The organism is Chitinophaga niastensis (assembly GCF_003014755.1).
Taxonomy (GTDB): domain Bacteria; phylum Bacteroidota; class Bacteroidia; order Chitinophagales; family Chitinophagaceae; genus Chitinophaga; species Chitinophaga niastensis.
The window spans coordinates 1-57,671 of record NZ_PYAW01000001.1 but is presented as its reverse complement, the minus strand read 5'-3'; the positions used below and the strand labels follow the sequence as shown (position 1 = coordinate 57,671).

Annotated in this window: 52 protein-coding genes and 2 tRNA genes (1 of these 54 running past the window's edge); 24 read left to right on the top strand and 30 right to left on the bottom strand. The window is 42.5% G+C overall.

Going from position 1 to position 57,671, the window contains the following annotated elements:
• The 3 genes from CLV51_RS00275 to CLV51_RS00265 all read right to left on the bottom strand — a co-directional run.
• On the bottom strand, positions 1-1,461 hold the 5' portion of the coding sequence (locus CLV51_RS00275) for an ArnT family glycosyltransferase (protein ID WP_106526019.1). Its footprint begins 162 nt before the window's first position; 1,461 of the gene's 1,623 nt are visible here — the first part of the coding sequence; it begins with the start codon at positions 1,459-1,461; its stop codon lies beyond the left edge, outside the window.
• A gap of 129 nt (positions 1,462-1,590) precedes the next feature.
• Positions 1,591-2,271: a phosphatase PAP2 family protein gene (locus CLV51_RS00270; RefSeq protein ID WP_106526018.1), complete on the bottom strand. Its 681-nt coding sequence runs from the start codon at positions 2,269-2,271 to the stop codon at positions 1,591-1,593.
• 18 nt (positions 2,272-2,289) lie between these two features.
• On the bottom strand, positions 2,290-3,726 hold the full coding sequence (locus CLV51_RS00265; RefSeq protein WP_106526017.1) for an LptF/LptG family permease: 1,437 nt from the start codon (positions 3,724-3,726) through the stop codon (positions 2,290-2,292).
• 130 nt (positions 3,727-3,856) lie between these two features.
• Here CLV51_RS00265 and CLV51_RS00260 point away from each other — a divergent pair, with 130 nt between their 5' ends.
• Positions 3,857-4,468, top strand: a complete 612-nt coding sequence (locus CLV51_RS00260) for a hypothetical protein (protein WP_106526016.1) — start codon at positions 3,857-3,859, stop codon at positions 4,466-4,468.
• Positions 4,469-4,470: 2 nt separating this feature from the next.
• Here CLV51_RS00260 and CLV51_RS00255 read toward each other — a convergent pair whose 3' ends face one another.
• Positions 4,471-4,851, bottom strand: a complete 381-nt coding sequence (locus tag CLV51_RS00255; protein WP_106526015.1) for an START-like domain-containing protein — start codon at positions 4,849-4,851, stop codon at positions 4,471-4,473.
• A 363-nt stretch (positions 4,852-5,214) separates the two neighbouring features.
• Here CLV51_RS00255 and CLV51_RS00250 point away from each other — a divergent pair, with 363 nt between their 5' ends.
• The 9 genes from CLV51_RS00250 to CLV51_RS00210 all read left to right on the top strand — a co-directional run bounded on the left by CLV51_RS00250 (position 5,215) and on the right by CLV51_RS00210 (position 13,452).
• Positions 5,215-6,081: a sigma-70 family RNA polymerase sigma factor gene (locus CLV51_RS00250; RefSeq protein ID WP_106526014.1), complete on the top strand. Its 867-nt coding sequence runs from the start codon at positions 5,215-5,217 to the stop codon at positions 6,079-6,081.
• 273 nt (positions 6,082-6,354) lie between these two features.
• The gene (gene ffh / locus CLV51_RS00245) at positions 6,355-7,680 is read left to right on the top strand and encodes a signal recognition particle protein (protein WP_106526013.1); all 1,326 of its coding nucleotides are present in this window, start codon (positions 6,355-6,357) and stop codon (positions 7,678-7,680) included.
• A gap of 109 nt (positions 7,681-7,789) precedes the next feature.
• The gene (gene rpsP, locus CLV51_RS29850) at positions 7,790-8,260 is read left to right on the top strand and encodes a 30S ribosomal protein S16 (protein ID WP_106526012.1); all 471 of its coding nucleotides are present in this window, start codon (positions 7,790-7,792) and stop codon (positions 8,258-8,260) included.
• A 148-nt stretch (positions 8,261-8,408) separates the two neighbouring features.
• Positions 8,409-8,930 carry a ribosome maturation factor RimM gene (rimM, locus tag CLV51_RS00235; RefSeq protein ID WP_106526011.1) on the top strand — a complete coding sequence of 174 codons (522 nt, stop codon included), beginning with the start codon at positions 8,409-8,411 and terminating at the stop codon, positions 8,928-8,930.
• 63 nt (positions 8,931-8,993) lie between these two features.
• Positions 8,994-9,665, top strand: a complete 672-nt coding sequence (gene trmD / locus CLV51_RS00230) for a tRNA (guanosine(37)-N1)-methyltransferase TrmD (protein WP_106526010.1) — start codon at positions 8,994-8,996, stop codon at positions 9,663-9,665.
• 119 nt (positions 9,666-9,784) lie between these two features.
• Positions 9,785-10,132 (top strand): 50S ribosomal protein L19, encoded by a 348-nt coding sequence (rplS, locus tag CLV51_RS00225; RefSeq protein WP_106526009.1) that lies wholly within the window; start codon positions 9,785-9,787, stop codon positions 10,130-10,132.
• A 212-nt stretch (positions 10,133-10,344) separates the two neighbouring features.
• The gene (locus CLV51_RS00220; RefSeq protein ID WP_245898568.1) at positions 10,345-10,620 is read left to right on the top strand and encodes a Sec-independent protein translocase subunit TatA/TatB; all 276 of its coding nucleotides are present in this window, start codon (positions 10,345-10,347) and stop codon (positions 10,618-10,620) included.
• A 68-nt stretch (positions 10,621-10,688) separates the two neighbouring features.
• A complete protein-coding gene (gene gatA, locus CLV51_RS00215) occupies positions 10,689-12,134 on the top strand; it encodes an Asp-tRNA(Asn)/Glu-tRNA(Gln) amidotransferase subunit GatA (RefSeq protein WP_106526007.1) in 1,446 nt (481 codons plus the stop codon).
• 10 nt (positions 12,135-12,144) lie between these two features.
• Entirely contained in the window at positions 12,145-13,452 is a 1,308-nt protein-coding gene (locus CLV51_RS00210) for a lytic transglycosylase domain-containing protein (RefSeq protein WP_106526006.1), read from the top strand.
• A gap of 74 nt (positions 13,453-13,526) precedes the next feature.
• On the opposite strand, the gene CLV51_RS00205 is transcribed toward CLV51_RS00210, so the two are convergent.
• The 3 genes from CLV51_RS00205 to gap all read right to left on the bottom strand — a co-directional run bounded on the left by CLV51_RS00205 (position 13,527) and on the right by gap (position 17,408).
• The gene (locus CLV51_RS00205; RefSeq protein WP_106526005.1) at positions 13,527-14,927 is read right to left on the bottom strand and encodes a cation:proton antiporter domain-containing protein; all 1,401 of its coding nucleotides are present in this window, start codon (positions 14,925-14,927) and stop codon (positions 13,527-13,529) included.
• A 106-nt stretch (positions 14,928-15,033) separates the two neighbouring features.
• A complete protein-coding gene (locus tag CLV51_RS00200) occupies positions 15,034-16,227 on the bottom strand; it encodes a phosphoglycerate kinase (RefSeq protein WP_106526004.1) in 1,194 nt (397 codons plus the stop codon).
• A gap of 164 nt (positions 16,228-16,391) precedes the next feature.
• Positions 16,392-17,408, bottom strand: a complete 1,017-nt coding sequence (gap, locus tag CLV51_RS00195; protein WP_106526003.1) for a type I glyceraldehyde-3-phosphate dehydrogenase — start codon at positions 17,406-17,408, stop codon at positions 16,392-16,394.
• 140 nt (positions 17,409-17,548) lie between these two features.
• On the opposite strand from gap, the gene CLV51_RS00190 reads away from it, so the two are divergent.
• A tRNA-Glu gene (locus CLV51_RS00190) sits at positions 17,549-17,620 on the top strand.
• Between the two features lie 270 nt (positions 17,621-17,890).
• Here CLV51_RS00190 and CLV51_RS00185 read toward each other — a convergent pair.
• The 8 genes from CLV51_RS00185 to CLV51_RS00150 form a co-directional block, all read right to left on the bottom strand.
• Positions 17,891-18,766: an alpha/beta fold hydrolase gene (locus CLV51_RS00185; protein WP_106526002.1), complete on the bottom strand. Its 876-nt coding sequence runs from the start codon at positions 18,764-18,766 to the stop codon at positions 17,891-17,893.
• A gap of 82 nt (positions 18,767-18,848) precedes the next feature.
• Entirely contained in the window at positions 18,849-19,277 is a 429-nt protein-coding gene (locus CLV51_RS00180) for a VOC family protein (RefSeq protein ID WP_106526001.1), read from the bottom strand.
• 70 nt (positions 19,278-19,347) lie between these two features.
• Positions 19,348-19,848, bottom strand: coding sequence for an SRPBCC family protein (locus CLV51_RS00175; RefSeq protein ID WP_106526000.1), 501 nt, complete (start codon positions 19,846-19,848; stop codon positions 19,348-19,350).
• Positions 19,845-20,165, bottom strand: a complete 321-nt coding sequence (locus CLV51_RS00170) for an ArsR/SmtB family transcription factor (protein WP_106525999.1) — start codon at positions 20,163-20,165, stop codon at positions 19,845-19,847. Before CLV51_RS00170 ends, CLV51_RS00175 begins: the two co-directional genes overlap by 4 nt.
• A 353-nt stretch (positions 20,166-20,518) precedes the next feature.
• Positions 20,519-20,815, bottom strand: coding sequence for a hypothetical protein (locus CLV51_RS00165; RefSeq protein ID WP_106525998.1), 297 nt, complete (start codon positions 20,813-20,815; stop codon positions 20,519-20,521).
• 270 nt (positions 20,816-21,085) lie between these two features.
• Positions 21,086-21,541: a MaoC family dehydratase gene (locus tag CLV51_RS00160; RefSeq protein WP_106525997.1), complete on the bottom strand. Its 456-nt coding sequence runs from the start codon at positions 21,539-21,541 to the stop codon at positions 21,086-21,088.
• A 403-nt stretch (positions 21,542-21,944) separates the two neighbouring features.
• Positions 21,945-22,466 carry a helix-turn-helix transcriptional regulator gene (locus tag CLV51_RS00155; RefSeq protein WP_106525996.1) on the bottom strand — a complete coding sequence of 174 codons (522 nt, stop codon included), beginning with the start codon at positions 22,464-22,466 and terminating at the stop codon, positions 21,945-21,947.
• 57 nt (positions 22,467-22,523) lie between these two features.
• Complete coding sequence (locus CLV51_RS00150; protein ID WP_106525995.1) at positions 22,524-23,021, bottom strand: hypothetical protein; 498 nt, start codon at positions 23,019-23,021, stop codon at positions 22,524-22,526.
• Between the two features lie 229 nt (positions 23,022-23,250).
• Between CLV51_RS00150 and CLV51_RS00140 the strand changes: the two genes are divergently transcribed.
• The 3 genes from CLV51_RS00140 to CLV51_RS00130 all read left to right on the top strand — a co-directional run bounded on the left by CLV51_RS00140 (position 23,251) and on the right by CLV51_RS00130 (position 27,687).
• Positions 23,251-23,937: a DUF1345 domain-containing protein gene (locus tag CLV51_RS00140; RefSeq protein WP_106525993.1), complete on the top strand. Its 687-nt coding sequence runs from the start codon at positions 23,251-23,253 to the stop codon at positions 23,935-23,937.
• A gap of 295 nt (positions 23,938-24,232) precedes the next feature.
• A tRNA-Glu gene (locus CLV51_RS00135) sits at positions 24,233-24,304 on the top strand.
• 179 nt (positions 24,305-24,483) lie between these two features.
• Positions 24,484-27,687 carry a ligand-binding sensor domain-containing protein gene (locus CLV51_RS00130; protein WP_106525992.1) on the top strand — a complete coding sequence of 1,068 codons (3,204 nt, stop codon included), beginning with the start codon at positions 24,484-24,486 and terminating at the stop codon, positions 27,685-27,687.
• A 200-nt stretch (positions 27,688-27,887) separates the two neighbouring features.
• Here CLV51_RS00130 and CLV51_RS00125 read toward each other — a convergent pair whose 3' ends face one another.
• The 5 genes from CLV51_RS00125 to CLV51_RS00105 are packed head-to-tail and all read right to left on the bottom strand — an operon-like array spanning position 27,888 to position 33,591.
• Positions 27,888-29,291: an MBL fold metallo-hydrolase RNA specificity domain-containing protein gene (locus CLV51_RS00125; RefSeq protein ID WP_106525991.1), complete on the bottom strand. Its 1,404-nt coding sequence runs from the start codon at positions 29,289-29,291 to the stop codon at positions 27,888-27,890.
• A gap of 34 nt (positions 29,292-29,325) precedes the next feature.
• A complete protein-coding gene (locus tag CLV51_RS00120; protein ID WP_106525990.1) occupies positions 29,326-29,835 on the bottom strand; it encodes a DUF4442 domain-containing protein in 510 nt (169 codons plus the stop codon).
• A gap of 7 nt (positions 29,836-29,842) precedes the next feature.
• Positions 29,843-30,346, bottom strand: a complete 504-nt coding sequence (locus tag CLV51_RS00115) for a thioredoxin family protein (RefSeq protein WP_106525989.1) — start codon at positions 30,344-30,346, stop codon at positions 29,843-29,845.
• A gap of 29 nt (positions 30,347-30,375) precedes the next feature.
• Positions 30,376-32,367, bottom strand: a complete 1,992-nt coding sequence (gene ppk1 / locus CLV51_RS00110; protein ID WP_106525988.1) for a polyphosphate kinase 1 — start codon at positions 32,365-32,367, stop codon at positions 30,376-30,378.
• A 6-nt stretch (positions 32,368-32,373) separates the two neighbouring features.
• On the bottom strand, positions 32,374-33,591 hold the full coding sequence (locus CLV51_RS00105) for a Pycsar system effector family protein (RefSeq protein WP_106525987.1): 1,218 nt from the start codon (positions 33,589-33,591) through the stop codon (positions 32,374-32,376).
• Between the two features lie 139 nt (positions 33,592-33,730).
• Between CLV51_RS00105 and CLV51_RS00100 the strand changes: the two genes are divergently transcribed.
• Entirely contained in the window at positions 33,731-34,582 is an 852-nt protein-coding gene (locus CLV51_RS00100; protein WP_106525986.1) for a hypothetical protein, read from the top strand.
• A complete protein-coding gene (locus CLV51_RS00095; protein WP_106525985.1) occupies positions 34,579-38,232 on the top strand; it encodes a BamA/TamA family outer membrane protein in 3,654 nt (1,217 codons plus the stop codon). Before CLV51_RS00100 ends, CLV51_RS00095 begins: the two co-directional genes overlap by 4 nt.
• A 219-nt stretch (positions 38,233-38,451) precedes the next feature.
• On the opposite strand, the gene CLV51_RS00090 is transcribed toward CLV51_RS00095, so the two are convergent.
• The 6 genes from CLV51_RS00090 to CLV51_RS00065 form a co-directional block, all read right to left on the bottom strand.
• On the bottom strand, positions 38,452-40,788 hold the full coding sequence (locus CLV51_RS00090) for a GAF domain-containing protein (RefSeq protein ID WP_106525984.1): 2,337 nt from the start codon (positions 40,786-40,788) through the stop codon (positions 38,452-38,454).
• 259 nt (positions 40,789-41,047) lie between these two features.
• Complete coding sequence (gene lysA / locus CLV51_RS00085; protein WP_106525983.1) at positions 41,048-42,268, bottom strand: diaminopimelate decarboxylase; 1,221 nt, start codon at positions 42,266-42,268, stop codon at positions 41,048-41,050.
• An 89-nt stretch (positions 42,269-42,357) separates the two neighbouring features.
• The gene (locus CLV51_RS00080; protein WP_106525982.1) at positions 42,358-43,368 is read right to left on the bottom strand and encodes a type II TA system antitoxin MqsA family protein; all 1,011 of its coding nucleotides are present in this window, start codon (positions 43,366-43,368) and stop codon (positions 42,358-42,360) included.
• 7 nt (positions 43,369-43,375) lie between these two features.
• Positions 43,376-43,732, bottom strand: coding sequence for a type II toxin-antitoxin system MqsR family toxin (locus tag CLV51_RS00075; protein ID WP_106525981.1), 357 nt, complete (start codon positions 43,730-43,732; stop codon positions 43,376-43,378).
• 410 nt (positions 43,733-44,142) lie between these two features.
• Positions 44,143-44,376: an addiction module protein gene (locus tag CLV51_RS00070; RefSeq protein ID WP_106525980.1), complete on the bottom strand. Its 234-nt coding sequence runs from the start codon at positions 44,374-44,376 to the stop codon at positions 44,143-44,145.
• 36 nt (positions 44,377-44,412) lie between these two features.
• Complete coding sequence (locus CLV51_RS00065) at positions 44,413-44,640, bottom strand: helix-turn-helix domain-containing protein (protein WP_146151204.1); 228 nt, start codon at positions 44,638-44,640, stop codon at positions 44,413-44,415.
• A 209-nt stretch (positions 44,641-44,849) separates the two neighbouring features.
• Between CLV51_RS00065 and CLV51_RS00060 the strand changes: the two genes are divergently transcribed.
• Complete coding sequence (locus CLV51_RS00060; RefSeq protein ID WP_106525978.1) at positions 44,850-45,101, top strand: hypothetical protein; 252 nt, start codon at positions 44,850-44,852, stop codon at positions 45,099-45,101.
• A 302-nt stretch (positions 45,102-45,403) separates the two neighbouring features.
• On the opposite strand, the gene CLV51_RS00055 is transcribed toward CLV51_RS00060, so the two are convergent.
• From CLV51_RS00055 to CLV51_RS00045, 3 genes are all read right to left on the bottom strand, one after another.
• Positions 45,404-45,811 (bottom strand): RNA-binding S4 domain-containing protein, encoded by a 408-nt coding sequence (locus CLV51_RS00055; protein ID WP_106525977.1) that lies wholly within the window; start codon positions 45,809-45,811, stop codon positions 45,404-45,406.
• An 85-nt stretch (positions 45,812-45,896) separates the two neighbouring features.
• Positions 45,897-47,267, bottom strand: coding sequence for a dipeptidase (locus CLV51_RS00050; RefSeq protein WP_106525976.1), 1,371 nt, complete (start codon positions 47,265-47,267; stop codon positions 45,897-45,899).
• A gap of 191 nt (positions 47,268-47,458) precedes the next feature.
• Complete coding sequence (locus CLV51_RS00045) at positions 47,459-47,923, bottom strand: response regulator (RefSeq protein WP_106525975.1); 465 nt, start codon at positions 47,921-47,923, stop codon at positions 47,459-47,461.
• A 390-nt stretch (positions 47,924-48,313) separates the two neighbouring features.
• On the opposite strand from CLV51_RS00045, the gene CLV51_RS00040 reads away from it, so the two are divergent.
• The 4 genes from CLV51_RS00040 (at position 48,314) to CLV51_RS00025 (ending at position 51,208) form a co-directional block, all read left to right on the top strand.
• Positions 48,314-48,892 carry a LemA family protein gene (locus CLV51_RS00040; protein WP_106525974.1) on the top strand — a complete coding sequence of 193 codons (579 nt, stop codon included), beginning with the start codon at positions 48,314-48,316 and terminating at the stop codon, positions 48,890-48,892.
• A 96-nt stretch (positions 48,893-48,988) separates the two neighbouring features.
• A complete protein-coding gene (locus CLV51_RS00035; RefSeq protein WP_106525973.1) occupies positions 48,989-49,447 on the top strand; it encodes a TPM domain-containing protein in 459 nt (152 codons plus the stop codon).
• A 36-nt stretch (positions 49,448-49,483) separates the two neighbouring features.
• Positions 49,484-50,266, top strand: coding sequence for a TPM domain-containing protein (locus CLV51_RS29720; RefSeq protein ID WP_106525972.1), 783 nt, complete (start codon positions 49,484-49,486; stop codon positions 50,264-50,266).
• Between the two features lie 18 nt (positions 50,267-50,284).
• Positions 50,285-51,208, top strand: a complete 924-nt coding sequence (locus tag CLV51_RS00025; protein WP_106525971.1) for a hypothetical protein — start codon at positions 50,285-50,287, stop codon at positions 51,206-51,208.
• Between the two features lie 192 nt (positions 51,209-51,400).
• On the opposite strand, the gene CLV51_RS00020 is transcribed toward CLV51_RS00025, so the two are convergent.
• Positions 51,401-53,950 (bottom strand): M1 family metallopeptidase, encoded by a 2,550-nt coding sequence (locus CLV51_RS00020; protein WP_106525970.1) that lies wholly within the window; start codon positions 53,948-53,950, stop codon positions 51,401-51,403.
• 134 nt (positions 53,951-54,084) lie between these two features.
• Between CLV51_RS00020 and CLV51_RS00015 the strand changes: the two genes are divergently transcribed.
• The 3 genes from CLV51_RS00015 to truA all read left to right on the top strand — a co-directional run bounded on the left by CLV51_RS00015 (position 54,085) and on the right by truA (position 57,033).
• A complete protein-coding gene (locus CLV51_RS00015; protein ID WP_106525969.1) occupies positions 54,085-54,582 on the top strand; it encodes a biotin/lipoyl-containing protein in 498 nt (165 codons plus the stop codon).
• 36 nt (positions 54,583-54,618) lie between these two features.
• Positions 54,619-56,148 (top strand): proline and serine-rich protein 1 family protein, encoded by a 1,530-nt coding sequence (locus CLV51_RS00010; RefSeq protein ID WP_106525968.1) that lies wholly within the window; start codon positions 54,619-54,621, stop codon positions 56,146-56,148.
• 123 nt (positions 56,149-56,271) lie between these two features.
• Positions 56,272-57,033 carry a tRNA pseudouridine(38-40) synthase TruA gene (gene truA, locus CLV51_RS00005; protein ID WP_106525967.1) on the top strand — a complete coding sequence of 254 codons (762 nt, stop codon included), beginning with the start codon at positions 56,272-56,274 and terminating at the stop codon, positions 57,031-57,033.
• Positions 57,034-57,671: the final 638 nt, after the last annotated feature.

Genomic DNA, 57,671 nt, shown 5'->3' with positions numbered 1-57,671 from the left:
ATGCGGCAGCTCTCTCGAATAATAATGTTGCGCATAACTATGATAACCTAACGCTTTCACGTATACGTCTTTTCCTTGCAGGGAAATAAAGAAGTCGATAGCCGCCCCTTGTGAATAACGTTCTATTTTAGGTACAAAATGCACTACCGTTACCTGAATTACAAGAATAGAGCTGATAAACAAACACAGTAAGCCTTTGGTTGTTTTATGACGCATCAGCAAAACAGCACTCACGATCACCAGGATTATATAGCCGATTCCGTAAGCGGCTTCCATCGCTGACCATGATACCTGTGCCTGCAGGTTAGCTACGGCAAACTTATCACCAATGTAAGGGATGAGCATATCTTTATACACACCTACCAATGGCAATACGGCAATGGCTATACCCAGTACAATACCTATAAACATGATCAGTGCTATATTCCAGCCACGCAGCCGCTGTTTGCCTTCGGCCAGTCTGTATACCTGCCAGGCCGCCAGGAAGGAAAGCGGGAAATAACAGAGCGAAGAATAATGCACAATCTTGGTTTTCACAATGGAAAACAGGATCAGCACCACCCAGAACAACACCCACATCCATACCTTAAAGTCTTTTAACTCAATAGCAGCAGGAGTGGAGTAGATCGTTTTTTTCTTTCCCTGTAAATAAGTGAACAGGAAAGTACTGGCTGGAAAACATCCGATCAGCAACACTATCCAGTGGTAAAAGAACGGACCACCATGGCCGGCATCTTCTGTTGTAAGCAAACGGATCTGGTAAGCAATGAATTCATTCACAAACCACCAGCCGTGTGCAGCTATTTCATAACCAAACCACAACAGTGTGGTAAGGCAGGCAAACAAAGCAATTAATCCGAGATGTGAAAACCGGATACTTATTTTTCCTTTATTCCAGATCCAGTATACCAGCAGGGTAAGCAAAGCTACCAGGATGGCTACCGGGCCTTTGGTTAATACCGCCAACCCCAGGCACAGACCACTGAAAATAGCCATGCGTAAAGGTTTGCTGTTATAGCCAATACGATAGGCGTAATAAATAGAAAGGAAAATGAAGAAGTTGAAAGTAGGATCAATGATACCTGACTTGAAATAGAAATGTGGTAACCAGGAACCTGCGTATACCAATGCCCACCAAAAGCCGAATTTCTCATCTGCCAGCTTTTTGCCAATGGCAAATACACTTACGATAGTGGCAATCCCAATAATCGCATTGGGAAGACGGGCGGCAAAATCATTTATCCCGAATAACATCATACTGCCGGCCTGCATCCAGATAAACAAAGGTGGTTTTTCCCAGAAAGGCCGGAAGTCGATCTGCACCTGGCTGAAGTTGTGGCTTACAATCATTTCCCGGGCCGCTTCCGCAAAGTTGATTTCGTCCCAGTCAAATAAGTGTACAGCTCCCAGAAAAGGTATGAATAGCAACGCAGCCACCAGGGCAATCAATAGGTACTTCATTCAAACTATTTAAAAAATTAGCATTACGGATTATAAATTGCGCATTACAACGTTGTGAAGGATATATCAGAAGATCTTCAGTAAAATCTCCCCACAACACCATAATTCGCAATTTGTAATCCGTAATTTTTATGCAGATGCGTTCGCATTCGAATTCCCTTGCAGTAAGGCTTCTGCACATGCTTCCGGAGATGAAGTAGTATCCCGGAATTTAAAGAAGCCATATACTACAATAGTACTAAGCGTGCCCACAATACTGCCTACATATACATCTGCAAAAAAATGTTGTGCCAGATATATACGGGAATAGGCTGCACTAAGTGCCATACCTATAAACAGCAATCCCAGTTTTTTATTGCGCGATATAACAGCCAGAAAGCTGAACATACCAAACGCAGCAGCGGAATGGCCGGAAGGGAAACTGCACGTACTATGTACGGTTACCCATTTTACAGTATGTACCAGTGTGGCTGTTTCATCACCAAAATAGCTGATGGGCCTTGGCGCATTAAAATAATGTTTCGCTACCTGCACTATGATGGTAACCAGTAGTAATACTGCCAGTCCGATGAAAAATAATCTGAACCGTTGCGTTACCAGCATCAGGAACAAAACTATTCCAAACATAATACCATCACCCAGGTACGTTAAACCAGTGACAATCACATCTCCCCACTGAGAATGTTCTCCATTAATATCGAGGAACAATTCTCTTTGGCTGTAGGTTGCCAGCATCACACCTCCTACTATTATCCACAGTAGAAAGGGCAAAAAGAAGTAAATATTCTTTCTGAACAGTGTAAACAGCATTTTCAAGTCTGTACGTTTTTAAATTGTAGGTTGTTTCTTTCGTCGTTCTAAGAACTTTCTTATCTTTTGAATACTGCGAAAATAGTATTCTTTATTAAAAAGCTGCGAATCATTCATGGCTTTAACAATCAAAAATCCGGCAATTGGCAGCAGTACCATATTGGAGAGCCACATGCCCGACCAGGTGTACATCACGCCACTTCTCGCCATCTTTTCACCAATCATGAAAAATACGTTAAAGATCACAAAGAATATCACTGCAAATACCAGCGGTGTACCTAAGCCGCCTTTTCGTATAATAGACCCCAGCGGGGCGCCAATCAGGAACATTACTATGCAGGCTGCTGCGAGTGTGAATTTACGTTGCCATTCTACTTTATGCATTACAATGGTACCGTGTTTGTCTTCGTATTCCTGTGTTGGTTGTTCCAGCGCACTCTGTGTTTCCCGCGTAGTTTGTTCTGCTCTTTCCAATACAGAGCGGCGGTTCTTCAACGGAATGATTTCTTCAAAATCCTTCACTTTCAAAGGAGGTGCAGCAGCTGCCCAGGCAGTATCTTTCCATTTAAAGAACGGGTAACGCACCGTAACATAGGCGTTCACCGTTTTACTAAACTGGTTTTCTACTTTCTGGAGGGAATCAATAGCTACATCCAGCTGCCGTACATTCAGCATCTGCTGGTTGGAGGCAAAAAGGTCCATGTTCAGCCGGTTAAATGCAAAAGAGCTCAGATCAAATGCCTTGCTGTATTTTTTAAACCCCAGCCTGATCATATCTCCGGGTACGGTGTAACCACGGTTGCCTCTTTCTTCATAGCGCCAGCCATTATCCAGGATGAAGTACAAAAAGCGTTTGTTGGCCGTTAGTACCATCTGGCCTTTTTCAGCCAGGATAATTTTGTCGCCCCCACCACTTTGGTGATCAAAGATCATTACCTGGTGAATAGTTTGATTGTCTTTATCCTTTTGGGCTACTTTGATGGTGTAGCCGGGAATATCTTTATAAAATACGCCTGCCTTGATATTAAACGCAGGTTTTGAGTTTGTAATATCGTAGAGTAAAGATTTTGCCTGGAGATTAGCCACCGGAATAACATAATTGGCAAATAAAAATGCCAGGATGCCAATGATGGTACACACAAACAGCAACGGACGGATAAAGCGTAACAGGGAAATACCGGAAGACTTTAATGCCACTAACTCAAAACTTTCACCCAGATTACCAAAGGTCATGATAGACGACAATAACACCGCCAGGGGCAGGGCCAGCGTAACCAATGTAGCACTGGTGTAAGCAATGAGCTGGATGATAACACCTGTATCCAGGCCTTTACCTACCAGGTCATCCACATACTTCCAGAGAAACTGCATCACCAGCACAAATAAGGTTACGAAGAAGGTGGCAACGAAGGGACCCAAAAAAGTTTTTATAATTAGTTTGTCGAGTTTTTTCACTGATAATGCTATATTAAAAAATGGGAATCCCGATATTCGTATTCATAATCTCAGGATAATACTAAACGGTAAAGTTAGCACGATTTCACAAAGGAGTGTTAATGGCTGCCCGAAAATACCGTTAAATTATATGGAAAATTTTGATTTAACACCGGAAGAGGCTTCCCTTGTTGGCAGCCCGCACTTTATTCGGTTGAAAAACAGCGCAATAGACAAGGTAATGGGGCTGATGGGCAGATTACAGGAGGCGCTGGCAGCATATGACCGGAACACGGATTTCCCGTTTCAGCCGGAATGGCTGTTGCAGGGAGGTAAAATTTCAAAAGGGGAGCAGTATAAACAACTGCCCTGGGTAATGCTGGATTATCCGCGGTATTTCAGTAAAACTGATGTATTTGCGCTTAGAACGATGTTCTGGTGGGGGCATTACTTCAGCTGTACCCTGCACCTTGGGGGTGCGGTAAAAGAACATTTCAGGGAAGCTTTAGTGTATGGCTATACGAACCTGACCGAAGCCGGATTTCAGGTATATCTGCAGGAAAATCCCTGGGAGCATGATTTCGAAAATGGAAATTATTGTCTCATAGCTGACTTAAGTTTTGACGATTGGAAGACGCTGCTTAGCCGGCATAGTTTTATTAAACTGGCGAAACCCTTTGCAATCGGGCGTTGGGGCGAAATAATTACTGATGTAGTGGCGGCTTATGCTACCCTACTCAATGTACTTAACAATAAAGGGTGAGCTTAGCTGCCGATGCGGTGGAAGAGGTCTTTCACCTGGTATTCCCAAAGTTGACTCTGGTCCTTAATTTCTTTCTTATCAGCGAAATCTTTTACTATCAGGATAGTTTCATTCGTTACTTCAGAAATCTGTATGCGGAACTCAAAATATTCTTCCTTGGGTGCATGCGTCCAGTGCATCCGGATGTACTCGTCTTCCTCCTGGTCCAGTACTTCTGCTTCTTCAGCAGTACCGTTCCATGAAAAGGAAAAAACATTATCTCTGAAATCAACCCTATCTGCAAACCACTCTTGTAATCCAGCGGGTGTAGATAAGAATTCATACAGGATACCGGGTGAGCACCGTACCGGAAATTCTAACTCGTAAAGCACTTTCTTAGACATCTCTCAAATAATTAGTAAATCAATATCATCCAGTTGCAATTATAGAAAATATTTTACTCTGTCAAAATAATTTACGGTTTTTTTTTATAGAATCACAGAAAACTTTATACACTTTAGTAATAATATAACTATTATTATTTTTAATAATATTAAATATCCTTATATGAAAACCGTCATTGTTTCCCCCGTATAGTGGCGAATTTCCATGAAATTAGCAAGCCCTTAAAGATCAATCGATTTTATTTGGAAATGATTTAAAAACAATAGATTTTTTTTGGTGGCTATCTAAAAAAAGTTATTTTTGTCAGGCATTCATCAAATCTTAACTTTTTATTAACCTGTAACTGTTCCGACTCTATGTCAATGCGCCAACTTAAAATCACTAAATCCATTACCAACAGGGAGTCTCAATCCCTGGAAAAGTATTTACAGGAGATTGGGAAAGTGGATTTAATTACGCCGGAAGAAGAGGTAAACCTGGCTATCCGGATCAAGCAGGGCGATCAGAGAGCATTGGAGAAGCTTACTAAAGCCAACCTTCGCTTTGTGGTATCCGTTGCGAAACAGTATCAGAACCAGGGTCTGTCACTCAGTGATCTGATCAACGAGGGCAACCTGGGGTTAATTAAAGCTGCTCAACGTTTTGATGAAACGCGCGGTTTTAAATTCATCTCCTACGCTGTATGGTGGATTCGCCAATCGATCCTGCAGGCACTGGCAGAACAATCCAGGATTGTTCGCCTCCCGCTTAACAAAGTGGGCCTGAGCAACAAGATCAGCAAAGCGTATTCCCAGCTGGAACAGGAATATGAAAGAGAGCCATCTCCCGACGAACTGGCTACCATCCTGGAAATTAATACGGAAGAAGTAGAAGCCACCCTTGGTGTTGCTGCCCGTCACGTATCCATGGATGCTCCATTTATCGACGGGGAAGATAATTCCCTGCTGGATGTGCTCGCAAACCCGAACGCCGTTAGCGCTGATGAGGAACTGGATCACCATGATTCCCTCCGCACCGAAATTGAGCGCTCCCTCTCTACATTAACAGATCGTCAGAAAGACGTGATCATGCTGTACTTCGGCATCGCCGTAGAACATCCCATGTCACTGGAAGATATCGGCGAAAAATTTGGCCTGACCCGCGAACGCGTTCGTCAGATCAAAGACAAAGCCATCACAAAATTGAGAACTACTTCACGTAGTAAGTTGCTGAGGAACTATCTGGGGTAATGCAAATCTTGTCTTTCCCAGGATTAGACTGATTATGCTGATTACGCTGATTATTTCTTTAAGATTTAAAAAAGATTAGCGAAGATCGAAGCGAAGGTAATACCCGCTTTGATCTTCGCTAATCTTTTTTAAATCCTTATAAATCAAAAAATAAAATCAGGGTAATCAGTATAATCAGCCTAATCAGGAGAAAGATAAAACCCGCATCCGTCGCTTCCACTTTTTCCTTTCAGCCAAAAAATATACTTTTGCAGTCCGTTTAAAATACCAACAATGTTTGAATCATTATCAGAGAGGCTCGATTCCGCGTTTAAGCAGCTTAAAGGGGAAGGCCGCATTTCCGAAATAAATATAGCCACCACCGTAAAAGAAATCCGTCGTGCACTGGTGGATGCGGATGTGAACTATAAAATTGCCAAGGAATTTACTGATAAGGTAAAGGATAAAGCCCTGGGTGAAAAAGTACTGACGTCTATTTCTCCCGGTCAGCTGATGGTAAAGATCGTGAAAGACGAGCTGGCAGAGCTGATGGGCGGCACCGAAGCCGAATTTGACATTAAAACTAATCCTACCATCGTACTGGTAGCAGGTTTACAGGGTTCAGGTAAAACTACCTTCTCCGGTAAACTGGCTAACTTTCTCAAAACCAAAAAAGGTAAGAAACCTTTGCTGGTAGCAGCAGATATCTATCGCCCTGCGGCGATTGATCAGCTGAAAGTGCTGGGAGAACAGATCGGCGTAGAAGTATACAACGAACCGGATAATAAAAGTGCGGTTCAGATCGCTGAAAATGCGCTTAAACACGCCAAAGCTAATGGTTTCAATATCATCATCATCGATACTGCCGGCCGTTTGGCGGTGGATGAAATGATGATGACCGAGGTTGCCAACATAAAAGCAGCGGTAAAACCACAGGAAATCCTGTTTGTGGTAGATTCCATGACCGGCCAGGATGCGGTAAATACCGCTAAAGCGTTTAATGAGCGCCTGGACTTTACCGGTGTGGTACTCACCAAGCTGGATGGCGATACACGCGGTGGTGCGGCCCTTACTATCCAATACACGGTAGAAAAGCCCATCAAGTTTGTGAGCATGGGCGAAAAACTGGATACCCTCGATGTATTTTACCCCGAGCGTATGGCACAGCGTATCCTGGGCATGGGTGATATCACCACCCTGGTAGAACGCGCGCAGGCACAGTTTGACGAAGAGCAGGCCAAAAAGCTGGAAAAGAAGATCCGTCAGAACCAGTTTGATTTTGATGACTTTAAGGAACAACTGCAACAGATCAAAAAAATGGGTAACCTGAAAGATCTGATGGGCATGATTCCTGGTGTTGGGAAGGCTGTGAAGGACCTGGATATCAGCGACGATGCTTTTAAGGGCATTGAGGCGATGATCAACTCCATGACCAGGGCAGAGCGTGCTGACCCGGATATGATCGACGGAAGCCGCCGCAAACGCATCGCAAAAGGATCCGGAAAAGAGATCCAGGACGTAAATCAGTTCATGAAACAGTTTGAGCAGATGCGGCAGATGATGAAGATGATGAATAAATTTGGCGCTGGTGGCAAGGGTTTGAAAGGAATGGTGAGATAAATAGCGCGACTTTACATAAATTTTTTTTGCAAATATCAACTTACTGATTACATTTGCATCCCTAATTAAACAATATTTCCTAACTCGCAAAAAATAACTCGACTTATTTATGCCAGTAAAAATCAGACTGCAGAGACATGGCGCGAAGAAAAGGCCTTTCTACTTTATCGTAGTAGCTGACGCACGCGCACCAAGAGATGGTAAATTCATCCAGAAAATCGGTACTTACAATCCTTTAACAGTTCCGGCTTCAATCAACATTGATACTGAAAAAGCATTGCGTTGGTTGCAGAAAGGTGCACAACCTACTGACACTGTTAGAAGAATCCTGTCTTTCAAAGGTGTATTGTATTTGAAACACCTGTTAAGAGGTGTTACATTGAACCTGTTCGACGAGCCTACTGCTTACCAAAAGTTCGCACAATGGCAAGCTGAACACGAACAAAAAGTTTCTGCCCGCCGCGATGGTCACAAGAAAGCGAGAATCGCTGCTCCGATCATCAGAAAGGTAGAAGATACTCCTGTTGCTCCAGCTCCAACTACTGAAGCTCCAGCAGAAGGAGAAGGTACAGAAGCATAAAACGGTAACGTTTTAACAATACCTGAAAAAGGAAATATTTGCAACCGCAAATATTTCCTTTTTTAATTTCTGTGTGACACCAGCTTTTAGCTTTTAGCGGTTAGCTATTAGCAAATTACTGGCTAATCGTTAAAAGCTAATCGCTACTATGAGCAATTATTTCAGTATTGGTAAACTCGCATCGGCGCATGGATTGCAGGGAGACCTGCTTTTAAGGCATAGCCTTGGCAAGAAATCCGCATTGAAAGGGGTAAGTGTCATTTTCCTGGAAGAGCGAAAAAACAGCTTTATTCCCTACTTTATTCAGCAGGTAACTGTGAGAGATGCAGAGAGCGTTTATATCAAACTGGAAGGTATTGATACAAAAGAAGCTGCTCATAAGCTGATGCCGGCACAGGTATATCTGCAGGAAGAAGATTTTAAACAACAAACCGCTTCCTCTGCTCCCCTGGCAATGCTGGGTTTTGCAGTGGAAGACGAACAACACGGCCTTCTGGGCACTATCGACGAGGTAATTGAAATGCCCATGCAGGTGCTGGTAAAAGTGATGATAAAGGGCAAAGAAGCTCTCCTGCCTATCAATGAACAGTCACTCATAAAAGTGGATAAAAAGAAACAGGTGGTATACCTGAATCTCCCGGATGGGTTGATAGAATTGTACACCAGTTAAGGCTGGAGCAGGGTTATTTACTGGTGAAACAGGGGCGCAACTGTATAACGGGCGCAGTAAAGCATGCGAATAGATATAATCACAGTATTGCCGGAGTTACTGGAAAGCCCGCTCTCTCATTCTATCATGAAAAGGGCGCAGGCTAAAGGGCTGCTGGAAGTACACCTGCATCCACTCAGGGACTATTCCGTCCTGAAGCACAACCAGGTGGATGACTATCAGTTTGGCGGCGGCGCAGGTATGGTGATGATGCTGGAGCCTATTGTCAATGCTATTGAAGCGCTTCAGGCAAAAGTGCAATATGATGAAATCATCTATCTGACACCTGATGGCGAAACGCTGAACCAGAAAATGGCCAACCAGCTCTCGCTAAAGGGAAACCTGCTGATGCTGTGCGGGCATTACAAGGGCATCGACCAGCGTATCCGGGATCATTTTATCACCAAAGAGATATCTATTGGTGATTACGTGCTTTCAGGAGGAGAATTGGGTGCAGCTGTATTGGTAGACGCCATCGGCCGCCTGTTGCCTGGTGTGCTGAACGATGAAACCAGCGCCTTATTCGACTCTTTTCAGGATAATTTGCTGGCTCCGCCGGTATATACCCGCCCTGTAGAATTCCGTGGCTGGAAGGTGCCGGATATCCTGCTAAGCGGTGATCATAAAAAAATTGATGACTGGCGCCATCAGGAGGCGTTGGACAGAACAAAAGAACGCAGACCTGATCTTTTATAACGTAATGATTTATAGGTCATATAGGCAAGATTACTATTTGAAGTGGAGAATTATTCTTTTTTTAATTTGGTAAATGCTATTTCTTGACTTACTTTTGCACTCCCATAAATATTTGAAAGATGAACGCAATTTCGTTTGTTCACGAACAACTGACAGCTAAGAAACAGTACCCGAAGTTTAAAGCAGGCGACAACGTCACTGTCAATTATAAAATCGTGGAAGGTAATAAAGAAAGGATTCAGTCCTTTAAAGGTGATGTGATGAAAATCCAGGGTACAGGATCTACAGCATCTTTCACTGTTAGAAAGATTTCTGATGGCATTGGTGTGGAAAGACTGTTTCCGCTTTACTCTCCTCATATCGATGGTATCGTGTTGAACAAGGTGGGTAAGGTAAGAAGAGCAAAACTTTACTACCTGCGCGAACGTGCTGGTAAGAAAGCCCGTATCAAAGAAAAAAGGGTTTAGTATAAATACAGGGAAATTTGTTAAAGGCGGAACCTTACCGGTTCCGCCTTTTTCGTATGCTTAAAATGGAATTAAAACTCAGGTAAAAGCGGATTGTAGCGGTGAAAAAGCCGATTATATCATCTATCTTTGTCCGCTGAACAATATAAACATTTGAGAAAATGACCACTGTTTTTGTAAAATCATCATTCTTAATTCTTCAGGATATCGGTATGTCCGAGCTGCTTTTAATCGCTGTAGTGGTTTTGTTGCTGTTTGGAGGTAAAAAAATACCGGAATTGATGCGTGGCCTTGGTAAAGGTATCCGTGAGTTCAATGACGCCAAAAACAATGTGCGCCAGGAAATTGAAGAAGGTATGAGAGAAAAGCCTGTTCAATCTGCTGTACCTGCTACTACAGACACACCGTATGCCACGGATGCTGTAAAGCCAGAAGCTCCACATGCCATAGACATTACAAAGCCGGAAGCGCCGCAACATAACGCGTAGCCTATAGCTGACTCCGGAAACGGAGTTTTTTTTTATCCTGATTTATTTAATTTTTAACTGGTTTAGTCTTGTCTGAATTCAGCAGTATAATTACTTTCCATAAAGCATTATACGCCGGCAGTACAAGCTGTACGGAGAGGGTGCGTTATTACCTCAATCGTATAGCACAGCTAAAACACTTAAATGCCTTCCTGGAAGTATATGAGGAGGAGGCCCTGGAAAAGGCACAGGAACTGGATACCCGTATTAAAAACGGGCAGCCTGTTGGTGCACTGGCAGGTGTGGTGGTTGGTATTAAAGATGTAATCTGCTATAAAGGGCATAATGTAAGCGCCGCTTCCCATATTTTGGAAGGGTTTACTTCTTTGTTTTCCGCTACGGCAATTGAAAGATTGCTGGCAGCAGATGCTATTATCATTGGTAATCTCAATTGCGATGAATTTGCAATGGGTTCTACCAATGAAAATTCTGCTTACGGCCCCACGCTGAATGCGCTGGATAATAGCCGGGTACCGGGCGGCTCTTCAGGAGGTTCTGCCGTAGCTGTGCAGGCAGATTTGTGCCAGGTGAGCCTGGGTAGTGATACAGGTGGTTCTGTTCGCCAACCGGCGGATTTTTGCGGTATAGTAGGGTTAAAGCCCACCTATGGCCGTATTTCCCGTTACGGATTGATCGCATATGCGTCATCTTTTGATCAGATCGGTATTTTTGGCAAGGATATTGCCGATGTGGCAGCTGTGCTACAAGTGATTGCTGGTCCGGATGAGTTTGATAGTACGGCTTCCCAACAGGAAGTTCCCGATTACCTAGAAAACCTCTCCAACAATAAATCCTTCAGATTTGCGTATTTAAGAGACGCGCAATATCATGACGGACTGGACACAGAAATGAAAGAGGGCTACATTGATTTCTTTGAAAGTTTGCAATCATTGGGCCACACCTTAACAGGTAAGAGTTTTGAATACCTGGACCACGTAGTACCAGCCTATTATGTGCTTACTACAGCAGAAGCATCCTCGAATCTTTCCCGTTACGATGGGGTAAAATATGGACACAGGACCGCTGAAGAAAACCTGGATTTGACCGAATTTTACAAAAAAAGTAGGTCAGAAGGGTTTGGTAAAGAGGTAAAACGTCGTATATTACTGGGGACTTTTGTGCTGAGTGCAGGCTACTATGATGCCTATTATACTAAGGCACAACAGGTTAGGCGGTTAGTGACAGATAAATTAAATGATATATTAGAAGAATACGACGCCATTTTAATGCCAACAGTGCCTTCCACGGCATTTAAACTAGGGGAAAAAACTGATGACCCTATAGCTATGTACCTGGCTGATATTTACACGGTACTGGCAAATCTGGCAGGGGTTCCGGCGATATCCGTTCCTCTGTACCGGCATTCAAACGGAATGCCATATGGTGTACAGATCATCACAAAGAAGTTTAGCGAAGCGAACTTGTTACGTATAGCTCATCAATTGATGGCTAAGGAGCAGGTTACGGTTGTTTAAAATAAATTGTATGACAAAAATCTTTTTACTACTGCTGTTGCCGGCACTGAGTTTAGGAAGTGTGAATGTGATGGGTAGCAATAGCAATCCTAAAGAGACGGTGTTTCCAATCGGAGCGCCTGACACGACTGTACTGAAATTGAATCACAAGGTACGTTTGCCGAAGGATACAGCTGTACAGGCTTCACCTACCTCCGTGGCGGTAAAAAAAGCAGCTCAAAGTCTGCCTAATACTATTCGCAGCGCGAAAGTATATGAACAGATCAACAATAACCTGGTAGCAGGTTATGTTAATAACTATGCTACCCGTTACAGTGGACACCTGCAGGCGATGATTGACAGAGGACAGCCTTATTTCAATATGATTGAAAAGGTGTTCCGTGAAAATGGTATCCCTGAGGAAATGAAATACCTCGCGGTAATAGAATCCAGCTTTAATACCAATGCACGTTCAAGAGTAGGAGCGGTAGGCGCCTGGCAGTTTATGGCCGGTACTGCCCGTATCTTCGGTTTGAGCGTAGGTAAAAAATTAGACGAAAGAAAAGATTTCTATAAATCTACCCTGGCAGCTGCTCAGTTCCTGAATCAGCTGTATGCTCAGTTTGGTGATTGGTTACTGGTAGTAGCAGCTTATAACTGTGGTGCAGGTGGTGTACAACGTGCCATCAACGCGAGTGGCCGTACAGATTTCTGGGGCATGCAGTATTTCCTGCCGGCTGAATCACGTAACCACGTATACAAATTCATTGCTACTGGCTATATCCTCGATCGTTTCAATAACTTCTTTGGTGTAAGTGACGATAATACAGTGGTATTAGCACAACCTGCTGAAAATCTGACTGCGGCTCCTGTTGCCAGAGGCCCATTAACAGAAGAAGAAATTTACAGCACTGTAGAAATCAATGTAACCGGCAAATACCGTCTGGAGGCAATTGCAAAGAAACTGGATATGCAGGTGGCTGAACTGGACCGCTTCAACCCGGGTTTCTCTAAAGCAATGGCCAGTGCAGAGAACAGCTATGACCTTCGTATTCCGAAAGATAAAATGAAGCTGTTCATGGCGGAAAAGGAAGAGATGCTGAAAGAATCAGTACAGCTTACACTGGATGATAAAGCGGTTGGTGTGGATAAATCTAAGTTTCCAACACCAGTTAAGATGGCCGACAAGAGTACAGTAGCTAAGAAAGCAACTACCTCAACATCAGCTAAAAGACACCACACTTCTAAGAAACATCACCACCATGGTGCTAAAAAGCATACTACTGCTAAAAAGCATACTACTGCTAAAAAGAAGAAAGGTGCTGCCAAAAAGAAATAATCTATAAAAGTTATAAAAAGAAATCCCGTTCCGGCTTAGCGGAACGGGATTTCTTTTTATAGTATCATCTGAAACTACGCTGTCATCAATCCTTTCCGCCGTTCACTATACACCACCAGGTCAAGCAAAGGACCGGTCATGAAAGTTGTTGCCAGCGCCATCAGCACCATCATAGCAAATATTTCGGGAGATAAAATGCCGAGATCGAAACCAATATTAAGCACCACCAGTTCCATCAGACCCCGCGTATTCATAAGGGCGCCAATAGAAACGGATTGTCGCCAGGACTGCCCCATTAAGCGGGCAGTGATAGTGCTGCCACCAAATTTACCTACTACAGCTACCAGCATGATCATGCCGCATACCAGCCACAGATCTCCCTGATTTAACAAACCGATATGTGTTCTCAAACCCGTATAAACAAAGAAGATCGGCAGCAGGAGCAAAACGCTTACATCTTCTAATTTATCTGTCAGCAGTTGTTTGATATTTGTTTCTGCAGGCATGATAACACCCGCCAGGAATGCACCAAACAAAGCATGTATACCTATTACTTCCGCCAGCCAGGCAGCTATCAGGAGAGTAAAGAAAACCAGTGAAACAGCTGCTTTCTGGTGTCCTTTGGCCATTTGCGCCTGCATGGTTTTAGCCAGCCATGGCCGTACTATCATGAGCATGGCAAATACAAAAACGATTGCCAATAATATAGTAATTACCGCGCTCAGTACACCGCCCGCGTTTACAATGGCTACTACTACAGCCAGTATACACCAGGCTGTGATATCATCTGCCGCAGCACAGGTGATGGCCATAATACCCAGTGGCGTATGCGTCAATTTTCTTTCCTGTACAATGCGCGCCAACACCGGAAAAGCGGTGATGCTCATAGCAATGCCCATAAATAATGCGAAGGAGATAAAGCTTACGTTAGCAGGGGCAAAGCGGGTAAACAGGAAATACGCCAGCCATACCCCCAGAAAAAAAGGTACAATTATGCTGGCATGACTGATCATCACCGCATCATGTGCTTTATTCCTGATCTTGTTGATGTCCAGCTCCATGCCTACAATAAACATGAAAAACGCCAATCCTATCTGGCTGAGGAATTGCAGATTTTTTAATGATTCTGCAGGAAAAAGAAACGCAGAAAAAGAGGGGGTAACCCAGCCCAGCAAGGATGGCCCCAGTAATACGCCCGCAATAATTTCACCTACTACAGCAGGCTGTTTTATTTTATTGGCCAGTATTCCAAACAGGCGGGCAGTCAGCATAATCATAATGATTTGCAGCAACAATAAGCCCAGCGGGTGTTTCAGGTTATCCAGGTAATGAGTATCAGTAGCAGTGGCAACTGTTGTCTTAGGTATAATAGTATGCTGGGTAACAGACAGTGATTGTCCCTTCTGAAGAATTACCCATATCAGCGCAGCAAAAATGCCGATGATTACAGGATACCAGAGAAAGCGTTTGTTCATGATGGAAAAATTAATAGTTGCTGCAAGATATAAAAAAGAGAAGGTTGTCTGAACCAGTAAATATATGGTTCAAACAACCTCAGTTGTGCATAATGCATTTTATAGCTTAGCTGATAGCTGCAATTCCCGGCAATTCTTTTCCTTCAAAGAATTCCAGCAAAGCGCCACCACCAGTAGATACATAACTTACTTTATCAGCTATACCGAACTGATTTACAGCTGCAACAGAATCACCACCACCTACAAGTGAAAAGGCGCCTTTGGCTGTAGCTGTAACAATGGCGTCTGCAACACCTTTGGTGCCACCCTGGAAAGGTTTCATTTCAAATACACCCATCGGGCCGTTCCATAAAATGGTTTTGGATGCAGCGATGGTTTCGCCAAACAGTGTGATGGATTTAGGGCCAATATCCAGTCCCATCCAGCCTGCCGGAATATTATCATTGGAAACTGTCTGTGTATTTGCATCTTCTGCAAATTTATCAGCCGCAATAGAATCCACCGGGAGCAATAGTTGTACGCCTTTTGCTTTTGCTTTTGCTACCAGTTCATTCGCCAGATCCAGTTTGTCGTTTTCACAGAGGGAGTTACCAATTTCTTTGCCCTGTGCTTTCAGGAAAGTGTAAGCCATACCACCACCAATAATGATGTTGTTGGCGCGATCCATCAACGTTTCGATGATCAGGATTTTATCACTCACCTTAGCACCTCCTAAAATGGCTGTAAATGGGGCTTCTGCCTCGTTGAGTACTTTTTGTGCGCTGCTTACTTCTGCATTCATCAGCAAACCAAACATGCGGTCGGCTGGTGCAAAGTATTGCGCAATCACTGCTGTAGAAGCGTGTGCACGGTGAGCGGTACCGAATGCATCATTTACATATACATTGCCCAGTTTAGACAGTTGTTCTGCAAAAACAGCATCTCCTCTTTCTTCCGCTTTATGGAAACGCAGGTTTTCCAGCAGCAGTACTTCACCCATTTGCAGGTCGGCAGCGGCTTTTTCGGCAACAGGGCCTACGCAATCTGCTGCAAACTTAACGGTAACACCGTCCAGTAAAGAGATAAGGTGATATACAAGATGTTTTAAAGAGTATTTATCAGTAGGACCATCTTTGGGACGACCTAAGTGAGACATCAGTATTACTGCACCGCCATCTTTCAGTATTTTTTTGATGGTAGGCACGGCAGCACGCATACGGGTATCGTCGGTAATTTCTAATTTATCATTCAACGGTACGTTGAAATCTACACGTATCAAGGCTTTGCGGCCGTTGAAGTTATAGTCGGAGAATTTGCTCATATGTATCAATTTAAGAGAACAGAAAGAGATATCAATAAAAAAACCGCGGTACCAACAGCACAAAGCGAATATTCAACCAAGAAAAAAATCTGGCATATTGCTGCTATGGTGTAGTCCCGCGGAATTTAACAACTCCCGGCTAACACCGGGAGTGTTTGGTATAATTATTTGCTGATCAGACCGGCGAAGTACTTAACAGTACGAACCAGTTGTGATGCATAGCTCATTTCGTTATCGTACCAGGATACGGTTTTAACCATCTGGTGCTCACCTACAGTGATTACTTTAGTTTGAGTAGCATCAAACAGGGAACCGAAGTGGATACCGATGACATCAGAGCTTACAATTTCATCTTCAGTGTAACCGAAAGATTCGTTGGAAGCGGCTTTCATAGCTGCATTAACTTCATCAACAGTTACTTTTTTATGGAGGATGGTAGTCAGCTCAGTTAAAGAACCTGTGATAGTAGGAACGCGTTGTGCATTACCATCCAGCTTACCTTTCAGCTCAGGAAGTACCAGGCCGATTGCTTTAGCAGCACCAGTGCTGTTAGGCACAATGTTAGCAGCAGCAGCACGTGCGCGGCGCAGGTCACCTTTTGGATGTGGTGCATCCAGGGTGTTCTGGTCGTTGGTGTAAGCGTGTACAGTGGTCATTAAACCGGTAGCGATGCCGTATTTATCTTGCAGTACTTTAGCCATAGGAGCAAGGCAGTTGGTAGTGCAGGAAGCGCAGGAGATAACAGTTTCGCTGCCATCCAGGATTTCGTGGTTAACGTTGAAAACGATTGTCTTCAGATCACCGGTAGCGGGAGCGGAAATTACAACACGTTTAGCACCAGCAGTAATGTGTGCAGCAGCTTTGTCTCTGTCAGCAAAGAAACCTGTACACTCGATTACTACATCGATCTGGTGTTCTTTCCATGGAATCTGAGAAGGATCTTTCTGTGCATATATCTTCACATCTTCACCGTTCACATTGATTGCGTTTTCGGAATGCTTAACGTCTGCATCGAATCTACCCTGTGCTGAGTCGTATTTCAGCAAATGCGCCAGCACGTTAGGGCTGGTGAGGTCATTGATAGCTACCACATCAATGCCGGGCATTTTGTAAATCTGGCGGTATACCAAGCGGCCAATGCGACCGAAACCATTAATACCAATTTTGAGAGTAGTTCCCATTTTACATCGTGATTTGAGTATGAAAAAATCGAGAGCGAATTTACAATCTATACCCTTATTAATCAATATAAATTTAGGTTAACGAAGTTTTTTTTGGAAATATAAAATAAGATACTACATTTGCAATCCGAAAATGATGCGCCGCGTTGGTCAAGGGGTTAAGACGCCTCCCTTTCACGGAGGAGTCACGGGTTCGATTCCCGTACGTGGTACACAGGCCTCGATCTCACGATCGGGGCTTTTTTATTTTTGCCACCTCTCAGCGCTGTCCATTCAGCCATTCATTTCACATATCAGTCTCCCTGGCAAAACCTGATTGCCTCCGGCGATCCGGATACTCCTGCGAGGGGTTTAGTTACACACCGTTCAAAAATTGTAAAAAATAAAACCCACTATGTGTCAGTGGGTTGAACGCGATGTAGTCCCGGTGAAAGCCAGAGCGATATATCGGGGTATCTTTTTACTGCCAGCTATGATTATGTCTATTTCAAAAAGTCATTCAGGTAATCTAAAATTATTTTTGTTTGCATCATCAGGCTCACATGTCCTTGCGAAGGAACAATAGCCAAATGCGATTTTGGCATTGGTTGCAGGTCTGAGGCCAAACCACCGCCCAACAATTGATATGTTTTCATCAACTCAATTTTATCCAGTCCGTCATTGTCACCCGATATAATTAGTACAGGCGCAGCAATTTTCGCAATATTCGAGTCACCCACGTTGAATGGAACTTTAACGAAGTCAAGCATCTGCTTTAAGAAGTTCGTCCATTTTGTTTTATCAGGCGCCACTGCATCGTATCCGGTTTTTAAAGGCGTATTATCAAAAAATTCGGGTTTAAAATTTTCAAACGCGCTGTTTACTATGGGTAACCAACCATCTGTTTTATAAGTGGAAGAAATGATCACTAATTTTCTTAAGCGTTTAGGGCTTTGTACAGCAAACTGGTAAGCTACAGAGCCGCCCATACTATATCCTGCTACATCAGCACTGTCAATTTTCAGGTAATCCATCACACCCTCCACATCTTTTGCCAAAGTAGTAATCGATAATTTTCTATCTGAAAAGGGAGTATGCCCATGTCCTTGAAATTCAATGGCAATTACTTTCCTGGTTTTTGACAGATCAGGGATTAATTGGCTCCAGTTCATATCGATCGTGTAAAAGGCTCCGTGTAGTAAAATGATTGGCCTACCCTCGCCATATACTTCGTAATAAACTTTGATGCCATTAACGGGTGCGTAACCACTGTTGGAAGGTTTGATTTGTTGCCCGTTTGATCGGGATGCTGTCAATATAATGACTACAATTAGCAGTATTGATCTAAGTGGATTATTCGTTTTGAGTAGATTTTTCATAACGTGATTTAGCTTTTGTTTGAATTTTATTGACAAGACAAACCGATGTTAGGCGTTCGTTTTTTTCATTTATATTTTTCCATTATTTTTTCCGGTCATATTCCACGATCCATTCAATGCCGTATTTGTCTCTAAAACAACCAAAATATGAACCCCAGGGACTGTCACCAATAGGCCCTTCTATTTGTCCTCCTACTGAAAGCCCATTAAATAATTTGTCTGCTTCTTCTTTACTTTCCGCAGTTATTACAATTTTACTTCTGTTCTCATTTTCGTTTGTTCTTCCCATACTTTCCGGAACATCATTTGCCATCAACATATTGCATTTACCGATAGGTAAAGCAATATGCATAATTTTATTTTCTTCTTTTTTCGCTATCGGGAATTCAGGGCTTGCAAGGTCTTTGAAACGAATAACTTTTGCAAACTCTCCGCCAAATACTGATTTGTAAAAGGTAAATGCTTCTTCGGCATTTCCGTTGAAATTAATGTGAGGATTGATTAGTGCCATAGTTATTATTTTTTAGCTTATTAAATTGTTTGTTCTATTAAAAGTTTATTCAAAATATTTCCAACAGAAATCATTTCCCGGATAACGTTGCCAACAGATCTGCTAAAGTGTTCATTGACATCGTAAATCCTTCTTGGAAGCCCATTTCAATCATCTTCTCCATGCGGGCAAGAGATTCATTATAAATAGCAATCCGCACGGTTGTCTTTCCGTTTTGTTCGCTAAAGGTGTGATCCCAATCAGAACCGGGTAATTCAGGGTTTTCATCTTTGTCCGCAAAAGCATTAAACAATTTGAAATTGGTTTTTGGGCTAATTGAAGTGTATTTCTGAATTGCCCAACGCTCTTGTCCTTCAGGGCTTACCATCGCATAAAATCTTCGTCCACCAACCTTGAAGTCCATAAATTTTGTCCTTGACGTCCATGGTTTAGCTGCCACCCATTGGTCAAGAATTTCTGGTTTGGTAAAAGCATCCCATACCAGTGAAAGGTCGGCATCAAACTCTCTGGTTATGAATACCGTTTTTGTTGCTTTGTCTACGGTAAAATCAAATAGCAAACTGTTTGTCATTTTTTCTTATTTTTAATTGTTGATAATACCTCATCAAGTTGATTAAATTGAGTTTCCCAACTTTTCTTGAATTGGGCTAACCAATCGTCAAATTCCTGCATTTTCTTTGGATTAAAATGATAGTAGATCTCTCTACCAGACGGCTCAGGTTTAATCAATTCGCATTCCTGTAATACCTTAATATGCTTTGATACCGCTTGTCGGCTCATATCAAATTTTTCCGCCATTGCATTTGGCGTTAATGATTGAATAGCAATTAAAGTTAAAATAGCCCTTCGTGTTGGGTCAGCTATGGCTTGGAATATGTCTTGTTTCATTTTTCAATACTTAATTACGCAACCTTCAGGTTGCAAATATATATGCAACTTTTGAGTTGCGCAAATTTATGTGCAATTATTTTTGTCGAGGTAAAATGTCGGGAAGTTTTAGTTGTTGCCGGAGGAAAGCACTTTCGGGACATGTGGCACATTGTGGCACGTTTTCCAGCCCCCACTTGCTAAAGATTTCCTGAAATTGAAGGTATTATGAATCCCCTGATATAGGTAATTTGTTGCACAAACCGCTCGAAATGTTCGAACCAATTCCCGGACACGGTACACGATAAGAAGGTTGCTCATATGAGTAACCTTCTTTATTTCCATTTACTCCTACCAGCCATTCCTCTAATTTATTAATGGGCAGATTTTTTGTTTAGAAACATTTCTTCCCAAATATCCAAATCAATTGCTGTTTCTTCCTTTTCATCATCGAAGACAATCCAACACCCACATTTCCGAGCTAAAGACCACAACTGGTTAATTTCTTCCTGCGTAAGAACATGATATCCATAACGTTTATCACCTCCATTTATAATACGCCAAAGGTCGAATGCTAAGCCCGACATCCAACCAGCGTCAAAACCCTTTTCAGAAATCTGACTCATCAATTCTTCTAATAGCAATTGATCTTTATTCAAATCCTTTAACATGAATTAAAAATATAAAATTTCCTAATCATAGGTTCTCCTTTACTCAATCAAGTAATATTTAAGCCATCAACATTTGTCCGCCCCGCGGTATGCGAAAAAGGGAACAATACAGATGTATTGTTCCCTCTTTTTATTTTCTGCCAATACCCTTAAGCTTGATCTGATATACATCCTATGTGACCGAATTGTTTCACTACATGATGAAAATGGGACGTTCACTTAAAGTTAGAGATATTGTAAAAATGTCAGGAAGAGGGCGGTTTACATGCCTCAAAAATGGTATAGAAACACCACATCACCCGTGTAAGCCGGTTTTGCCTTACCCTTAATGTTGAGAGTGGCACCAATTATCACTTTCGTGACACCTCTTAAATCGACTATAGATTTGAGTTTCGCTTTCAATTGAACTTCGTCGTTCACAAGTACCGCCTGGCCAAACTTAAACTGCTCTATACCGTAGTTTATTTCCATTTTAACATTGCGGATTTCTGCAATTTGCTTCCATAGATAGGGAATTAACGCCAACGTCAAATAACCATGGGCAATGGTGGTTTTGAAAGGCCCCTCATTTTTTGCTCTTTCCTCATCGCAATGGATCCACTGATGATCAAGCGTTGCATCCGCAAATTTATTGATCTGTTCCTGATCTATTTTATGCCATTCCGAACTGCCTATTTCTTTACCCTCGTATGCTTGATATTCTGCGAAACTATTGACGATTACCATAATTTTCCCGTTTATTATTTATAAGTTACAAAAACCTGGCGATACAAAGTACGTCACCAGGGTAAGCTAATTTATAACCTACTGCTATTTTTTTATGTATCCAAACATTATTCCATTTTCATTTATGCCGGAGCTTACATATCCTTTCAAAATCCCTACCCAATAGTTCGACATTTGTCCGGTCCGTGGTGCTTTATAAAGGGCTGTTCTGAAAAGAGCATTCTTTTAACTTTTGAAACCGGAGCTGGCTTTGATGCTGTTTTGTCTCAATACGCTCAATATAAAGACCGCTTTGATCTGTGGTGTGGCCTGTATTATACAGGCTATGATCTACGTAATTTTCTTGCTTTAATGCAAGCGTAATTCAACAGAATTGTCTGCGAAAGATTAAACTGTTGTATGTTTAAAGCGAAAATGCTGATTTTTGTTTTACATGTTTACTTTCTCTATTTCTTATTTCTTTATCGTGAATCAGCTCATATGCTTTCTCTTTTTCAATTAGTTTAAACCACATAATAGCAGGAAAGCTCTTATTGGAATGGATTTCTAATCTGATAATAAGTTTTTCTGTAGGCGCTCTGTGTTTATTAATGATCTGGCTCAATTCGGTTGGGTCAATATCAATTTCAGATGCGAACTCTTTATTTTTTTTTTCCAGGCGTTCAATGTATTCTTTTAGAAAGAAACCAAAGTGCTGACTTTTATTAAATACTTCTGTATTAATGTAATCTTCGATCTGAAATTTCAGTTGAAGTAATTGTGCTATTATCTTATCTTTTTCAGTTCGTTTCGCATCTGCTTTTTGCCGGAACTGTTGAAAGGCTTCGAGTTTTGCTTCTTTTTTCCCTGATGTATCAGGGAAAACAAATGATTGAGCAATTTCCTCCGGCTTGTATTTTTTTGCGATTTCTTTATACGATTTCATAATCTGCGATTTTTAGTAGTTTTATAAACTACGGAAGCAATATCAGGCAAAGGTCTCTTAGTCTAAATATTTTCGAACGAGTCGCTGTGATATGATAGGCTGTGCCACCATAACGCCTTCTAATTTGGTGCCTAATGGTGGTGTGTAGGCTAATCCATAATGCGAAATATAATGTGGTATTAGATCTGTTTTAGGTGTCAAAAATACCCATCCCTCATGGCCTCTCTTGTATGACTCCCTACAGGCAAAAGCGATGAGGCAACCTGCTATGTTATCTAGTTTTTTTTTATCTCCCACATTATCATCTCCTACTTCAAGCAATTCAATTTCAATGGCATTGGTACCAGGATCTGTATGGTCAATAATGCACATCAGCCCCAGGATCGTTGCGTTATCCTTCAATCTGAGTTTATAAACTTCCTGTCCTTTATATTTATCCCAGTTAAACCATTTGTATTGAGCTTTATTCTTTTTCAGCGTTTTATAATCATTATCTTCTATAGGTTCAATAACTGCTTCAAGTTTTTCTTCTGTTTGAATATCTTTAATTAACATTCATTTTTCAGTTTCATCTAAGATAAATAATTATTTACTTATTTTGTAAATTATTTACAAAATAAGTAAATTGTAATACCCTGATTTTAATCATATATAAACAGGAACCTTCCATTGCTGCCAGATTACCGCAACTGTGTGAATACAGGAAGCTTCCAAAACCTTGTAAAGCCATCCTGTTTTTTATTGCCCCTAATACTCCTACCTTTAAAGCATAAGCTATATTAATATGAAAAATAAGAAAGCCGTTAAGCTGCTTGTCGGTATGCATCCATTGCAGCGGGTTTTGGTTAGTCTGAGTTTAACTTTAGTTGCCTTCCTAAGTTGCTTTTTCCTTAAAATAGCACTCCATCCGCTGATATTTTATATGTTGCTCTGGGATGTATTTTCGATTTCCTACATTACTACGGGCTGGATTGTTTTTTATAACCGTTCGGTGAATGAATTGCGTAAGTGGGCCAGGGTAGATGATGGCAGCCGTATTTTTGTTTCACTGATGATAGTAGTGGCTTCCTTTGCCAGTTTAGTTTTTGTTTTATTACTGATGTTGTCCAAAGAGGTATCGGAGACTGCTAAAATTATTTATTTACCGATAGCTATTACGGGCATGCTATCATCCTGGGTGATGGTACATACTACTTTGACTTTTCACTATGCTAACCTGTTTTACGATGATGATACAAAGGATAGTACGAAACATGCCGGTGGCCTGGATTTCCCGAATGAGAAATGCCCCGATTATCTGGACTTCGCCTATTTCTCCTTTGTGATTGGTATGACCTTCCAAGTATCTGATGTGCAGATCAATGCGCGGATAATCAGGCGTACGGCGTTGGCGCATGGCTTGCTTTCTTTTGCACTTAATACTTTTGTAGTAGCCCTGACGGTTAACCTGATCGCCGGTTTAAAACAATAACCGGATACTTCGTGTAGTCTTACAGGTTATAAAGGAGATGATAAATGCGCCTATTTTTTATCTCCCTGAAAAAATATTTATAATAAATAAATATAAACAGTTGAGTATAATTATCTGAAGGGGTGGAAACCTGCCTCATGCACGCCAGTAGGGCGGTGGAGGCAGGCAGGGCTCTCCCGGAAAGACAGTTTTATTACACACTAAACACATTTATTTTCTTACCTTTGAATAAGAAGTGAAAAAAAATTTTGGATTGTAAAACATTTTCCTATCTTTGCAATCCGAAACGAAAAATGCCGCGTTGGTCAAGGGGTTAAGACGCCTCCCTTTCACGGAGGAGTCACGGGTTCGATTCCCGTACGTGGTACACTAAAAAAGGATTTCTGCAAAGAGATCCTTTTTTTATTTCAGCAATTCTTCCCCTTCGCTGCATACACCAATTCCCCATCAGGTATTTATCTTGCCAGGCAGTATAGCCCGTGATAACGCAAAATAACAACAACATTTAGTACATTTATTCCTGTAGTGCTACTTCCCAAAACCATAATGATTCAACTGCACAGTAAGGCAACTGCACAACATTGGCAAAAGACAAGCGGGTATTTTTTTTACCTGCTGTGGATGATATTGTATATATCTCCCGTGAATGGGCAGGCCCCCGGCAATGTTTCATATAAATTTTCTCATTTAGATATCAACAGCGGATTAGCCAGCAATCACGTTTCTGCTATTTTGCAGGACCATAAAGGATTTATCTGGATTGCCAGTACTGCCCTTCAACGATACGATGGTACCAATCTTGTTACAGTGGCTAACTTCGACAGGGTACCAGGATCTATTTACTACGATGATATTTGTTTGTGTGAAGATAAGAAGGGACGCATATGGATGGGTACCCCGGATAATATTCGTGTATACGACCCCGTTACGGCCCTCGTGAAATCTTTGAGGGTAGATGGCAGGCCCGCACTCCCGGAAGGGCTGCAATGCAGCCAAATTGTGCAGGATCGCGATGGTGTGATATGGGCAACCACCCATGACGGATTGCTTCGCTTTGATGACAAGGAATTTAACTTTAAAAAAGCAGCGATCATACCGGAAGCCGACAGGCGGCAAATGGAAGATGCCATCATGGAAGACGAATCCGGTAACCTGTGGATCAGCGGCAAAAAAGGACTCTATATACTCGACAGGGAACGTAAACACTTATACAGTACTGCCAATAATCCCGAACAATTACCTGTACTGAATATCAACAACAGCTTCAAAAAAATATTTACTGATTATCAACACCGGATATGGCTGGCCGGCCGCCTGGGGCAGCTATACTGCTATGACACCGCATTACACAAACTGAATACCTATACCTTTGATGCTCCTTCAGATAAGCGGGTTCGTAGCCCCGGGGCCTGGGATGCTATCTTTGATGTAACCGCCGATGGCGAAAAAAGTATATGGGTAGCTACTGAAAAAGGTGGGATCTTCCGTTATAATAACCAAACAAGCAGCTTTGATCTTAATATCACAGCAGATAATACAGATGAACAGGGCTTCCATTTCAACTATGAGGCGAATTGTTTTTTAAGCGACCGCGAAGGCCATCTCTGGATTGGCACCGACCATGGTGTGAACATCCTCAGTTTACATAATAAATCCTTTCGCCGGCTGGATCACCGGACTACTTTCCCTAACACAAAAGAACAATTGCCGGCTACGGAAGTAACCGGAATTTATCAGGCTACCAACGGCAATGTATACGTAGGCTACTGGGGACGGGGTTTTAGCCGGTTAACTTCTCAGCTGGAGCTCCTCCGTAATTATGTACATAATGAAGGTGATCCGAATGTTACCTTGCCGGAAGAACGTGGACTGGTATGGAGTTTCGCGGAATTAAAAGATGGTACTATACTGGTAGGGCAGGAAAACGGAAACCTTTCGCTCTTCAATCCTGCTACAGGAAAATTCAGTAAACACCTTTCCTCTCCTGCATTATGCGAACAAACATTATTGCATCTGCAACCGCAAAACGATACAACTGTCTGGATAGGATTGTATAAAAGAGGATTGGCCAGCTGGAATCCACAACAAAACACCTTTCAACATTTTCATGAACTGACAGACTCGCTTAAACGGCCAATATCTGTGATGGACATTGTACCGCAAAACGATTCTTTGCTTTGGCTGGGAGCCAGCAGCGGTGGCCTGATACGCTTTAATGCCCACACCAGGAAAATAACTGCGAGAGCATCTTTTGCCTGGAAAACACATCTGTACAACAACATCACCTGCTTGCTTAAATACAACGATAGCATCCTGTTAGCCGGTACTGATCATGGTTTATGGATCTATAACGTCTTAAACAATACCTACGAGCCGCTTAAGATCAACAACCAGCTTTTTGATGAATGGGTGCTGAGTATGGAAGAAGATGTACCCGGAAAAATATGGTTTACCACCCAGTACGGATTCTATCGCTACAATTTACCAGCGGATACACTGGAAACATTTGTACAGGGAGATGATATTATCGATAACACCCGCAAAGTTCGTCGCCGTATTGTGACGCTGCAGGATGGCCGGTTACTGGTAGGCGGCTCGGAACATTTTGTATCCTTTGATCCGGCCAGTTTGCTCGTAGCACCACCACCGCCGGATGTTACCATTGTGAGCCTGAAAGCACTGGACAGCACCATCCTCATTGAAGCAGCATTGCGTGATAGTGTGCCGGTAACGTTAACGTATAAACAGAATTTTATCGGCATCGAATTTAAAAGCCTGCAATACCATCATGAAAAGATCCGCTACTATTATCAGCTGGAAGGTGTAGATGAAAACTGGGTAGGTGCGGAAGATATACTGGTGGCAAAGTATACCAATCTGCCACCAGGTAATTATATTTTCCGGGTGCGGGCAGTAAGTACGGCGGGTACTTACTCAGATCATATCAGCACGTTACAGCTATATATAAAACCGGCTTTCTGGCAAACAGGTTGGTTCCGTTTGTTATGCTTGCTGCTGGCTGTATCGCTGGCATATTTATATTTCAAATTGCGTATTGACGGTATCAAAAAGGAAGCAAAACAACGTGAAGCGATACAGCAGCAAATTGCTCAGCTGGAAATGAAAGCATTGCGCGCGCAAATGAATCCACACTTCATTTTTAATGCGCTCAACTCTATTCAAACCTTTATGATGAAAAGCGAAACAGAGCAGGCACTGGTTTATCTCAGCCGCTTTGCAAAGCTGATCCGCAACGTATTGGATAATTCACAACTCAATAATATTTCCGTTGCCAGGGAAGTGAACGTGTTGGAAAACTATATGGAGCTCGAAAAACTCCGCTTCGCAGATGAGTTTGAGTACAATATTATCATTGACCCCTTGCTGGATACCGAAATGGTGGAGATTCCCACCATGATTATTCAACCCTTTGTGGAAAATGCCATCTGGCACGGGTTACTGCACGAAAAAACCAAAGGTAAACTCACTATTACTTTCCGGTTGGTAAATGACCGCGTACTATGCACTATAGAAGATAACGGCATCGGAAGAGAAAAGTCAGCTGCCATGAAGCGGATGAATAAACCCCTGCATCAATCCCGCGGGCTACAGATTACGCGCGACCGGTTATCATTGTATAACAGCAGGTTTAATGTAGATGCCAGTTTTGATATTGAAGACCTGGTAGATGAAGATGGGAGAGGAATAGGGACGAGGGTTAATTTGTGGTTCCCACTGGTAGAAGAGTAAGCAGAAATTGTCTTTCTCCCGATTAGGCTGATTATACTGATTACCACGATTTTATTTTTTTGATTTTAAAAAGATTAGCGAAGATTAAAGCGAGTATTATTATTCGCTCTAATCTTCGCTAATCTTTTTAAATCTTTATAAAATAAAAAAAATAAAATCGTGGTAATCAGTATAATCAGCTTAATCGGGAGAAAGACAATTTAACTCAGCCCCAATTCAGAATGTCTTTCCGGGATTTCAATATCCAGGAATCCTTTTTTCAGCAGCCAGTTTCTAAATATCTGTTGTACATCGTATTCTCCATGTACCAGGAATAATTTCTTGATCGCTTTAGGGTCCTGACAGGCGAGCCACTGGCTCAGGTCTTCGTAGTCACCGTGCGCACTCATAGAACGTATTACACCCACTTCTGCATTCACCTCAAAACGGGTACCATAAATAGATACTTCTTTGGCACCATGCATCAGGCGGCCACCGAGCGATTGCGGTTCGCAATAACCTACAATGAGAATAGTGTTTTTTGCCTCGTCGATGTTATTGGCAATATGATGTTTTACGCGTCCTGCTTCTGCCATGCCGGATGCGGAAATGATGACGCATGGCTCTTTGCGGAAGTTCAACGCTTTGGATTCATCTACTGATTTGATGTAACGCAAACCCGGGAAATCAAACGGATCATCATCTCTTTTCAGGAGATCGGATACTTCTTTATTGAATACTTCCGGGTGTGCTTTAGTAACAGCAGTGGCTTCTGTAGATAAAGGGCTGTCTACAAAAATATCTACTTTAGGCAGGGTGCCTTTCAGTTGCGCATTGTTCAAAGCGTATAACAATTCCTGTGTACGGCCCACGCTGAATGCAGGGATGATCAGCTTACCTTTTTTGTCTACGCAGGTTTCTTTAATATAACGCAACAGCTCATCATCAGCCGGGGCGGCATCTGCATGTAATGTGCTGCCATAGGTAGATTCCATTAAGATGTAATCTGCCTGTGGATAAGTAGCCGGTGATTTCAGAATGGCATCATTGTAACGGCCGATATCACCACTGAAAGTGATCTGCTCAGTTTTACCGTTTTCAGTGATGCGAAGATGTACAGAAGCAGCACCTACAATGTGGCCGGCATCTGTAAACATCAGTTGTATATCCGGATCTATATTGGTCCAGGTGTTATAGCCCATTGGGCTCAGCGATTTAATGGCTATTTTGGCATCATCCACGCTGTACAGTGGCTGTACATAAGGAAGGCCTTCTTTCGCCATTTTTTTATTGGTGAATTTCACATCATCCTGTTGTATTTCCGCAGAATCCATCAGTAATATTTCTGTCATATCGCGGGTGGCTGGTGTGCAGAAGATATGACCATCGTAGCCCATTTTAACCAAACGGGGAATGAGCCCGGAGTGGTCAATGTGCGCGTGCGAGAGCACCATGTAGGTAATTTCCTGCGGATCAAATCCAAAGTCTCTGTTCAATGTATCCGTATCTTGTCCCATACCCTGGAACATACCACAATCCAATAAAATCTTTTTACCATTTTTTAGTGTGACCAGGTGTTTTGATCCTGTAACGGTGCGGGCTGCGCCATGAAATGCAATTTTCATATCAGTGTTTTAAGAGTGTATGGTGATCACCATTTTACGATTTGCTTTTAAACGACCACGTGATCGCGAAAGAGGCAATTAATATGCCGTCTTTATCTCTGCCTTCGCTGTTAAGAGTTATGGTTACGGCTTCTTCACTGCTGAGTGCCTTTTCTATAGCTGCTCTTAGCAACGGTAGTTCAGAACAGGTAAATGATGTGAGGCCGGTGGCCTTCTTAACAAAGGTGGATTGCATACCTGTAACGAGCATAGACACCCGCTTTGGGGCACTGCGCACATACATAATGGCGGGTAAGCCGGTGCTTAGTTCCGCCGCCATCGCCAAACAGGCAAAGTAAGTGGAACGAAAGGGGTTTTGTGATAACCAGCGAAAGGGTACGGAAGTTACACAGGTATCTGTTTCCAATGATCGTAACCGCACTCCCGAAATCCATGCTGAGGGGAGTTTCCAGAAGAGGTACGCCGAAAACTTCAACGGATGCCGCGCAAACTTTGTAAAAGATTGCACAGCATCCGTATTAAAAGTGGTAATGCCGTTATTCATGGCTATGTTATTCGTTGATGTAATGAGAAGGTAACAAAGCGTTAGGAGACCACTGCTTCAAAAACTCCTGCACTTTGGTTTTATCATAGGAATCAGCAGCTTCCAGTAAACCGGAGTTTTGTGTGTGCAACCGGTTACCTTTTGCATCCAGTACTACGAGTACCGGAAAACCGAAGCGCTGTGGAAATCCGAGCTCTTTCAGGACAGGCAGGTTCTTGTTTTCCTTGCTATAGTTAAGATGATATACTACGTAACTACTGTTCATCGCAGTTTTCAGCGCGGCATCATCTTCTATGAATTTATACAATCGCTTACACCAGATGCACCAGTTGCCACCTATCTGCAGTAATACATGTTTGTTTTCTCTGGCAGCCTGTTTTAATGCAGCATCCATATCTGCTTTGGCGTCGGCGGTGGGATTGTAAATATGTTCCAGGTCATGCGTTTGTGCATGCGCTGCGGGAATGGCAAAGGCAATACTTAATAACAATGCCCAAATGTATTTCTTCATAAATAATCGTTTAAATCACAATCTCTAATTTACATTATATTTTGCACATAGGCTTGGATGGCTTGCTGGGCATTGCTGCTGTCTTTTAGTTGCAGGGCAACAATGTCTTTGAGCTGCTGCTGCAATGCCGGTGAATATACCGGTACACACACTTCTATGCGGCGGTGCAGGTTACGGTTCATCCAGTCTGCTGAGCCCATGTATAACTCTTCCTGGCTGTTATTATGGAAGATGAATACCCGCGCATGTTCCAGGTAGCGGTCTACAATCCTGATAACACGGATGTTACTGCTTTCGGGTACATGCGGCACCAGGCAGTTAATGCTGCGCACAATCAGATCTATCTGTACGCCTGCCTGACTGGCTTCGTACAGTTTAACAATCATGGCTCTTTCCTGCAGGTTATTTATTTTGATGATGATGTGTGCCGGCCTTCCTTCCTTTGCATGGGTTATTTCCCGGTCTATCAGGCTGGTAAATCTATCTGCCATGTTAAACTGTGCTACCAGCAGGTGCTCAAAATTCAGGAAACTATAAGCAGCAGGCTGCTCGCGGCTTTGCAGATATAGGAACAATAATTCCATTTCGCGCGTGATACCTGCATGCGAGGTAAATAACACATGATCTGTATAAAAACGCGCGGTGCTTTCGTTGAAATTACCTGTGGCTATCAGCCCGGAATAATCCCAGTGATAACCACGCCTGCGCTTTACCAGCGCTGTTTTGGCATGTACCTTCATGCCGGGAATGCTGTATACTAATTTAACTCCTGCATCTTTCATTTTTTTAGACCAGCGTATATTGTTGGCCTCATCAAAGCGGGCTTTTAATTCCACAAACACGGTTACGCGCTTCCCATTCCTGGCTGCGCTGATCAGCGCCTGTGCTATCTGTGAACCGGAAGCAATGCGGTACAGCGTTACATATATTTCTTCTGCATCCGGGTCTATGGCTGCTTCGTTAAAAAATCGCAGGATGTGATCATAACGCTGATAGGGGAGATGTACCAACAAATCCTGTTGCTGGATAAGGTGCAGTAACCTGTCGGTATTAGCTGCAGTGTTATTGTCTGCCGGAATTGTTTTAGGATAAAATGCATTCGTTAAACCTGCCGGTACCGGCAGATCTGCCAGGTCTTTCAGGTTGTGATAGCGGCCACCCATCACCAGTTCATCGGACTGCACATCAAATTGTTGCGCCATAAAATGTAATAATGGTAAGGGGATAGCGGCATCATACAGGAACCGGGTAGGCACGCCTAATTCGCGTTTACGGATAAACGTTTCTACTTCTTCCAGTATATCGCCTTTTATCTCATCCATATCCATCTCCGCATTGCGCGTGAGTTTAACACTATGACAGCTATGGACGGTATATCCAGGGAAAACATAATCCAGGTGGGTGCGTATAATATCATCCAGGAACGCGATGTAATAGATGCCTTCCTGCGCGGGCAATGTCTGGAAGCGCGGTAATGCCGCCGGGATATTCACAATTACATATCGCTGCGTTTCCGGATTGTTCTGAGGAATTAATGTCACCGCGATATACAGCGCATTGTTCTCCAGGAATAATTTTTTGTGTTTCCCATCCAGCCATACCGGCTGTAAATAAGCGAGAATAGTAGTTAAGAAATAGTTTTTGGTAAATGTTTGGTGAGATGCCTGTAGCGGCTCATTATAATAAAGATGTACCTGTTGCTGTAATAGTACCGGGAGTATAGTGCCGGTAAATATTTGGCCATATTCCTGCTGTTGCCGGTTGATTTCCTGCAATACTTCGGATAAAGTTTCACTGGTAAGGGTTTCATCGCTGCCAGCGTCATTATCTTTTTCCAGCACTTTGTTGATAGCCAGAACGGCAGGCATTCTTACCCGGAAAAACTCATCCAGGTTAGAAGAAAAAATAGACAGGAATTTAATCCGTTCGTATAGTGGTACCTGTTGATCCGCTGCCATCTGTAACACCCGGTAATTAAACGACAACCAACTCAGATCGCGGTTATATAAAGGAACACCCATGAATCATTAAGCTTTTACCGGAAAAAAAATCGCTGCAATCATAAAGGCCATTACAGAAATGATCAGGCCAAACATAAAAATACTATAGGAAATACGCAGCAACTTGTATTTATGTCCGAGTACTACGCCGAGATAATATACATCTTTGGTCATGCTGCTATAGAGAAAGTCGGAATCATTCATCATTTTTTTCATCCCCCAATCATACTCCTCCAGTTTCATCTTATAGAAATTACCAAAGAACAAGAGGTTGGTATCTTTCTTTTCAATATCTGCTTTTGTAAATGTACCACTGGTTACATTAGGACGGGTGGCCAATACAGAAAAGATGACGGTTATAACGGAAGTGGTGAGGAAGATCACTGTTGGAATGATCATATTCGGATAATCTTCCAGCCGCTGCACCAGTACACTGAGTATAACGGAAATAATAATGGAATTAACCGAGATCATAATATGGGCTTTGCTGTCTGCCATAGAGCTAAGCCTGATATGATTGGTGGAGGTGAGCCTGAACATGGTTTCCACACCGCGTTCCGGCTTCTTTAGTTTTTCTTTCTTTACTTTTTCTCCATCCGGTTTCGACGTATCTGTTATGGCTGCCTGTTCTTGCTCTTCGCCTGATTTTTTTTCCAGCTTCTTTTTCAACTTTGCAATATTCTCTTCTTTCTGTTGTTTGAGCAGCGTTTGAGCGTAGTCTGTCCAGTAGTGGTGATCGTTTAAAAAAGTAATGCTGGTGGCCAGCCATTTTGCAGCGGGAATATCTTTTTGATAAGTGAGTGCTACTTCCTGTCGCAGTAATTTGTTGCGCTCCGGAAATTCTTTTGATCCCAGGTGAAAAAGGTCTGCATCACAAACGATCTGTTCTACCAGGCTATGCGGCGATTGTGGCATTTTAGTGGCCATGATAGCACCCTGCACCAATGTCTGCACATGTTCCGGCACCTGTTGTTGTTGTAAAAAGACCAATGCTTCTTTTGCGCCTTGTTCTTCATGTATGCTGGCGTCACCCAGCAAATAACCGGCATCATGGAACCAGGCTGCAACATATACTGCCAGTAATTCGTCATCCTGTAAACGGTAATGGGCGGCTATCTGCGCAGCTGCCTGAACTACCTGTTGTGTATGTACGAGATTATGGTATACCAGGTTCGGATGGGGATGTTGTTGATATTGAGCTAAAACATAATCCCTTGCTGCATCTATAATAGCGCTGTTTTGCATATTGTTAGTGTTAAATTATAATTACGAATTACGGATCGGAGCGATCTTCGCTCATAAACGTAATTCGCAATTCGTAATTCGTAATTCTTCATGGAAGTTACTGCATTTTTGAGTTAAATTTATGCTATAAAGTCGCACTATGAAGGTACGGATCTGGTTAATGTTTCCCCTCTTTTTCCTGTCATGCAACGCTTTCAGCGATAGAGAACAGAAAATATATTCATCTCCCCAAGGATATGATTTAAAAGAACCGGTTCGTTATCGGGTGCGGGAATCTATGCAGGAAATTTCAGGGATCGCATTGTTTCCGGATGAGCATAATATCTTTGCCATTAATGATGAAGAAGGAAGGATTTACCAGATAGATGTAAACACCACAAAAGCTTATCCTTCTTATAAGTTTGCTATGAACGGCGATTTTGAAGATATCTGCCATACAGACAGCGGCTGGTTTGTACTGAAAAGCAAAGGCTCACTATATGAAATCCATGATCTGCTTTCAGACAGCACTTCCAGCACACACTATAAAATGCCCAAACAAGGTAAACGTGAGTTTGAAACCATTTATTTTGATAGCCTGCAAAATAGGGTTGTCCTGATTTGTAAGAATTGTGAAGATGATAAAAAGAAAGGTATTACCAGTGCTTACAGCTTTGATCTGGCTACCAAAACATTTGATACCACTGCTATCTATCATTTCGATAGCCGTGAGATAGCCCGCCTGGCAGGTACTGATATGCGTTTCTTTAAACCTTCTGCTGCAGCTATCCATCCTATCGAAAAAAGATTATACATCGTTGCATCCGTAAACGGGCTGCTGGTTATTGCCGATTTACAAGGCCATGTACAGGAGGCTTATAACCTGAAACACCGCTTATTCCTGCAGCCGGAAGGGCTGTCCTTTGCGCCTAACGGCGACCTGTACATTTCCAATGAAGGCGGCTTCGATGGTACCGCCAGTATTCTTAAATTTACTTACAAGTCCAAATGAGCAAAATAGCAATCATCTATATAGCGGCATTATTGTTCTTATGCAATAGCATATACGCGCAATCCCCGGCCGTTATAAAACGTATCATCCTCATTGGCGATGCCGGCGAATTGCATAACAATGGCCGCAATCCCGTAGTGGATGCCATCCGCAAGACATTCGATCTTCAGGATAACAAAAACACCATACTCTTTCTGGGTGATAACGTATACCCGCATGGGTTACCTGACTCATTGGATAGTAAATACCCCACCGCCCGGGAAATCCTCGATTACCAGATCAACCTGGTACGCGGTACAAAAGCCCAGGGCTTCATTATTCCCGGTAACCACGACTGGGACAAAAGTAAACCCGATGGCTGGGATGTAATCCGTAACCAGCAACGTTATGTAGATTCACTCTACCTGGATAATGTACAGTTTTTACCGAAGGATGGTTGTCCTGGTCCGGTGGAAGTAAAACTGGCAGAAAATATCACGCTGATCATCATGGATAGTGAGTGGTGGGTGTTCCCCTATGCAAAGCCGGGTGCGGAATCTTCCTGCGACTGTAAAGACAGGAACGAAGTGCTCGCCAAACTGTCTGAAATAGTGGCATTGAACCGTAATAAGCTCATCATCTTTGCTACACATCATCCTTTTCGCAGTTACGGTATCCATGGCGGATACTATACCATCAAACAACATATTTTTCCGCTTACTGACCTGAACCCTGCACTGTATGTGCCTTTGCCGGTGATAGGATCTATATATCCCATTGCACGGGGCGTATTTGGTACACCCGAAGATATTCCCAATCCTAAGTACCAGGAAATGATCAAAGGTGTGGAACAGGCGTTAAAACCACATGGCCCTGTAGTGTTTGTATCCGGTCACGATCATACGTTACAGCTGATTAAAGATAATCAGAATGCTTACGTGGTAAGTGGCAGCGGAGCTAAGAATAGCCGGGTAAAAAAAGGTGCTAGGTCATTGTTTGCATCTACTGAAAGTGGCTTCAGCGTATTGGAATTGCTGGCCGACAGCACCGTGCGTGTACAGTATTATGCAGCGGATAATACATCGCAGCCGGTATTCAGCAACAACCTGCTGCGCCTGCAGGACTTGCCCCAACAGGGACTCGTTTATACCACACCTGCTGAATTACCGGCATACGTCAAGGATGTAGCAGATTCGCAGTATGTGCGTGTGAATAACTTTCATCGCTTTTTGCTGGGAGAAAATTACCGCAAAGTATGGAATGCACCACTGAATTTTCCGGTGATGAACCTGAAAACTGCAAAAGGGGGATTAACGGTTTTGCAACGTGGTGGTGGCAAACAAACACACTCGCTCCGCTTGGAAGACAGTACCGGTACAGAATACGCTATGCGTACCCTTAAAAAGTTCCCCACGGCAGCACTTCCTGAGCTATTACGTGAAACAGTAGCCCGCGAAGTAGTGCAGGATCAGATTTCCGCTGCTAATCCTTATGCACCGCTCGCAGTAAGTGTATTGGCGGAAGCAGCCGGCGTGCCGCATACCAATCCCACATTTGTATACCTGCCCACAGATACTGCGTTAGGTATTTATGCCAGTGATTTTGGTAATGAAGTATACCTGTTTGAAGAAAGGGAACCTGTTACCGGTAAAAATGATAAGACTTATAACACGCCTAAAGTATTAGGTAAAATATGGGGAGATAATGATGTACATGTAGATCAGAAATCCGTGCTGCGCGCAAGGATCCTGGATATGTACATCATGGACTTTGACCGCCACGATGATCAGTGGCGCTGGTACAAAGAAAAACACAAAGGAGAGGAATATTATTACCCGGTACCAAGAGATCGTGACCAGGCATTTTTTATCAATGAAGGTTTACTTCCCCGCATGATGTCTCGTCCGTGGCTGATTCCGGGCGTACAAGGCTTCCGTGATTACATTCCGGATATCAACGGCTTCAACTTCAGCAGTCGTTTTTTTGATCGTTCCTTTATGAATGAGCTGGATGAAAAAGACTGGAAGAAACAAACAGATAAGTTTTTAAAGAAGATGACCGACAGCGTAATACAGGCTGCTGTTAACGCTTTCCCGGATACGATAAAGTCGCTGGTAGGACCTGTGATGCTGCATCGTTTATCTGTGCGCAGAAATACCCTGGAAGCCAACGTAATGAAATACTATCGTTTCCTGGCAAAAAGAGTAGACGTTCCCGCAACAGAAAAGAACGAACTGATAACCGTGGAAAAGCTGGATGGTGGGGCTGTTGAGCTGAATATGTTCAAGATCAGTAAAAAAGGAGAAGTAAAACAAAACATCTACTCCCGTGTCTTTGATCCTAAAGTCACCAGGGAAGTAAATGTGTTTGGCTTAGGTGGAAAAGATCGTTTTGAAATAAAAGGAAATCACAGTACACCGATACGTATCCGCCTTATTGGCGGCGCTGACGCCGATACTTACATAGACAGCTCCACCGTAAAAGGGGGTAAACGTATCCGCATATATGATCAGCGAAGCGGAAAAGATTCCTTTGCACTAACCGGCAATGTGCAACGCCGTTTATCCGATGATCCGGATAACATTAAATACAATCGCACTGCATTTCAGTATGAGAAAACAATGCCGTTGGTAGCAGGTGCTTATAACCGCGATGATGGTTTACTGCTTGGAGTAGGGCTGCAACTCATTCGTCATTCTTTCCGGAAGGAGCCTTTCTCTGCCAAACATTTATTTACAATCAGTCACGCACTCGCTACAAGGGCCTGGAACTTCCGCTATGCCGGTGAATTGACGGACGTTATCGGAAAAACAGACCTCTTACTGTTTGCAAGCGCTAAAGCACCGAATAACACCATCAACTTTTTTGGTTATGGCAACGAAACGGTGTTTGATAAATCAAACCATCAAACCATTTCCTATTACCGTGCACGGTTTAATATTTACACCGCAGAAGCTTTGCTGAAGACCAGTTTTGGTGATCACCTGAGTATCTCCTATGGTCCAACGTTTAACAATTACGCGTTTAATAAAAGTGAAAATAATAACCGTTTCATCACCAACTTTAAAGCGAATGGTCTTGATTCTGCCAGCATCTACAGCAATAAATCATACGTAGGTGGCAAAATCGTAGCGTCAATAGATACCCGTAATAACAAGATTATCCCTACCCGCGGTATCCTGTGGAACACTACATTTACCGGCAATAAAGGTTTGAATAACAGCAGCAGTAACTTCTCACAGTTGCAATCGGACCTGAGTCTGTATATGAGTTTCCGCATTCCGGCCAACTTCGTAATCGTGAGCCGTTTCGGCGGCGGTAAGATATGGGGCACTTATGAATACTTTCAGGCACTCACGGTAGGAGGTACGCAAAACCTGCGTGGCTACCGCAACTACCGCTTTGCGGGCAGTGCATCCGCTTACAACAATACAGAAATACGTGTGAAGTTATTTGATCTTAAAACATACATCCTGCCTGCAGGAGTGGGACTGATCGCCTTTAATGATGTAGGCCGTGTATGGCAGGATAATGAAACATCGCATGTATGGCATGATGGCTATGGTGGCGGTATCTATGTAGCTCCCATCAACGCCTTAATTATTACAGCGGTGGTAGGGCATTCCAGGGAAGAAACAGTGCCTTATGTAACGTTTGGATTTAAGTTCTAAACTGTGATTAATGTGGATGTTGTCTGAACCAGGATTAGGCTGATTATACTGATTACCCTGATTTTATTTTTTTTGATTTAGAAAGATTATAAAAAGATTGGCGAAGATTAAAGCGAATAAATCCGCTTCGATCTTCGCTAATCTTTTTAAATCAAAAAAATAAAATCAGGGTAATCAGTATAATCAGCCTAATCCTGGTTCAGACAACATCCACAAAAATCACAGTTCAGACACTTCCATGTTCACCTTTACTCTCAGTGCTTTCAATCCACTTACGCCCTGTAACTCTTCCAGGTCCAGCATTTCAATATCCGGCAGTAATATCTTTTTGCTCTGGAGAAAGGAGATATATTTTTTGAATTCTTCCATCTCTCTGGCGAAGGAATACACCATAGCAATGGTACCGGGTTGCGTTAATCTTTCGCCGGTATCTTTTATATGAACTTTATCGATACGTTTTTTGATGATCTCATAGCGGATGTTATAAGCGCCTTCCACATCAAACCTGCGCTCATCGCTGCGGAAGCTGATAGTAATAGGGGCACTGTGCATGAGGATCATTTGTGTCGTTTCCAGCGGTATTTTTAGTTTCGGACTTAATTTATGTGTCAGCCTGGCAATGGTGGCCATAGATGAAAGTTGCCACAGACGGAGATTACGAAGGTAAAGCGGATCAAACTTTTTTTCCTGCGCAATAGACTGACCAATGTAGATAGTATATTCTACGCCATCTGTGCGGTACTTTTCAAAATAACAAGGGAAAGAGCTTTGAATGTAATGCTGCTCTTTTTCCAGGTATTTACTGATAGCCATATTGATGGCGGATAAACTTTCTTCGTATTCTCTCCGGTGATGAAATACATGTCCTTCTGTTTTATCCATCTTCGCAAAATAGTTCTGCAGCACGGGTTTCAGCGCCTCGTTACCTTCGCAGAGGTGTTCAAGAACGGGTTGTATTTCCTGGTCCATGAACTCATTCACTTTCAGGTCTTCGCCGGCCTGAAGGCTATCGCTCAGGTTATTTAAGATATCGTTGGTTTTGAATTGCAGTTCTTCGAGCAAAGGAAGATGTATTGTTTGCCCGATGGTTTCTAAAGTATCGCGTATGAGTTCCAGTTGTTCCTGCAGATCCTCACGGATGGCGTTGCCCTGTTGCACAGAAGAATTCCGTATATCAATGGCGCCGTAGAGCGGATATACTTCATCAAAGCTGATACTCTCTATATCTTTTCTTTCTTCCTGCGGGGTGAGCAGATAATTCCAGGCGGCGTCTACAAACTTCCATTCTACAGAGGGTTGCAGTGCTGTAAACTGATCTTTTATTACTTCATTAAGCCGGCTTTCCAGTATGTTCATACTGCGGTTCAGCATCAGCACCAGCAATGGATAGGTGTTTTGCAGCTGCCATAAAGGATTGGCATTGAGTTTATTGGGTATAGACGATGCCAGTTCCAGTACACCCAGTATTTCATTTTTATGTGTGATGGGAACAAGCACAAAGCTCTTGATATTCTTGATAGGAAGATATTTCAGGAAGCCATGGGCTGCAACAGTAGCATCATGTACGTCCGGAATGATCAATGGTGTGGGATGACTTTCCAGGTGATCCAGTAATAACTGAAAGAAATGCTGCTGTTGTTTTTTATTACCAACACCCAGAATGGGGTCTGTGTTGGAGAATTGTTCTTCCAGCACATTTTTGCCATTCACTTTGGGAAATGGCACCAGGTGCGCCGTTATATCTGGTATCCCCAATATAGACGGAATCATTTTTTCCAGCTTCTGATAGCTTTCAACTTCATTGCTGGTGCGCATGTTCATCACCAGTCCCTTAATATTATTGAGGGTTTCTGATTGGGTTACATCTTTTACAGTCCATATTACAAAGCCTTCCAGGGTAAATAAGTCTGTTGGCAGTAGTTGCTGTATCGTTTCCGGTGTTATCTGACGGGAGCAGAATTGATTGTAATCCAGCTGAGGCAGTTCTCCTTTTGCTTTTACATCTACAAACCGCGGGTCTATATTCACCTTTACATATCTTTTGCCGCCATCGGGTGTTTCGATGGTATGGATGATATCATTCTGATAGTTTACCGGGAAATGATAGATACGTTCCAGGATCAGTTTATAGAGCCAGGCAATCTTATCTTTTTTCACTTTCCCCAGAGAGATACCGTGTGGAATAGCTGTCAGTTCATTCCCATCTTCTGTAAAAAGTTTTTTAAACAGATCAGAATAATAGAAGATGGCAAATTTAAAGGGAACACCTATACCATAAATATCTTTACTGGAATCGGCAGTAACCGGGAATATAGCGGCTATCAGCAGGTCAAGATATTCTTTATAGGCAGACAGGTCAGCGTCTGGAGGAATGGACTTTAGCGTATCCGGGTTGTTCTCAAATTTCTGGATGATCAGGTTATAGAAAGAAGAGCGTGGGTCGTCCTCATGCTTGGCTTTTTCCTTTAAAAAATTTAAAAAGGGAACAAATGATATGTTTGACTCAATTATTTTATCATCGTTAAATACACCGGGGTGTGCAGTTAAAACTTTCATATAGCGGGTATATAATTATAACCAAAGACTGTCCTTTTAGTCAGCAAAAAAATATCGTATTACAATTTACAGTAAAAAACAGTGTAGGAATCACAGAGGGGAGTACTAATGTAGACGTAAAGGTAGGGGAGATATTTTAAATTGCGAATTGCAAATTGCGAATTACGTAGAGAAGCGAGTGATTAGCGTGAAGATTATACGCTTATATCACTCGCTTCTTTACGTAATTCGCAATTCGCAATTCGCAATTCGTAATTCTTTATAATTCAATCTGGTTTCTCAGCAGATCATCAATGGTATCACGTTTACGGATCAGGTTTGGTTTGCCGTCTATTACCAATACTTCCGCTGGTTTAAGGCGGGAGTTAAAGTTAGATGCCATTTCAAACCCATAGGCGCCGGCATTATAGAATACCAGGTAATCGCCTTCTCTTACCTCATTTATTTTTCTGTCCCAGCCAAAGGTGTCTGTTTCGCAGATATTACCTACTACAGTGTATATGCGCTCCGTGCCTTTAGGATTGGAGATATTGCGGATCAGGTGGAAAGCCTCATAAAACATAGGTCTGATCAGGTGATTGAAGCCTGAGTTAACACCTACAAATACATTGGCAGTAGTTTGTTTGATCACATTAGCTTTTACTACAAAGTAACCGCATTGGCTTACCAGGAACTTTCCTGGCTCAAACCACAGCTGCAACGGACGGGCATAAGAGGAAGCGAAGTTGTTAAAGGCTTCACTCAGTTTCTTGCCCAGCAGGTCGATATCCGTTTCAGGATCACCTTGTTGATAAGCTACTTTAAAGCCGCTGCCCAAATCAATAGATTCCAGGTCAGGGAAATGTTGCACCATTTCAAACATCACTTCCACGCCACGCAGGAATACATCTACATCCTTGATTTCAGAGCCGGTATGCATATGCAGACCAGTTACTTTCAGTTTGGTAGATTTTACGATACGTTCAATGTGGCGCATCTGATGAATAGAAATACCAAACTTGCTGTCGATATGCCCGGTGGATATCTTGAAGTTACCACCTGCCATGATATGCGGATTCAGGCGGATGCAGATAGGGTAGCTACCGCCGAATTTATTACCAAACTGCTCCAGGATGGAGAGGTTATCGATATTGATAATTACGCCCAGGTCCTTGGCTGCAATAATTTCCTGCAGATCCACACAGTTGGGGGTAAAGATGATATTTTTAGGATCAAACCCGGCTTTGAGGCCCAGTTGTACTTCCTGAATGGATACCGTATCCAGTCCGCAACCAATAGAATTGACGTACTTCAGGATGTTGATATTGGTCAATGCCTTGCAGGCGTAGAAAAAGCGGGTGTCAGCCTTATGAAATGCCTTTTGGAGCTTATCATATTGAGTCTTAATCTTTTCTGCATGGTAAATATATACCGGTGTGCCAAATTCTTCCGCTATTTTCACGAGGAAATCGGTAGCAAGTACGTCGCTTTGTTTAGGCATTGATGATCCTTGGTTTATGAATGAGTTGGCAAAATTACTACGCAAAAGTGAGAAATTGTAGAAAAAAGAGACGGGGCTATAAACAGGGTTTATAAATGAACCAGCCGAAAGGAATAATCATAGCTGATTTCCCCTTTTTTGTGGTTGTTATCTAACCAGGCTGTTTCCTCATGGCTTATTTTTATAATATCACTGGTAGATACATTTTTGAATTTCTTTAATACCATCTCCAGTGTCGTCAATTCTTCAGGGCTAAATACGGTGCTATCAAAGGCATGTTGATGATTAGCCGAAAATTGTTCTCCAATTCCCCCATTCGGAAATTCAGTGAAGGCAACATTTATAATTTCATTGGTACTCGCATATTCAAAAATGCTGCTGAAGTTTTTGGGTACCGGCCCCATTTGAATAGCCATGTATTCAGCGCCGGTAATGCTATAGCCAAATTGCTTATAATGGAAGAAATCGGTGTAGAACAGGAGTTTATTCAGTTTGGTTTTCCATGGTTTAATATGTGTAACAAAGTAAACAACCATTTCAATAAACTTTTTCAGGCTGGGTGTTTTATAGCCGGTATAAATACTTGCTCTTCCATTAGACATACCCGTCATCAGGTAATTAGGCAAATAGGAGAGATTAAAATTAGCCTGGTCAGATAACAGGATGTTAATCTTTTGCAGCACCTGTTCCAGTACATTTCCTTTCAATGCATTGGAGGCAAAGATGAGTTTCCGGAATTCAGCTGGATCTTTCGATAATTGTATCAGCCGGGCATTGGAGATACTAGGTACTTCCCCGCTTTCATAATGACGATATACATTTGTGCCAAAGCCAAATATATCAGCCATTTTAGCCGCGCTCAGGTCGTATTGCTCCCTGATCTCCCTGATCTCGTCAGGAAAGGGTAGGTTGTATTTGGCGCGGTATTGATTATATGCCTGATTCGTGTTGATGGTATCCAGTGCTTCGTCCGTAAATATTTCGTTGCTTTCTTCGCAGAAATAATAATTAAAAAGAATGGTAAAGGTTTCTTTTCTGAATACCAATTCCTCCTCTTTAACCATCCGTTTCATTTCCTTGCCGGTAATTGGACTTTTCATATGTTAATCATTTAAATTGATATACTATTGCTATTTCTGATTCATGAAAGGACAAACAGACCACAGGGGTACCTGTAAGCCCAATAGAAAATTTGATGTAGAGTTCTATATGTCTGAATGGTTTCCCAAATACTGATACACTTTTCCATGGATACTTTTCATCTTCTTCTGGTCCGCCGCAGTAATCTATTGCCGTTATGGAATCAATAATTTCTGTTTGCTGTCTGCCGGTTATCCCAAATTCGCTGAGCGTTTGTGCATTTTTATTCCTGCCATTCATAAATAAAAGGCCATCCTCTTTTATGCGTCGTTTGATTTCCCTTAATAGTTCTTCTACTTCGCATAATGTATTTAGTCTTTGCATAATTATACCTATAGTTATTAAGTTAACAACAACTTTAAAGTTTGAACTATAGGGTGATAATTATATTTATAAGGCTTTTTTGAGAGATTTACTTATTTATAACAACTTTAAAGTTGAATAAAGATAAACCTGTTTTTTGATAGGACAAAATTTTTTTGAATATTTTTTGAAGTAGATTTTGGAATGTATGGCCCCATATAAATTGATAAAACAGCCTTCAAAATCAAGACTTTTGCTGAATCTGATGCGGATAATGTTGATCTGACCTTATCTTTAAGTGAACGCTTGCGTCAGGCGTATTACCTTATCTCCAAGGCTTATGGTTTTGATGTGAATAACCCACCGAGAATGGATAAGACTGTTTTTCTTATAGAAAATTGAATAAGTAATAGGGTATATAATGAGAGCATTCATTTACTAACGAGTATTTTCTTTTTTGTCTTTCCCCAGGAAATCCCTTTATCCTTTCCACTCTTTAGATCAGCGGACCTTTTTTCAAGTTCATTAATAACATCAACATGCTCCCACCAGTTTATGATCTCGTTTGCTTCATCTTCCACGAGGGTAAAAATTGCTTTCACTTTTTTGTCATCAGCTACACGGATGTATTCGTATAATTTTTGTCTTATTGTTGCTGTTTTCATAAGGCATCCATTTATACGAATTTAATTTTTTACTTCTTATTCAAGATCAAAAAACACTCCCGGGTGTACATCCAATACCTTCGCAATTGCCTTTAATGTTGAGTAGGTTGGGTTGACCTGTCCTTGTAGTAATCGCCAAACCTGCGCAGTCCCAATCTCAGCTAAATCTGCAAAATCTCTATCACTAAGTCCCTTTGCCTCTTTTAGCTCCCTGATTTTTACACCAAGTTTTTTTAATATTATTTCATCCCGATTACTTGCCATTGGATGAAATTCAATCAAAACGATAAAAAAAGTGACCTCATTAATGAGGTTGTTTAAAAAAGATTTTATATCTTTGATATATCTACTGTTATAAAATCAGTTTGACTGCTTTATTGATTCTTTTGTGACCAGAGCATAGACAATGCAAAAGCAAAAAATCACAGGCAGCCCATCCAGTTTCAGATTTGTTAAACCTAAAACCATATAACATGCAAACAAAATCAATTGAGAAAAACCCTTTACGTGACCTGTTTTACGGCTTTTCTGAAAGCACCACAAAATTCAGGGAAAAAGTATGTGAGGAATGCAACTGGAGTCCATCTACTTTTTATAGAAAAATAAGGGAAGATGTGCGTCCTGACCCTAACCGTCCCGGCAAGATGATTAAGATTTTCAGTCCGGCAGAAAAGATCAAAGACCTGGCCTGGGAAATACAGCAGGAACTAAAAGACCGGCTCTGATTTAAAAAAACAAAAGGTGCCTCTGAAGTACAAAGAGGAACCTTTTAAAATAGCTTATTTACCTTCTCCTTCTATTACCTGCTAAAACAGGATACTTACAAGTCTAAACTGAATACTTACCAGACTAAACTGCGTACTTACAAGGCTTGACTGCGCGCTTACGAGGCTTGACTATGTACTTGCAAGACTTAATTGCATACTTACAAGGTTTAACTGAACACTCGCAAAGCTTAACTGAATACTTACAAGTCTTGATTAAATACTTACAAGACTAAAAGCTGCCTTTGAAATACAAAGACAGTTTATTTACCTTCTTCTTCCTCATCTCCCTCCATAAATCCTTCGATATTTCTGCGATCTTTCTTAGTAGGACGGCCAATCTTGCTTTGGCGTTTACCTGTCTGGAAAACGGAGGCTACAAAGGCGGGTGCCAGTTTATCATCTTCCGGTGTATTATCAATATAATATTTAACTGCTTCTGCGTAGGCGACCCTGTTGGATAACAATCCCACTACTTCAATCACCCATTTACGGCCTTCTGTTTTTATTTCAAATTTATCGCCAACAGATACGGGTTTAGATGCTTTAACGGAGTTGCCGTTCAGCTTTACTTTGCCACCATCACAGGCATCAGACGCCTGACTGCGGGTCTTAAACACCCTGATAGACCACAGATATTTATCTACACGTAACTTTTCAGAAGTACTCATAACTTAGCTTTTAGCAGTTAGCATTTAGCTTTTAGTGCTTAACCCGATAGGATTAATGGCTAAAAGCTAAATGCTAATAGCTCTTTTACTTGCTCATCTCCGCAAAAAATTTGTGGAAATAAGGAATGGTTTCAATGCCTTTGTAATAGTTAGCTAAACCGTACTTCTCGTTAGGAGAATGCAGGTTATCGCTATCCAGACCAAAGCCCATCAATACTGTTTTCAGGCCCAGTTCCTTTTCAAACAGCGCAACGATAGGAATACTACCACCACCGCGAACAGGAATAGGATCTTTACCAAACGTAGCGTTGATAGCTTTGTGTGCAGCCTTGAATGCAACAGAATCAATTGGTGTTACATAAGGGCTGCCACCGTGATGTTTCGTTACTTTCACCGTTACGCTCTTAGGCGCAATAGATTCGAAGTGTTTCGTAAACAGATCTGATATTTCGTGCCAGTCCTGATTAGGAACGAGGCGCATAGATATTTTAGCGAATGCTTTGGAAGGCAATACCGTCTTGGAACCTTCGCCGGTGTAACCACCCCAGATACCGTTCACTTCCAGGGTAGGACGGATACCGGTTCTTTCGATAGTGGAATAACCTTTTTCGCCCCAAACATCTGCTATGCCAAGGTCTTTTTTGTATTCTTCCTCATCAAAAGGAGCAGCGTTGAGGGCTGTTCTTTCTTCCGCGCTCAGTTCCTGTACGTTGTTGTAGAAACCTGGGATGGTGATGTGATTATTTTCATCGTGCAGAGAAGCAATCATTTTAGCGAGGATAGTAGCCGGGTTAGCTACTGCGCCACCATATACACCACTGTGCAGGTCGCGGTTAGGGCCGGTTACGGCTACTTCCATGTATGCCAGGCCACGCAGACCGGTATCAATGGAAGGATTTTCCAGGCTGATCATGGAAGTATCGGAAATCAATACAACATCTGCTTTCAGGCGTTCCTTATTTTCTTTCAGGAAGATGCCCAGGTTTGCAGAACCAACTTCTTCTTCTCCTTCAATCATAAATTTGATATTGCAGGGAATGGTGTTGGTTTTGTTCATGGTTTCAAAAGCCTTTACGTGCATGTAAAACTGGCCTTTGTCGTCTGCGCTGCCGCGGGCGAATATATTACCGTCTTTAATAACCGGTTCAAACGGGCCGCTGTGCCACAGATCCAAAGGATCAGCGGGCTGTACGTCGTAGTGACCATATACTAATACGGTTGGTAAGGAAGGATCTATGATCTTTTCTCCATAAACTATAGGGTGACCTGCCGTCTGGCACACTTCTACTTTATCCGCGCCAGCTTCCTGCAGACGTAGCTTTACAGCTTCTGCACATTGCTGGGTATCTCCATTATGACGGGAATCAGCACTCACAGAAGGAATGCGTAACAGCGCCAATAATTCATCCAGGAAACGATCTTTATTCTCTGCCTGGTAATCTTTCCAAACTTGCATATTCAGGAAATTAAGTTCACAATGTGGTGCAAGTTAAAGGAAAAACAACATTTAGAAATCCGGGATAACTGAGGATCGGGGTATTTTGTTGCAGATATTTATCTACCAGGAGTATCCGGACATAAAAATCTAAATTGCTCCGGGAGCAAAGACAATATCTCAAAATAACTAAATGAAAAATTCGAAAATGTTTAGGAGATAAGCTTTTGACGTACCAGGAACTCCAGCTTCTGGTTTACATCTAACAGTTTGGCGGTTAATTCTTTATTTTCCTTACGAAGGGAATATACTTCAAACGCTTTTTCAATATTGTGTCTGAGCTCTTCTTCATTCCATGGTTTGGAGAAATACTTATATACCTGTCCCTTATTGATGGCATCTACTACCGCGTTGATGTCCGCGTAGCCTGTTAGCAGCATACGTATAGGTTCGGGGTATTTTTCCAGTATAGATTCAAAAAACTCTATCCCGGTTGTTTTGGGCATACGCTGATCCGAGATAATGATGTGAAATTCCTGTTCTTGCAGGAGCTTCTCTGCTTCTTCAGCAGAGGTAGCGGTGACTACACTGTAAAGTCTTCTGAAAGAAGCTTTAAATGCATTCAGGTTGTGAATTTCATCATCAATATAAAGTATATGGATGTGTTGTGCACTCATTTAAGCAGACTTAGTTCCAAGTTAATGATAATAAATGAGTTAGAAACAATGAAACCCTCAATGTCAATTTTGTGTCCATTCTGCCCCATTCAACTTAATCGTATATCGTAAAACATGCAACGAATAATACGTGGTAAAGGTACATATAAACATACTGTTTTATAACGAATTTTTCAAGCATGAATGAACTTTTTTTAAAATTCGTGGTTTCCTTATGCAATAGCGATTTACTGCATTAGTTTACATATTTTCGTGTAGTCGGAAAAAGCGTGCGTTTACCGCTTTTTTTATAGCGTTCACCGGTGAAAACAACTACTTACACCGGTAAGCCTCAAAAGAGGAACACGTTTTGCACAATTGTGGACACTTAAAACTTAAATTTTAATTCAGATGAAAAAAGGAATCATTGTAATCATTGTTATCGTATTACTGGGTATGTTCGGTTGCGGAAAATACAATGGATTGGTGAAACAGGATGAAAATGTGAAAAATAAATGGGGTGTGGTACAGAGTAGCTATCAGCGCCGCGCTGACCTGATCCCTAACCTGGTTGCCACTGTTAAAGGTGCTGCCAACTTCGAAACAGAAACCCTGGAAAAAGTAATTCAGGCACGTGCAAGTGCTACTCAGATTAAAGTAGATGTGAATGACCTGAGCCCTGAAAAAATTCAACAATACCAGGCTGCTCAAGGTCAGCTGAGCCAGGCACTGGGTCGCTTACTCGCTGTATCTGAAAGCTATCCTGATCTGAAAGCAAATGCTAACTTCCAGAACCTCCAGGCACAACTGGAAGGCACTGAAAACAGGATCAACGTAGCCAGAAATGATTTTAATGAGTCTGTAAACGGATATAATAGCACTGTTCGTACTTTCCCTACCAATATCGTTGCAGGTATTGCCGGCTTTAAGGCGAAAGGCTATTTCGAAGCAGCAGCGGGCTCTCAGAACGCGCCACAGGTAAAATTCTAACCTAGCTGTTAGCCTTTAGCTATTAGCTTTTAGTAGTAACCGCTTTTCGCGGGCTAAGAGCTAACCGCTAAGGGCTAATAGCTCTCAATATAAGCTATGCGCATTTTCCCTTTTAAACGAAAAGAGATTTTTTCTGAAGAAGAAAAAAACAGATTAGTGCAGGCTATCCGGGTTGCAGAGCGGCTCACGTCCGGTGAAATCAGGTTGTTTGTTGAAAGCCATTGCAGTTATGTAAACCCCATGGACAGAGCTAAGGAAGCATTCTTATCCCTCGGCATGGAAAAAACAAAACAACGTAATGGTGTTTTGGTATATGTGGCCATTAAAGACCGGCAGTTTGCTATTCTGGGCGACCAGGGCATACATGATAAAGTAGGTGATGACTTCTGGATCAAAGCGGCAGAACTGTTGAGAAGCCACTTCCAGCGCACTCATATCGTTGAAGGTATTGAAGAATGCATCGGGGAAATAGGATCATCACTCCGTACTTTTTTCCCACACGAAGCTGACGATGACGTCAATCAACTGCCGGATGATATCGTCTTTGGCAGATAAAGGCCACTCTTTTTAAACGATTTTAGCTTAGATACAATGAGGATACTACGCTGGTTATTACCGGGATTATTAATGATGGTGGGGTTGCTGGCGAAAGCACAGAACATTCCACCCCGGCCTAATCCTCCGACTTTAGTAAATGATTTTGCCGGTGTTTTACTGAAAGGTGAGGATGATGCCCTGGAACATAAGCTGGTAGCTTATTATGATAGTACTTCCACCCAAATCGCGATTGTTACACTCAAATCTATCGGCGATTATGATGTAAGTCAGGTATCATTAAAAATATTGCGCGATTGGGGTATTGGTACCAAAGGCAAGAACAATGGAGTGCTGATTCTTGTTTCTATAGAAGACAGGAAGATCAGGATTGAAACGGGTTCCGGCATGGAAGGCTCCGTACCTGATGCTACCGCCAATGAAATTATTGCACAGATTATTAAGCCAGCTTTTCGCGAAGGCCACTATTATGAAGGATTAGATGGTGCAGTAGATGCTATTAAAAAAGCAGCTGTTGGAGAATATAAAGCCGATCCACGGCAAAGTAAGCCAGGAATAAGTGCGGGTGCTGTGTTTCTTATCATTATGGTGATCGTGGTAGTTGTGTCAATCATTAGTCGCGGTGGCGGCGGTGGTGGCGGCGGTGGAACCACCTATAACAGAAGAGGCGGATGGATATGGCCGGTAATCGGTGGTCTGGGAGGCTTTGGAAGTGGCGGCGGCGGTGGCTGGTCTGGTGGCGGAGGTTCCGGTGGTGGTGGCTTCGGCGGCTTCGGAGGAGGTTCCGGCGGCGGCGGCGGTGCCAGTGGCAGTTGGTAATAGCATGAAATTTATTTTATGTCATATGTGAATGTGTTAAATGGAGATGCTACCCTCGCCTTGTTTCGGCAAAGTGAGGTGCCTGGAGAAGTTGTAGTATGCCGGGAAATGATGTGCGAAGGGAAAGTAAAATATACAAAAGACCCGCTGCTACTCTTTGAAAGTCGGGCTAAACACCTGGAATTCCATTACGGAATAGATAAACAAACTTATTATACAAGTGTAGTACTGGAGCTGGAGAAGCTAAAGCAATCCGGCTCCTTTGATGAAGTAGTTCTTTGGTTTGAATATGATCTGTTTTGCCAGATAAACCAGTTGTTTATCCTGTATTACATCTCTAGCCAGATCAAAGAACCACCTCCCATCAGTATTGTTGACCTGCCACATCATCCCCCCATAGCCGATCTTCCCCAACTGTTTGAACAACGTATCCGCTTACAACCCGAAGATCTGCAAATGGCAGCAGATGCCTGGGATGCCTGGTGTTTGAGCACCCCACTGGCACTGGAAACGATGGCCAAACTGCCCACGGGTAACCTGAAACATCTGCCGGCCGCTATTATAGCACATCTGCAAAGATTCCCCAGTGTAGAGAACGGATTAAGTATTATAGAAAATTACTTCCTGCTACGATTAGTGTTAGGTAACTATCGCTGGTACGACCTGTATATGCTTTTTTGGGATGAGCTGGAGATATACGGCTTCACCAATTTTCAGCTGGATATCCTCATCAACCGGATGGAGCGTGCAGGTGTTGTTGTAGAAACTGATCAACTGGTAAAGATCACCAGCCTTGGAAAAGAGATACTGGAAGAAGAAGAAAATTACCTTGACTATGTTTCCCTTGAACATCGTTGGCTCGGTGGCGTTAGATTGGCAAAGAGCCCCTGGCGCTGGAGTTCAGCTACTAAAAGTTTGGTAGAGATTGTAGAGATCGAATGAATATTGTCTTTCCCAGGATTAGACTGATTAGGCTGATTACCCTGATTTTATTTTTTTGATTTTAGATAGATTTAAAAAGATTAGCGAAGATCGAAGCGGATATACTCGCTTTAATCTTCGCTAATCTTTTTAAATCAAAAAAATAAAATCAGGGTAATCAGCATAATCAGCCTAATCCTGGGAAAGACAAAACTACTCCTTAATCGTCTTCTTTATTTCTTCAGATGTTTTATGCATATAATCTGCCTGTTTAGTCAGTTCGTCTCTGTTTGCGCCGGTAACAGCAGTAGCTTCCTGGGCTTTATTCTTGCTTATTTCCTGCATCCAGTTGCTGATATAAGTGCTCACCTGTGAGTTGTTAAACTGTGCTGTCATGGCTTTCACCTGATCCACACCTTTTATTACTGCGGCTGTATTATTTATTTTTGATAAGAAGCCGAGGTAGTCAAAAGCTGCGTTCAGCTTATCCTGGCCACTGGTTTCATCAAACTTGGTGGCAACAAAAGAAACATCTGATGCATTGCCTTTTTTGGCATATACACCAGCAATAGCGCCTACCAGTTTACCTTTGGTATCACCTTCGAGTTGTTTGGCAATAGCGTAGGCTTTGCCCAGATCCTGTATGGAGAGGCCTTCCAGGCCCGCTGCTGCTACACCGTAGGATTTATCTTTGGTAGCGGCTTCAAACAACGAAACATATTGCGGATCTTTTAGTTCTACCAGCTGCTGTAAAGCCGCTGCACGCACCAGGGAATGAGGATCTTGTTTGGCCAGTTCCACAAGCGCAGGCAACGTAGCTGCTTTAACAGCTGCATTAGCAAGATTCAGTTTACTGATAGTATAAGAACGTAAACCATGGTATTTATCTTTCAACGCCAGCTGTAACAGCTTTACCGCTTCCGGATTGGTAGCCTGTGCTTCTGCGGCTTCGTCAATGGCAATATGGCGGTCCATGTAGTTAGGCGCATGGGCATATTGGAAAGCATAAGTGCTAAAGCTGCGGTGGTCATCTGTTTTGGCTAATATTACTTTATCAGCATCTACGTTTACGAGGTCAGGTTTGGTAGTGTAGGCAAACGTGAAAAAATCCACACGGTTGTACATGGTGATATTATGTCTGTCTGTTTTACCGCCGGCGTAAATGTCAATAGCCATCGGCAGTTGCCATACTTTGGGATCCTTTTGTATCTGTTGTAAAATAACGGTTACTGTTTTGGCAGCATCGTTATATTTATAACTGATATCCAGCTCAGGGAAGCCTTTGCCAAAATACCACTGATTAAAGAACCAGTTCATATCTCTGCCGGTTACTTCTTCAAAAGCCAGTCGCAGCTGATGTGCTTCAGTGGCTTTGAAAGCATTTGCTTTCAGGTATACATTCAAAGATTTGAAGAAAGCAGAATCACCTACTGCGTTGCGGAGCATGTTCAGTATACGGCCACCTTTCTGATAAGTAACCTGGTCAAACATATCTTCTTTATCGCGGTAGTGAAAGCGTACCAGGTCTTTGTCGCCGGCGTATTGCGTCATAGACATATAAGACTGCGCAGCTTCCAGACTGTGTTCATCAGCGGCGTCTTTACCATACTTATGTTCCAGCCAGAGATATTCGCTGTAGTCAGCAAAAGATTCATTGACAGTGAGGTTGCTCCAGGATTCTGCAGTAGCCAGGTCGCCAAACCAGTGGTGAAACAGTTCATGGGCGATTACACTTTCATTGTAGTTGTTATTATCCAGCAGTTCGCGATCTGTTTTCTGCATAAACTCACCGTGCAGGGTAGCAGTGGTGTTTTCCATAGCACCGGAAACATAGTCACGACCAGTGATCTGTGAATATTTCACCCATGGATAATCATATCCCAGTATTTTAGAATAGAAGGTGAGCATCTCCGGTGTATTACCAAAAATGTTCTTCGCATATTTCTCAAATGGTTTTTCTACATAATAATTTACTTCTTTCCCGCGCCAGGTATCTTTTACAATGGCGTAGTCGCCTACTGCCATCATAAACAGGTAAGGGGAGTGGGGCAGATCCATTTTCCAGGTATCGGTGCGGGTACCATCAGCATTGTTCTTTTGACTTACCAGCTTACCATTGGAAAGGGTTACATACTTTTTTTCCACCGTCATGCTGATCTCTTCCGTACATTTCTGGTTGGTTTTATCGATAGTAGGGAACCAGGCAGAAGCGGCTTCTGTTTCGCCCTGTGTCCATATCTGTGTAGGTTTGTTAGGATCTTTACCATCAGGGTTTATAAAATATAATCCTTTGGCATCTGAAATAGCTGCGCTACCCTTGACTTTCAGCTCATCGGGTTTAGCAGTATAACTTATGTAGATGATATAAGATGCCGAAGGCTGATATTTGTTATCCAGCTTGATATGCAGTTGCAGGCTATCATAACTGTATTTCAAAGGACTGTTTTTTCCGGCTTTTACGATAGCTACTTCATTAATGTCCATGCCTTTTGCATCCAGGGTCAGGGAATCGGTAGCATAGAAATGGGGTTTCAGGGTAATCCACGCTTTGCCGTAAAGATGTCTTTTGGCATAGTCGAAACGTACGTCCAGCTTGGTGTGGACAAGATCATTCACTTTGGTGGCGGAGGCGCGGTAAATCTTTAGTGCGGGGTCTTCCTGGGTTGCTTTGTCAGACTGTGCCATCAGGGGAGTGCTCATTCCCAGCCCGGCTATTCCTCCAATCAGCATTCCCAACAGTGATTGCTTCAGATGTTGATTCATGTAAAACTCGGTTTTAAACAAATGTATCGGCTTGCGATTTTAAAAAGAATCAAATTTAAACAAATGGGCCAAATATGAGGTAAGTGGTTAAAAATGCTATTTTTGTTAAGCTTACAGACCAATAAAACAGCATTATGATCAAAGCAATAGTGAATGGTAAAGCTACGTTTGCCATTAATAAAGACGTAACACTCACCTGCAACAATCAGGAAGTGGATTGGTCAGCAGCAAAGCTTCCCACAGGAGATTACAGTATTATAATGGATGGCCACAGCTACCAGGCACAGGTGCTGGGGATAGACAAAGACACTAAAACCGTGGTCCTTCAGATTAATCAGCAACAGTACGAAGTGGCTATTGAAGAACCAATTGATCAGCTATTGGCGTCTATGGGCATCAAAGATGCTCTGGCTAAAAAGATAAATGATATCAAGGCGCCGATGCCGGGATTGGTACTGAAAGTACTGGTTACACCCGGACAAGCCATCCGTAAAGGTGATCCGGTGCTGATTCTGGAAGCCATGAAAATGGAGAACGTATTCAAAGCAGGTTCAGATGCCATCGTAAAAGAAATTAAAGTAACAGAACGCACCGCCGTTGAAAAAGGTGAGGTGCTGATAGTGCTGGAATAATATTTGCACAAGGACAGTTTTATACCAATTTATAATATGCATCTCAAATACAGGACAGTAATATACGTTTGGGCATGCTTGTTACTTTGCGGCCGTTCATGGGCCCAGGAACAGCACCATTATGTATATATTCAGAGCGAAAAGGGACAACCATTTTATGTAAAGTGCAATGGCAAAGTGTTAAGCTCTACAGAAAGGGGATATATTATTCTGCCACAGGTGGACAATGGCACCACGCCCATTAAAGTAGGATTTCCTAAAAACGAATTTCCCGAACAGCAATTTTATTTGAAGATAGCTATGAAGGATCAGGGTTTTTTGTTGAAGAAAGCCGGTGAGTCCAGCTATACATTATATAACCTGCAAACATTTCAGCAGATCAAGGCAGATGGTGGAGCTCCTGTAGTAGCTGCTGCTGAGCCGGAAGTAGTGGCCGATACACAACAGGCAGCTCCCGCAGCAGATACCAGCAAAAAGGAAATGATGACGAATCTGCAAAAAGACCTGGAAACAACATTTGCCAACAAAGCAACTGTGACCGGTCCCGGCAAACCAGCTGCTAAAGCAGGTAATTCGTTTTCCTCCGCCCTGGATAAAGTTGTAGTAACGGGCGACGACAGAGATGTGCCTGTAGAAGAAGCGAAGCCGGCACCGGTACCCGCAGAAACACCGGTTGCTACAGAAACAGAAGCAAAGAAGCCACATGGCAAAAAACATAAAGGGGAAAAAGCGCCGTTAACAGAAGAAGAGCAGGCCATCCTGAGCGATGTACTGGCAGAAGAGAATAAAACTGCCGCCAGTGAAGCTGCAACAGCCGAAGCAGCTAAGGAAGTACCTGTAGAAGCTGCTGTTAAAAAGGAGAAGAAAAATAAAGCTAAAGCCGGGGATCCTGATTTCATAGAATTCCAGGATGATAAATCACAACCTGCGGCTACTACTACTACTACTGAAGCTGCGGTAGTAGCGCCACCGGTAATCGCCGATGCGCCGCCGATAGTGGCAGAAGAAGCTCCTGTTCGTCCAAAAAAGAAAAAGCGGAAACTGTTTGACGATACAGAGCATCCTGCTAATATCATTACTGATTCCAGTGGTTACGGCATCGCCGCTCCTACAGCCGATGAACCGGTAAAGAGCAGGAAGAAAAAGAAGAACAGCGAGGAGAGCATCAATGTTGATGCTGCAGGGGCACCAGTTGGCACCGATGCTGCTGTTGTTACTGAGGAAGCGGCAACAAAGAAAAAGAATGTAGCAGACAGCCGCCTGATTAATACCGATTGTGGTAATATGATGGATGAGGCTACCTTCCGCAAGGTATTGCGCAAGTTTGTTGCTGCTAAAAGTGATGATGGGATGATAGATGTATTTCGCAGGCAAACCCGTAACTATTGCCTGGAAACAGCCCAGGTAAGAACACTGGCGCAGTTGCTGACAGCAGATGATGCCCGTTACCGCCTGCTGGACCTGAGTTACTCTAAAACATATGATACTGAAAAGTACGGATCATTGGAGAGCTTACTAAATGATAGTTATTATAAAGGCAGATTCAAAGCCATGCTGCATAAATAAGTAATTAGCTTTTAGCTTTTAGTAAAAATGCAGCGAGGATCACCTGATCCTCGCTGCATTTTTACTAAAAGCTAAAAGCTAATGGCTAAAAGCTAATTCGTAATTCTCTATTTTCGCACCAATATGAGCAGGTACTTTATAGAAGTAGGATATAAGGGCGCGCAATACAGCGGGTTCCAGGTGCAGGATAATGCACATACCGTGCAGGCGGAGATAGACAGGGCTTTGAGCCTGTTGTTGCGTGAAACCATTGTGAGCACAGGCTCCAGCAGAACTGATGCTGGTGTTAATGCGCAGCAGAACTTCCTGCATTTTGATACGGAGCTGCCGCTGCATCCACAGTTTATGTATAAGATCAATGCTATTCTGCCGGATGATGTAGTATTAAGAGGTATATATAATGTACCACCAGATGCAAACTCCCGTTTTGCTGCGCTGAGTCGCTCTTATGAGTATATATTATATACACGCAAGGATCCTTTCATGAAGGACAGGGGTTACTTCTTTCCTTATAAGATGGATATAGCTGCACTGCAGGAAGCAGCGTCTATTATTAAAGAGTACAGCGACTTCACTACTTTTTCCAAGCGTAATACGCAGGTAAAGACCTTTATATGCGCCATAGCCGAGTCTTACTGGACAGTGGATGGAGAACGTATAGTCTATAACGTTACTGCCAACAGATTCCTCCGTGGCATGGTGCGCGGATTAGTAGGTACCATGCTGAGAGTGGGGCGTGGCAAGCTTTCACAGGACCAGTTGAGAAGCGCTATTGAGAGTAAGGATTGCACAAATGCTGATTTTGCAGTACCTCCTCAGGGTTTGTTTTTGATGAAAGTGAGATATCCTGATGGTTTTTTACAGCCAATTTCCTTTGATCGATAAGAAATTTAGATCGCTGTAATCCTTTGTCGTAAAGGATTACAGCGATTGGTGAAAAAATACTTTCATAAAATAGTTGGAAGTGTGAAAAATCCGCCTACCTTTGCGCTCCGCTTCGATAGAAAGCAGGCACACAAAAGCTCTTCACGACACTGTATTTTTACCATTTTTTCATAGTTGCTGTACAGCCGCTAATACCTGGTGGCAGCGCATTTGCGATCAGCGACAACGAAAAAATAAATTTTAAAAAAATCTTTAAAAAGATTTGGTAGAAATAAAAAGTTGCTTACCTTTGCAACCCCAACAACAACGGGGCAGCAAACGAAAAGCGAAAGTTGCGAAAAACGAAACGAAATTTGAAATAACAGATGTAGGCTGAGAGAGCCACAGAGATCAGATCTCACACATCGGCAATGACTAAACGCTAATGGCTAACAGCTATAAGCTAGTCGCAAGTTCTTTGAAAGATTGGAAACAACAGCACGAATCTAAGTAGTGATGCTTAGGTTCAAAAACAACAGGTAATGTACAGCTAAACATAATTAATAAGATCACCGATTGATTTCGAGAGAAATTAGTCAGTATCAAAACTTCTTTACAATGGAGAGTTTGATCCTGGCTCAGGATGAACGCTAGCGGCA

Coding starts and splice junctions, on each gene's coding strand:
- CLV51_RS00045 (WP_106525975.1), bottom strand. CDS start 47,923: ATGAGTGCACAACACATCCATATACTTTATATTGATGATGAAATTCAC.
- CLV51_RS00210 (WP_106526006.1), top strand. CDS start 12,145: ATGACAAAAATCTTTTTACTACTGCTGTTGCCGGCACTGAGTTTAGGA.
- CLV51_RS00065 (WP_146151204.1), bottom strand. CDS start 44,640: ATGGCAAGTAATCGGGATGAAATAATATTAAAAAAACTTGGTGTAAAA.
- CLV51_RS29720 (WP_106525972.1), top strand. CDS start 49,484: ATGAGGATACTACGCTGGTTATTACCGGGATTATTAATGATGGTGGGG.
- CLV51_RS00070 (WP_106525980.1), bottom strand. CDS start 44,376: ATGAAAACAGCAACAATAAGACAAAAATTATACGAATACATCCGTGTA.
- CLV51_RS00035 (WP_106525973.1), top strand. CDS start 48,989: ATGCGCATTTTCCCTTTTAAACGAAAAGAGATTTTTTCTGAAGAAGAA.
- CLV51_RS00165 (WP_106525998.1), bottom strand. CDS start 20,815: ATGTTAAAGGATTTGAATAAAGATCAATTGCTATTAGAAGAATTGATG.
- CLV51_RS00025 (WP_106525971.1), top strand. CDS start 50,285: ATGTCATATGTGAATGTGTTAAATGGAGATGCTACCCTCGCCTTGTTT.
- CLV51_RS00170 (WP_106525999.1), bottom strand. CDS start 20,165: ATGAAACAAGACATATTCCAAGCCATAGCTGACCCAACACGAAGGGCT.
- rpsP (WP_106526012.1), top strand. CDS start 7,790: ATGCCAGTAAAAATCAGACTGCAGAGACATGGCGCGAAGAAAAGGCCT.
- CLV51_RS00120 (WP_106525990.1), bottom strand. CDS start 29,835: ATGAATAACGGCATTACCACTTTTAATACGGATGCTGTGCAATCTTTT.
- trmD (WP_106526010.1), top strand. CDS start 8,994: ATGCGAATAGATATAATCACAGTATTGCCGGAGTTACTGGAAAGCCCG.
- CLV51_RS00220 (WP_245898568.1), top strand. CDS start 10,345: ATGTCCGAGCTGCTTTTAATCGCTGTAGTGGTTTTGTTGCTGTTTGGA.
- gap (WP_106526003.1), bottom strand. CDS start 17,408: ATGGGAACTACTCTCAAAATTGGTATTAATGGTTTCGGTCGCATTGGC.
- CLV51_RS00130 (WP_106525992.1), top strand. CDS start 24,484: ATGATTCAACTGCACAGTAAGGCAACTGCACAACATTGGCAAAAGACA.
- CLV51_RS00050 (WP_106525976.1), bottom strand. CDS start 47,267: ATGCAAGTTTGGAAAGATTACCAGGCAGAGAATAAAGATCGTTTCCTG.
- CLV51_RS00105 (WP_106525987.1), bottom strand. CDS start 33,591: ATGCAAAACAGCGCTATTATAGATGCAGCAAGGGATTATGTTTTAGCT.
- CLV51_RS00255 (WP_106526015.1), bottom strand. CDS start 4,851: ATGTCTAAGAAAGTGCTTTACGAGTTAGAATTTCCGGTACGGTGCTCA.
- CLV51_RS00095 (WP_106525985.1), top strand. CDS start 34,579: ATGAGCAAAATAGCAATCATCTATATAGCGGCATTATTGTTCTTATGC.
- CLV51_RS00160 (WP_106525997.1), bottom strand. CDS start 21,541: ATGGTAATCGTCAATAGTTTCGCAGAATATCAAGCATACGAGGGTAAA.
- CLV51_RS00270 (WP_106526018.1), bottom strand. CDS start 2,271: ATGCTGTTTACACTGTTCAGAAAGAATATTTACTTCTTTTTGCCCTTT.
- CLV51_RS00180 (WP_106526001.1), bottom strand. CDS start 19,277: ATGGCACTAATCAATCCTCACATTAATTTCAACGGAAATGCCGAAGAA.
- ffh (WP_106526013.1), top strand. CDS start 6,355: ATGTTTGAATCATTATCAGAGAGGCTCGATTCCGCGTTTAAGCAGCTT.
- CLV51_RS00100 (WP_106525986.1), top strand. CDS start 33,731: ATGAAGGTACGGATCTGGTTAATGTTTCCCCTCTTTTTCCTGTCATGC.
- CLV51_RS00040 (WP_106525974.1), top strand. CDS start 48,314: ATGAAAAAAGGAATCATTGTAATCATTGTTATCGTATTACTGGGTATG.
- CLV51_RS00075 (WP_106525981.1), bottom strand. CDS start 43,732: ATGCAAAGACTAAATACATTATGCGAAGTAGAAGAACTATTAAGGGAA.
- CLV51_RS00185 (WP_106526002.1), bottom strand. CDS start 18,766: ATGAAAAATCTACTCAAAACGAATAATCCACTTAGATCAATACTGCTA.
- CLV51_RS00055 (WP_106525977.1), bottom strand. CDS start 45,811: ATGAGTACTTCTGAAAAGTTACGTGTAGATAAATATCTGTGGTCTATC.
- lysA (WP_106525983.1), bottom strand. CDS start 42,268: ATGCCTAAACAAAGCGACGTACTTGCTACCGATTTCCTCGTGAAAATA.
- CLV51_RS00060 (WP_106525978.1), top strand. CDS start 44,850: ATGCAAACAAAATCAATTGAGAAAAACCCTTTACGTGACCTGTTTTAC.
- CLV51_RS00260 (WP_106526016.1), top strand. CDS start 3,857: ATGGAAAATTTTGATTTAACACCGGAAGAGGCTTCCCTTGTTGGCAGC.
- CLV51_RS00020 (WP_106525970.1), bottom strand. CDS start 53,950: ATGAATCAACATCTGAAGCAATCACTGTTGGGAATGCTGATTGGAGGA.
- CLV51_RS00115 (WP_106525989.1), bottom strand. CDS start 30,346: ATGAAGAAATACATTTGGGCATTGTTATTAAGTATTGCCTTTGCCATT.
- rimM (WP_106526011.1), top strand. CDS start 8,409: ATGAGCAATTATTTCAGTATTGGTAAACTCGCATCGGCGCATGGATTG.
- CLV51_RS00200 (WP_106526004.1), bottom strand. CDS start 16,227: ATGAGCAAATTCTCCGACTATAACTTCAACGGCCGCAAAGCCTTGATA.
- CLV51_RS00080 (WP_106525982.1), bottom strand. CDS start 43,368: ATGAAAAGTCCAATTACCGGCAAGGAAATGAAACGGATGGTTAAAGAG.
- CLV51_RS00205 (WP_106526005.1), bottom strand. CDS start 14,927: ATGAACAAACGCTTTCTCTGGTATCCTGTAATCATCGGCATTTTTGCT.
- CLV51_RS00015 (WP_106525969.1), top strand. CDS start 54,085: ATGATCAAAGCAATAGTGAATGGTAAAGCTACGTTTGCCATTAATAAA.
- CLV51_RS00090 (WP_106525984.1), bottom strand. CDS start 40,788: ATGAAAGTTTTAACTGCACACCCCGGTGTATTTAACGATGATAAAATA.
- CLV51_RS00250 (WP_106526014.1), top strand. CDS start 5,215: ATGCGCCAACTTAAAATCACTAAATCCATTACCAACAGGGAGTCTCAA.
- CLV51_RS00155 (WP_106525996.1), bottom strand. CDS start 22,466: ATGAAATCGTATAAAGAAATCGCAAAAAAATACAAGCCGGAGGAAATT.
- CLV51_RS00150 (WP_106525995.1), bottom strand. CDS start 23,021: ATGTTAATTAAAGATATTCAAACAGAAGAAAAACTTGAAGCAGTTATT.
- CLV51_RS00175 (WP_106526000.1), bottom strand. CDS start 19,848: ATGACAAACAGTTTGCTATTTGATTTTACCGTAGACAAAGCAACAAAA.
- ppk1 (WP_106525988.1), bottom strand. CDS start 32,367: ATGGGTGTTCCTTTATATAACCGCGATCTGAGTTGGTTGTCGTTTAAT.
- CLV51_RS00140 (WP_106525993.1), top strand. CDS start 23,251: ATGAAAAATAAGAAAGCCGTTAAGCTGCTTGTCGGTATGCATCCATTG.
- CLV51_RS00010 (WP_106525968.1), top strand. CDS start 54,619: ATGCATCTCAAATACAGGACAGTAATATACGTTTGGGCATGCTTGTTA.
- CLV51_RS00125 (WP_106525991.1), bottom strand. CDS start 29,291: ATGAAAATTGCATTTCATGGCGCAGCCCGCACCGTTACAGGATCAAAA.
- truA (WP_106525967.1), top strand. CDS start 56,272: ATGAGCAGGTACTTTATAGAAGTAGGATATAAGGGCGCGCAATACAGC.
- rplS (WP_106526009.1), top strand. CDS start 9,785: ATGAACGCAATTTCGTTTGTTCACGAACAACTGACAGCTAAGAAACAG.